Source organism: Pseudomonas sp. UBA5568, assembly GCF_002425525.1.
In the GTDB taxonomy this organism is placed as follows: domain Bacteria; phylum Pseudomonadota; class Gammaproteobacteria; order Pseudomonadales; family Pseudomonadaceae; genus Aquipseudomonas; species Aquipseudomonas fulva.
On record NZ_DIMK01000016.1, the window covers coordinates 28,310 to 74,115 of the forward strand.

Genomic DNA, 45,806 nt, shown 5'->3' on the forward strand with positions numbered 1-45,806 from the left:
GGCTCATAACCCGAAGGTCGTTGGTTCAAATCCAGCCCCCGCAACCAGCTTCAGCGAAGCCCCTTTTCAGGGGCTTTTTGCTAACCGAACAGTTCAGGCGTCGTTGTCCAACGGCGCTTTCAGGGATGGGCGCTTCGCCCATTTTTTATTTGCACAGCATGCACGAGGGGGTTCAGGTGTCGAGCAAGCTAGAACAGTTGCAGGCCTTGTTGGCCCCGGTTGTCGAGGGTCTGGGCTATCAATGCTGGGGGATCGAATTCGTTTCCCAGGGCAAGCATTCGGTATTGCGTATCTACATCGACAAGGAAGGCGGCATTCTGGTGGAGGACTGCGAAGCTGTCAGCCGTCAAGCCAGCGCCATCCTGGATGTCGAGGATCCGATCAGCAGCGAGTACACCCTCGAGGTGTCTTCTCCAGGCATGGATCGCCCACTGTTCACACTGGAACAGTTTGCCTCGCATGCCGGCGAACAAGTGAAGATCAAGCTGCGCTCACCCTTCGAGGGTCGTCGTAACTTCCAGGGCCTTCTCCGCGGTGTGGAGGAGCAGGATGTGGTGGTCCAGGTGGACGACCAGGAGTTCCTACTGCCGATCGATTCGATCGACAAGGCCAATATTATTCCCAGTTTTGACTGAGACGTGCCGGGCCCGACGGATTATCCGGGCCCAATGGCTTGCGCAAGGCGAGGCGTACGATGAGCAAAGAAGTACTGCTGGTTGTTGAATCGGTATCCAACGAAAAAGGTGTACCGCCCGGCGTCATTTTCGAAGCGCTGGAGGTGGCCCTGGCCACCGCAACCAAAAAACGTTTTGAAGACGAAGTCGACCTGCGTGTGGAGATCAACCGCCACACCGGTAGCTACGAGACTTTCCGTCGTTGGACCGTGGTCGATGAAGCCGACCTCGATGATCCGGCCATCGAAACCTGGCTGGACAAGATCAAGGACACGCATCCCGAAGCCAAGATTGGCGACGTGATCGAAGAAAAGATCGAATCCATCGAGTTCGGCCGCATCGCCGCGCAGACCGCCAAGCAGGTCATCGTGCAGAAGGTCCGTGAGGCCGAGCGTGCGCAGGTGGTCGATGCCTACCGTGAGCGTGTGGGCGAAATCATCTCCGGTACCGTCAAGAAGGTCACCCGCGACAACGTCATCGTCGACCTGGGCAACAATGCCGAGGCGTTGCTGGCCCGCGAAGACATCATTGCACGCGAAACTTTCCGTGTGGGTGTGCGCCTGCGTGCACTGCTCAAGGAAATTCGCACCGAAAACCGTGGTCCTCAGCTGATCCTGTCGCGCACCGCGCCGCAGATGCTGATCGAGCTTTTCCGCATCGAAGTGCCGGAAATCGCTGAAGGCCTCATCGAAGTCATGGCCGCTTCCCGTGATCCGGGTTCGCGAGCCAAGATCGCCGTCCGCTCCAAGGACAAGCGCATCGACCCGCAAGGCGCCTGCATCGGCATGCGTGGGTCGCGCGTCCAGGCCGTATCCGGAGAGTTGGGTGGTGAGCGTGTGGATATCGTTCTCTGGGACGATAACCCGGCGCAGTTCGTCATCAACGCCATGTCGCCGGCTGAAGTCGCGGCGATCATCGTTGATGAAGATGCCCATGCCATGGACATCGCCGTCGCCGAAGACAACCTGGCTCAAGCCATTGGCCGTGGCGGTCAGAACGTTCGCCTGGCCAGTCAGTTGACTGGCTGGACCCTGAACGTGATGACCGAGAAGGACATCCAGGCCAAGCAGCAAGCCGAAACTGGCGACATCCTGCGCAATTTCATCGATGAACTGGAAGTCGACGAGGAGCTGGCCCAAGTGCTGGTCGACGAAGGCTTCACCAGCCTTGAAGAAATTGCCTACGTACCGTTGGAAGAAATGCTCAACATCGATGGCTTTGACGAAGATATCGTCAATGAGCTCCGCGCTCGAGCCAAGGACCGTTTGTTGACCAAGGCCATCGCTACCGAAGAAAAACTGGCAGACGCCCATCCGGCCGAAGACCTGCTCTCCCTTGAGGGCATGGACAAGGACCTGGCGGCGGAACTGGCGGTGCGCGGCGTGGTTAACCGCGAAGACCTGGCCGAGCAGTCGATCGACGACCTGCTCGACATCGACGGCATCGACGAAGAGCGTGCCGGCAAGTTGATCATGGCCGCCCGAGCCCACTGGTTCGAGTAATTAGGCGCGGCCTGAGGAGAGAAGTGCATGACGCAAGTCACGGTGAAAGAACTGGCCCAAGAGGTCGAGGCACCGGTAGAGCGCCTGCTGCAGCAGATGCGTGAGGCAGGTCTGCCGCACACCGACGCCGGTCAGGTAGTGACCGACAATGAGAAGCAGACCTTGCTGACTCATTTGAAGAGCAGCCACAAGAGCAAGGCGGAAGAACCGCGCAAGATTACCTTGCAGCGCAAAACCACCAGCACCCTGCGTGTCGCCGGTAGCAAGAGTATCAGCGTAGAAGTACGCAAGAAGAAAGTATTCGTGCAGCGCAGCCCGGAAGAAATCCAGGCTGAGCAGAAGCGTGAGCTCGAAGAACGCCGTGCAGCTGAAAACGCTGCCCGCGACAAGGTTGACGCTGAAGTGCGTCAGCGCAACGAAGAGCAGGCGCGTCGCCAGGCTGCTGATGCCGCCGCTTCCGCTCCGGCTCCGGCGGCCAAGGCAGAACAGGCTTCTGCCCCTGCCGCTGCGCCGGTCGTAGCCAATGCGCCGACGTCGGAAGACGCTGCCGCCCGTGCGGCCGAGCGCAAGAAAGACGAGACCCGTCGCAACGAAAGCCGCACCCGTGATGACGACCGTCGTCGTGGCGAGGCGCCACGTGTGTCGATCAAGGTCAAGGTCAAGGAAAAGGAAAAGGCTCCGACGCCTCGTGCCGCGCCGCGTACCACCGACGAAGAGAGCGATGGCGCTCGTCGTGGTCGTGGTGGCAAGAGCAAGCTGAAGAAGCGTAACCAGCACGGCTTCCAGAACCCGACCGGTCCGGTCATTCGTGACGTGACCATCGGCGAGACCATCACCGTCTCCGAGCTTGCCAACCAGATGTCCGTCAAGGGCGCTGAAGTGGTCAAGTTCATGTTCAAGATGGGCACCCCGGTGACCATCAACCAGGTGCTCGATCAGGAAACCGCTCAGCTGATCGCCGAAGAGCTGGGCCACAAGGTCACGCTGATCAGCGATTCCGCCCTGGAAGACTCCCTGGCCGAATCCCTGAAGTTCGAAGGCCAGACCGAGTCCCGTGCGCCGGTCGTCACTGTCATGGGTCACGTCGACCATGGCAAGACCTCGCTGCTCGACTACATCCGTCGTGCCAAGGTTGCTGCTGGCGAAGCCGGTGGTATCACCCAGCACATCGGTGCCTACCACGTGGAAACCGACCGCGGCATGGTCACCTTCCTCGACACCCCTGGCCACGCTGCGTTTACCCAGATGCGTGCCCGTGGTGCCAAGGCGACCGACATCGTCATCCTGGTGGTGGCGGCGGACGACGGCGTGATGCCACAAACCCGCGAAGCCGTTCAGCATGCCAAGGCAGCTGGCGTACCGCTGGTGGTTGCGGTCAACAAGATCGACAAGCCTGGTGCTGACCTTGATCGCATCCGTAACGAGCTGTCCGTCGAAGGCGTGACCTCCGAGGACTGGGGTGGTGACACGCCATTCGTCAAGGTTTCGGCCAAGATGGGTACCGGCGTGGACGAGCTGCTCGAAGCGGTGCTGCTGCAGGCCGAGATCCTCGAGTTGACCGCTACGCCGACCGCCCCAGGGCGCGGTGTGGTCGTCGAATCGCGTCTGGACAAGGGCCGCGGCCCAGTCGCTACCATCCTGGTTCAGGACGGTACGCTGCGTCAGGGCGACATGGTGCTGTGCGGCTCCAACTATGGCCGCGTTCGCGCCATGCTGGACGAGAACGGCAAGCCTGTGAAGGAAGCTGGCCCGTCCATCCCGGTCGAAATCCTTGGCCTGGACGGCACACCGGAAGCCGGCGACGAGCTGTCGGTAGTGGCTGACGAGAAGAAAGCCCGCGAAGTTGCCATGTTCCGTCAAGGCAAGTATCGCGAGGTCAAGCTGGCCCGTGCTCACGCAGGCAAGCTGGAAAATATCTTCGAGACCATGGGTCAGGAAGAGAAGAAAACGCTCAACATCGTTCTCAAGACCGATGTGCGCGGTTCTCTCGAAGCGCTGCAGGGTTCGCTCGGCGGCCTGGGCAACGACGAAGTGCAGGTCCGTGTCATTGGTGGCGGCGTAGGTGGTATCACCGAGAGCGATGCCAACCTGGCGCTGGCTTCGAACGCAGTACTGTTCGGCTTCAACGTGCGTGCCGATGCCGGTGCGCGCAAGATCGTCGAGCAGGAAGGTCTGGATATGCGTTACTACAACGTGATCTACGACATCATCGAAGACGTCAAGAAAGCCCTGACCGGCATGCTCGGCAGCGATGTTCGCGAGAACATCCTGGGCGTCGCCGAAGTGCGTGACGTGTTCCGTTCGCCGAAGTTCGGCGCCATCGCTGGCTGTATGGTCATCGAAGGTACCGTCTACCGTAACCGTCCGATCCGCGTACTGCGCGACGACGTGGTCATCTTCGAGGGCGAGCTGGAATCGCTGCGCCGCTTCAAGGACGATGCCGCCGAAGTGCGTAACGGCATGGAGTGTGGTATCGGCGTGAAGAGCTACAACGACGTCAAGGTCGGCGACAAGATCGAAGTGTTCGAGAAAGTCCAGGTGGCTCGTACCCTCTAAGGGTGAGCAGGTTGCAAGCGCCTTGGCGGGCGCTTTGCAGCACCTCTTCAGGCAGCGCCCGGTCAGGCATCGTTCTGACCGGGCGTTTGCCGCTTTACGTTACAGGTAACAAGAATGGCCAAAGAATATAGCCGTACCCAACGCATTGGCGATCAGATGCAGCGCGAGCTGGCTGAGCTGATCCGTCGTGAAGTCAAGGATCCGCGTGTCGGTCTGGTCACCATCACTGCCGTGGATGTGAGCCGCGACCTGGGCCATGCCAAGGTGTTCATCACCGTGATGGGTGAAGAAACCCCCGATGCCGTGCAGCAGTCGCTCAAGGCCCTGAACAGCGCCGCCAGCTTCCTGCGCCTGCACCTGGGTCGCTCCATGCAGCTGCGCAGCGTGCCGCAACTGCATTTCCACTTCGACGAAAGCGTCAGCCGTGGCGTGCACCTGTCGGCATTGATCGAGCGTGCAGTGGCCGAAGACCGCCTGCACAAGGATGCCGACGAGTCTGGCACCAAGGAGTAATCGGTGGCCCAGGTCAAACGCATTCGCCGCAATGTCAGCGGCATCATCCTGCTGGACAAGCCCTTGGGCTTCACCTCCAACGCTGCCTTGCAAAAGGTGCGCTGGTTGCTCAATGCAGAGAAGGCCGGTCACACCGGTAGCCTCGACCCGCTGGCCACTGGCGTCTTGCCGCTGTGCTTCGGCGAGGCCACCAAGTTTTCGCAATACCTGCTCGACTCCGACAAGGGTTACGAGACGGTCATGCAACTGGGCCAGACGACCAACACCGGCGATGCCGAGGGCGAGGTGCTGCGCACCCGCGAGGTGACCGTTGGTCGCGCCGAACTGGAAGCCGCATTGCCCGGTTTTCGTGGCCCGATCAGCCAGATACCGCCCATGTACTCGGCTCTCAAGCGTGACGGTCAGCCGTTGTACAAGCTGGCGCGTGCAGGAGAGGTAGTGGAGCGCGAGGCGCGTTCTGTTACTATTAGCCGTCTTGAACTGCTCGAGTGCGAAGGCACCCGTGCACGCTTGAGCGTTGGCTGCAGCAAAGGCACCTATATTCGTACCCTGGTGGAGGATATCGGTGAAGTGCTGGGCTGCGGTGCGTATGTCGCAGAGCTGCGCAGGACGCAGGCCGGGCCTTTCGCGCTGGCACAGACCGTCACCCTCGAGGCACTCGAGCAGGCCCACGCCGAAGGCGGCAACGAAGCGCTCGATCGTTTCCTCATGCCGTCAGACAGCGGACTGCAGGATTGGCCGATGGTGAGCCTGTCCGAGCACAGCGCGTTCTACTGGCTGCATGGGCAGGCAGTGCGTGCACCGGACGCGCCGCAATTCGGCATGGTTCGTGTACAGGATCACAATGCCCGCTTCATCGGTATCGGTGAGGTGAGCGAAGACGGGCGGATCGCGCCACGTCGACTGATTCGGTCGGAATGACCGAAACCATGGGCCCAGGCAGGTGCCGAGGTCCGTGGAGCAGAGGGTGGCTGTCAGTAGGCACGGTCACACCTCTTTCTATTGATACAGGGATAAGTCCCTGGCCTATTGGAACCCGTTCGCGGGGTCCGTTTAATCAGGAGAAGCCTCATGGCCCTCAGCGTTGAAGAAAAAGCTAAGATCGTTGCCGAACACCAGCAAGCCGCCGGCGACACCGGTAGCCCGGAAGTACAGGTTGCTCTGCTGACCGCCAACATCAACAAGCTGCAAGGCCACTTCAAGGCCAACGACAAAGACCACCACTCCCGTCGTGGTCTGATTCGCATGGTCAACCAGCGTCGTAAGCTGCTGGACTACCTGAAGGGCAAAGACACCACCCGTTACAGCGCGCTGATCGCTCGCCTGGGCCTGCGTCGCTAATAGCGGCCTGGTTGGTGGTGTGCATGGCGTGCCGCTGGCTTCGACAGGGCTGTTTCACAGCCTTGTCGTGGGGCACGCCACGCATGACTTCGAGGCTGGCAGCCTGGTAACTCGAGCGGTTTTTTCGTTCGGTTCCAAGCTCCCGGCCTCGAGTTGTATCTGGACGGTAGACAGGGCCGACTCCCTGCACTGCCCAAGCATTCGCAAGAAAACAGTTCCCCCAAGAGCCACTGAAGAAGGTAGGAAACCGTGAACCCGGTAATCAAGACATTCCAGTTCGGTCAATCGACCGTTACTCTCGAAACGGGCCGCATTGCCCGTCAGGCAACCGGCGCCGTGCTGGTCACCGTCGACAACGACGTCACCGTGCTGGTGACCGTGGTCGGTGCCAAGCAAGCTGATCCAGGCAAGGGCTTCTTCCCGTTGTCGGTTCACTACCAGGAAAAAACCTACGCTGCCGGCAAGATCCCCGGTGGTTTCTTCAAGCGTGAAGGCCGTCCTTCCGAGAAAGAAACCCTGACCTCGCGCCTGATCGACCGTCCGATCCGTCCGCTGTTCCCTGAAGGGTTCATGAACGAAGTGCAGGTCGTCTGCACCGTGGTTTCCACCAGCAAGAAGACCGACCCCGATGTCGCCGCGATGATCGGTACCTCGGCGGCCCTGGCCATCTCCGGCATTCCATTCGAAGGCCCGATTGGCGCGGCACGCGTTGCCTTCCACGAAAGCACCGGCTACCTGCTGAACCCAACGTACGAGCAACTGGCGGCTTCTAGCCTGGACATGGTCGTCGCCGGTACCGAAACCGCCGTGCTGATGGTTGAATCGGAAGCCAAAGAGCTCACCGAAGACCAGATGCTGGGCGCCGTGCTGTTCGCCCACGATGAGTTCCAGGCCGTCATCCAGGCCGTCAAGGAACTGGCTGCCGAAGCCGGCAAGCCAACGTGGGACTGGCAGCCCGCCGCCGCCAACACCGAGCTGATGAACCTGGTACGCGCCGAGTTCGGCGAGCAGGTTTCGCAGGCCTACACCATCACCCAGAAAGCGGACCGCTACACCCGCCTGGGCCAGCTGCGCGATGAAGCCATCGCCCGCCTGAGCAACGAAGAAGCCGGCCCGACCGCTGGCCAGATCAAGGAAATCTTCGGCGAGCTGGAATACCGCACCGTGCGCGAGAACATCGTGAACGGCAAGCCGCGCATCGACGGCCGTGACACCCGCACCGTGCGCCCGCTGAACATCGAAGTCGGTGTTCTGCCCAAAACCCACGGCTCGGCACTGTTCACCCGTGGCGAAACCCAGGCGCTGGTCGTTGCCACCCTCGGTACTGCCCGTGACGCACAGTTGCTGGACACCCTGGAAGGCGAAAAGAAAGACCCCTTCATGCTGCACTACAACTTCCCACCGTTCTCGGTCGGTGAGTGTGGTCGCATGGGCGGCGCTGGCCGTCGTGAAATCGGCCACGGTCGTCTGGCGCGTCGCGGCGTGCAGGCGATGCTGCCAAGCGACAGCGAGTTCCCGTACACCATCCGTGTCGTCTCGGAAATCACCGAGTCCAACGGTTCCAGCTCCATGGCTTCGGTCTGCGGTGCCTCGCTGGCCCTGATGGATGCCGGTGTACCGATGAAAGCACCGGTTGCCGGTATCGCTATGGGTCTGGTCAAGGAAGGCGAGAAGTTTGCCGTTCTGACCGACATCCTGGGTGACGAAGACCACCTCGGCGACATGGACTTCAAGGTAGCCGGTACCGCCAAGGGCGTCACCGCCCTGCAGATGGACATCAAGATCAACGGCATCACCGAAGAGATCATGGAAATCGCCCTGGGCCAGGCCCTGGAAGCGCGCCTGAACATCCTCGGCCAGATGAACCAGATCATTGCCCAGTCGCGTACCGAGCTGTCGGCCAACGCGCCGACCATGATCGCCATGAAAATCGACTCGGACAAGATCCGCGACGTGATCGGCAAGGGCGGCGCCACCATTCGCGCCATCTGCGAAGAGACCAAGGCTTCGATCGATATCGAAGACGACGGCTCGATCAAGATCTTCGGCGAAACCAAGGAAGCGGCAGACGCTGCCAAGCAGCGCATCCTGGGCATCACTGCCGAGGCCGAGATTGGCAAGATCTACGTGGGCAAGGTCGAGCGTATTGTCGACTTCGGCGCCTTCGTCAACATCCTGCCTGGCAAGGATGGCCTGGTGCACATCTCCATGCTGAGCGATGCGCGCGTCGAGAAAGTCACCGACATCCTCAAGGAAGGTCAGGAAGTCGAAGTGCTGGTACTGGACGTGGATAACCGCGGCCGTATCAAGCTGTCCATCAAGGACGTCGCGGCTGCGAAGGCTTCTGGCGTCTGATCGCCTAGCGCTTCACAAAGGGCTCCCGCGGGAGCCCTTTTTTTGGATCTATACTGGGCTGTGCCCGTGTAAATACAAAAACATACACGGAACTTTTAGCGGACTTGCATCTTGCATGCAGGTTTATCGCGCAGGTTGCAGAATGCACGAGCCTTGAAAGATGCAATGATACGTAACTCATTGATTTAAAAGGAATCAAGCGAAGCGTAAAACCTGGCACAAGCCATGCAACTACCTGTTTACCTGCCGCCAGACACATGGCGCAGACCTTTCGAAAAACAGGAGTGACTCACATGAAGAAGTTCGCCATTGCTGCCGCTACTGCTACCGCTCTGACCCTGACCATGGCCAACGCCGCTTTCGCAGCCCAGGCCACCCAGGCTCCGGTAATGCTGGCTGCCAACACTATGGATGACGCTAAGCAAGAAGGCTCTGACACCTGGATCACCACCAAGGTCAAAGCGGACCTGCTGACCGAGAAAGGCGTACCAGGCAGCGACATCAAAGTAGAAACCAGCCACGGCGTAGTCTCTCTGTCCTCGGACGTCAAAGTGACCGAGTCGCAAAAAGAAGTGGCCGTGCGCGTTGCCAAGAACATCAAAGGCGTCAAGAGCGTAATGGCTGACGGCCTGAAAGCTGAATAAGGATCGCCCTGTCGGCCAAATGGATTTGGCCAGCTACAACAAAAGCCCCGGCCTGTGCCGGGGCTTTTTCGTGGAAGCTTTCATTGAGCCGCATAGGTTTGGCATCAAGCCTTAGGAGTCACGATCAGTCGGCATCCAGGTGCATTGGCGTGACAACGCGGCCATCTTTTTCGGGCTGCCCCAGGTGGGTGTCGATGAAGTACACCCTATCGTCTTCAAGCTTGGCTTTGTCCACCAGGTAATCCTTGATACTGCTGGCCCGCTCCTGCCCCAGAGTGCGTAACAGAGCCGTGCTTTCGGCCCAGAACTTGAGCACGGCGTTGCGAAGGTTGGCAGTGCGCGCGTCGCGGTCAAGCTGCTCCCATTCGGCAGGCGGTTGCTGCTTGAGGCGGCTGCGGTAAATGCCTTCGAGCATCGCTGGCTTGTCGGCCTCGTCGACCACCATCAGGGACGCACTGGCCGGTACCTTGTCACCGCGCCGCTGCAGAATCTTGTACCAGGAGGCCTGATATTCCCGCTCCAGACGCTGTTGGGCAAGAATGGGGCCGTCGCTTGCCTGAGCGCTGGTGCCTTCGATTTCCAGGCGCAGTTCCGGCCGCTTTCTCAGCCCTTCGGCAAGTTTATCCAAGGATGCTTGGGCATCGCCTGCCAGCTCGCTGGACCCGGGTGCAAAGGCCACAGTGCCCAAGTCTTCGGCGCCGCCTCCGGCAACAAGGCCACCGATGAGCTTGAACGGTGCCTGCGCGGCGCGCAGCACCAGGTTGCGCAAGGTTTGCCACACGATCGGCATCACGCTGAACTGCGGGTTGTTCAGATCGCCCGCAACGGGCAACTCGATGGAAATCTTGCCGTGAGTGTCTTTGAGCAGCGCCACTGCGAGGCGAATCGGCAGATCGACCGCGTCCGGGCTGTCCACTTTCTCCCCAAGTTGCAACTGCTCAACGACCACCTTGTTCTCGGCTTTGAGTTGGCCCTTGGTGATCAGGTAGTGCAGGTCCAGGTTCAGCCGGCCTTTGCGGATGCGGTAGCCGGCAAACTTGCCCGAGTAGGGCGTCAGGGTGGTCAGTTCGACGCGTTTGAACACGGCGGCGATGTCCAGGCTCGCGAGTGGGTCGAATGGGTTGAGGCCACCTTTGATGGTGACGGGTGCGTACCGGTCAACCTTGCCTTGCACATCCACCGGGGCAGGGAGGGGCTTGCGGTTATCGATGGTCCCCACCTGGCCGTTGAGCTGTTGCACGGCCGTGGCGAAATTGGGCGTGAGCGACAGGTCGGCGAAGTTGGCCGAACCGTCCTTGATCACGATCTGGCCAATGTGGATACCGAGCGGCTTTTCCTCGGTGGCGCTTGCAGGCTGGGGCTGGGCCTTGGCAGGCGCATCGTTTGACTGTGGGATCAACAGGTCATTGATGTTGGTAGTACGGTCTTCGTTGATGATGAAGCGTGCATAAGGCTGTTGCAGTGTCACCTTGGCGATCGACAGGGCATCGCCATGCACATACGTCAGGCCATCGAGGTTGACCTGCTGCCATTTGACGAAGTCCCGGCTCTTGATGGTGTCGAGGGTGTGCAACTGATTCACCTGCGCTTTGCCGCTTACCGTCAAGGCCAACGGCGAGGTACTTTTCAGGTCCACCTTCAGGTCGCTGTCGAGCATACCGCTGCGCAGCTCCAACAGAATGAAGGGGCTGATGTAGGCTTGGGCTAACCGCAGGTCGATGTCCCGGGTGCCGACATCCAGCTTGGCCCACACCGGCGCCAGGTTGACCTGGCCCTGGCCCTGCAGGGTGCCTTGCTTGCCGATGCCGGTGTCGAACTTGACCGTGAAGGGCTTCTGGTTGAGGCTGTCGAAGCCCTTCAAGTCAGCGTTCAAGGGGCCTACGTCCAGGGTGACCGGTTCTTTTTGCGTGCGGTCTGCCAGGTGAACACGGTAGTTCCTGAGCTGGACATCATTAAGCAACACCTGCCAGGGCTTGCTTGGGGCCGCTGGCGTCTGCGGTGCAGCTGAAGCCCCTGCAGTGGGCGGCTCGGCCTTTTCAGCTGGTGTTGGCTTGCCAGGCTCGCCGGCAAACAGCACCTGCCAATCGAGCTGACCGTCCTTCTCCAGCGCTGCCCAGGTTTCCAGTTTTTCACTGCGTACCTTGCCGATCGTGACCTGCTGCTTGACCAGGTCGACGGAGGCATCACTCAACTCCAGATTGGCGAGCCTTGCCAACGGACGACCATTCGGAGCCTTGATGGCAAAGGGCGCCACCCGCACCGAGGCTTTTTCCAGGCGCAGTTCGGTCTTATCTGCCAGGTTGAGCCGATAATGCGTGCTCAGGCTGAGCTTGCCGTCTTCCAGCACCAAGGGCACCGCATCGCGCACATAGGGCCAGAACAGCTTCATCTTGCTGTCGGTGACCTTGAGCGTGCCTTCGGACGCGATAGGCGCTAGGCTCAACGTGCCCTGCCAGTCGATGCGCCCACCGTTGGGACCGTTGGCCACCATGGTCATGTCGGCATTGTCATTGGCGAGGGTGCTGAGGTTCTTCAATTCCAGGCCAAGGTTGTCGTAGAGAAACTCGATCGGCTCGCTGGGACGCAGGTCTTCGAAACGCACGAAACCCTGCTCAAGCTTGATGCTGCCGATACGCAGCGGGAAAGGATCGCCTGGGGGTGTATCGGGCTCGCTTTTGCTGGCAGGCAGTTGGAAAAGGCGAGCGAGGTTGAGCGTGCCATCTTTGGCAAATAGCACTTCGGTGCGTGGTTTGACCAACTCGAGGGCGTCAAGGTGCAGCGCGCCGGTCCATAGGCTGTCCAGCGACAGGTTGGCGTACAGTTTTTCGAAGCCAACCTGCTCTTTACCGGGCTCGCCGATTTGCAAGCCCCACAAGGTCAACTCAAGGCTGAAGGGGTTGAACTCGGCCCGCTGGAGGTGGGCCGGCACCGTGGCGTAGTGGGCGAGCTGCTGGTTGGCGATACGCAGCGCGACGCCCGGAAGAATGAAAAAGCCAAGCAGGCTGTACAGGGCGAGCAACGCCAGCAGTGCGCCGATGGCGCGAGTCAGTCCTTTGTACATGAATCGCTTCGTCTGTCCGGGCCGGGATGCCTTGGAGTATGGCACGTTAAATCAGTTCCGCTGAGGTGCGCTCAGTGCTTATTCGATGCCCATGCGGCGCCTGGCCCGGTGCGCAGACCCGTCGCGCATGGCCCAGCGCAATACCGGTGCGGTGCCTTGCACGCCCAGGCGGATCAACCGTTTTTGCCAATGGCCCGGTTCGAGGCCAAGCTGCTGTTGTGCCCACTGTGGCAGCAGCTCGATACCGGCGTTCAGCATCAGCTTGCCCACCGGTTTTGCCAGTCGGCTGGGCGCAGGGGCGTCGAGCAGAATACCCATGACTTCCTGACTGCGGGCATCGCAGCTCAGTTGTGGGCGCATCGCATGCAGGTAGTGTTCGACCTCACGGCGCGAGCGTGGCACGTCCAGGGCGCCCAGGCGTTCGGCGATCAGGGCGATTTCCTGGTAGTAAGCGTCTTGGTCGGCCAGGGACAAGCGGGGGTTGCGGTAACGCAAGTGAGCGGCCAGAAAGCTGCTGACCTCGGCCACATGCACCCAGGTCAGCAGGTGAGGGTCGCTGGCCGCATAGGGGCGGCCATCCGGCGCGGTGCCTTCGACTTGCAGGTGTATCCGGCGCACTTTTTCGATCAGCCAGTGCGCATCTTCGGTCGCACCGAACGTGGTCCCTGAAATGAACTGGCTGGTGCGCCGCAGGCGCCCGATCAAGTCATGGCGAAAGTTGGAATGGTCCCAGACCCCAGCGAGCGCCAGCGGGTGCAGCAACTGCAGCATCAGTGCGCTGATGCCGCCGACCAGCATGCTGGGGAAGTCGCCATGCACCCGCCAACTGACACTGTCGGGCCCGAACAGGCCAGGGTCGCCCTTGGGCGACTCCAGGTCGAGCTGCCCCAACGCCAGGCCGGTGAGGCTCATGGCTTGTTGTTCGATACGGCGGCGAAGCGCTTCCATGGTGACCTGCAGGGCTGGGCAGCCTGGGTAGCGGCCGCCGGTTATCGGTTCAGGCGAGTGTCGATCAACCCTTGGACGACGCTCGGGTCGGCCAGGGTAGAGGTGTCGCCTAGGCTGTCGAGCTCGTTACAGGCGATCTTGCGCAGTATACGCCGCATGATCTTACCCGACCGTGTCTTGGGCAGAGCCGGAGCCCATTGCAGCAGCTCGGGCTTGGCGAAGCTGCCGATCTCCTTGCCGACGAGCGCCAGTAACTGGGCCTTGAGGTCTTCATCGGGGCTGACACCGTTCATGGTGGTCACGAAGGCGTATACACCCTGGCCCTTGAGATCGTGGGGGTAACCCACCACGGCTGCTTCGGCCACGCTGTCGTGAAGCACCAGGGCGCTTTCGACCTCCGCCGTGCCGATGCGATGTCCGGACACGTTGATCACATCGTCCACGCGCCCAGTGATCCAGTAATGCCCGTCGGCATCGCGCCTGGCGCCATCCCCGGTGAAGTAGTAGCCGGGCATGGGCTTGAAGTAGGTGTCGACCATGCGTTGGTGATCGCCATGGACGCTGCGAATCTGCCCCGGCCAGCTGGCCTTGATCGCCAGCAGCCCAGCCCCTGGACCCTCGATGACCTGGCCCTTGTCGTCAAGCAGCACCGGCTGCACGCCGAACATGGGTTGGGTGGCGCAGCCAGGCTTGAGGGTCTGGGTGCCGGGCAGTGGCGTGAGCATGATGCCGCCGGTTTCGGTCTGCCACCAGGTGTCGACGATGGGGCAGCGGCGCTGTCCGACCTCATCGAAATACCAATGCCAGGCTTCCGGGTTGATCGGTTCACCCACGCTGCCCAGCAAGCGCAGGCTCGCACGGGAGGTACTTTGCAGGGGCGCAAGCCCTTCGCGCATCAGGGCGCGCAGGGCGGTGGGTGCGGTGTAGAAGATATTGACCTGATGCTTGTCCACCACTTGCCAGAACCGCGAGCTGTCGGGGTAGTTGGGCACGCCCTCGAACATCAGCGAGATGGCGCCATTGGCCAGAGGGCCATACACGATGTAACTGTGGCCGGTGACCCAGCCGACGTCGGCGGTGCACCAGAAGACTTCCCCCTGCCGGTAGTCGAACACCACGTCGAATGTCATGGCCGCTTGCAGCAAGTACCCCGCCGTGGTGTGCAGCACGCCTTTGGGTTTGCCGGTGCTGCCGGATGTGTAGAGGATGAACAGCGGCGCCTCTGCCTCCATCGGTTCGGGCGGGCAAGTCTCGTCGACCTGCTCGATGGCGTGGTGGTACCAGAGGTCACGACCGTCGTCCCACGCGACATCACCCCCAGTGCGCCGCACGACCACGACGGTGCTGACGGCTGGGCAACTGGCCAGCGCCTTGTCGACATTCTGTTTGAGGGCGATGCGCTTGCCGCCGCGTACGCCTTCGTCAGCGGTGATGACGGTGCGGCAGTCGGCATCGAGGATACGGTCACGCAGCGCGTCGGGGGAAAAACCACCGAACACCACGGAGTGAACAGCGCCTATGCGCGCGCACGCGAGCATGGCGAACGCGGCTTCGGGGATCATCGGCATGTAGATGCATACCCGGTCACCTTTGGCCACGCCTCGCGACTTCAATACATTGGCCAGGCGACATACCTGGCGGTGCAGTTCACGGTAGCTGATGGCCTTGGTGTCGCTAGGGTCGTCGCCTTCCCACAGCAGGGCGGTCTGCTCGGCCCGCGTGGCCAGGTGGCGATCGATGCAGTTGTAGCTGACGTTCAGTTGGCCTCCGTCGAACCAACGGGCCTGGCCGGTGCGCAGGTCCGACCGTTGAACCTGGGACCATGGCTTCATCCAGGTCAGGCGTTGCGCTTGAGCGGTCCAGAAGGTATCCGGGTCTTCGACCGACTGGCGGTACAGGCGGTCATAGTCGTCCTGGGAAAGGGCTGCCGCCTGACTGACGGCGAGGGCGTGCGGGTAATGTCGGAGATCGAACATGGCGGTGGTCCTGCTCTTGTAAGGGGCGAGGCACGGCAACGGCTATTGAGTAGGACAGTTTTGGGGGGAGGGGTGTTCAACCGGTCCGGCGATTGGGCGGTCACGGGCTACAGGGACAGCGGAGCTGCAGAGTGGCTTGCTGCGCAGGCTTCACTCACGTGCGATAGGCGCTGCGCGGCAGCCCCGCAAATCGCCCGGAAGCGAACTGCAGAAGCTACGGCGCACTTTTTTCACGCCCTGCCTGACAAGCAGGATGCACTGCCAGGCAGAGGGTGGGATCAGCCGCGATGGCGGCCGCGGAAGTAATTGATCAGGCCCTGGGTAGAACCGTCCTCGGCAACCTCTTCCTGGCTGCCCACAAGACGCTGGTACACACCCTTGCCCAGCTCCTTGCCCAATTCCACGCCCCATTGGTCGAAGGCATTGATACCCCAGACCACGCTCTGCACGAACACCTTGTGCTCATACATGGCCACCAGGGCGCCCAGCCGGCGTGGGCTGATACGCTCGACCACCAAGGTGTTGCTCGGACGATTGCCCGGAATGACCTTGTGCGGGGCGAGCTTTTGCACATCGGCTTCGCTCATGCCCTTGGCACGCAGTTCGGTCTCGGCTTCCTCGCGCGTCTTGCCCAGCATCAGCGCCTGGCTCTGGGACAGGCAGTTGGCGTACAGCCACTGGTGGTGGTCGGCCACCGGGTTGAAGCTGACAACCGGCACGATGAAGTCGGCCGGGATCAGCTGTGTGCCCTGGTGCAGCAATTGGTGATAGGCATGCTGGCCGTTGCAGCCCACGCCGCCCCAGATCACCGGGCCGGTCTCGGTTTTCACCGGGGTGCCGTCCTGCAGCACGCTCTTGCCGTTGGACTCCATGTCCAGCTGTTGCAGGTGCTTGGTGATGTTGCGCAGGTAGTGGTCGTACGGCAGGATCGCGTGGCTGCTGGCACCCCAGAAATTGCCGTACCACACGCCCAGCAGCGCCAGCAGCACGGGCATGTTCTTCTCGAACGGCGCGCTCTGGAAATGCTGGTCCATGGTGTAGGCACCGGAGAGCAGTTCCTTGAAGTTGGCGGTGCCGATGGCAAGCGCAATCGGCAGGCCGATGGCGGACCACAGCGAATAGCGCCCACCGACCCAGTCCCACATCGGGAAGATGTTCTCTTCGCGGATGCCAAACGCCACGGCGGCGGCCTTGTTGCTGGAAACGGCGATGAAGTGGCGGTACAGCTCGGCTTCCGAGCCGCCCTGGGCCAGGTACCAAGTACGCGCGGCCATTGCGTTCTTCAGGGTCTCGAGGGTGTTGAACGACTTGGACGAGACGATGAACAGGGTGGTTTCGGCGCGCAGGCTGGCCGACAGTTCGTGGAACTCGCTACCGTCGATGTTCGCCAGGTAATGGCAGCGTACACCGCGCTGGGCGTAAGGCATCAGCGCTTCGGATACCAGTTCCGGGCCCAGGAACGAGCCACCGATACCAATGTTGACTACGTCGGTGATGGGCTTTTCGCTGTAGCCACGCCACAGGCCATCATGGATGCGGCCTACCAGCTCGGTGATCTGGTTGAGCACCTTGTGCACTTCCGGCATGACGTTCACGCCGTTGACGCTGAGCTTGTCACCCACCGGGCGGCGCAGGGCGGTGTGCAGCACCGGCCGGCCTTCGGAGGCGTTGATGATCTCGCCGCTGAACATCGAGGTGATGGCGTCCTTGAGGCCCACTTCGTCGGCCAGGTTTACCAGCAGGTCACGTGTCTGTTCGGTGATCAGGTTCTTGGAATAATCCAGGAACAGGCCACAGGAGCTCAGGGAGAATTGTTCGAAGCGCTGAGGATCGGCGGCGAAGGCTTCACGCATGCTGAAGCCTTGCATGGCATCGCGGTGCTGCTTGAGCGCCTGCCAGGCGGGTAGAGCCGTGACATCGTGGGGGGTACGGTAATACGCCATTGCGCGGGGGTCCCTTGGTCCGTGGTGATGCGTTGGACACGGCAGTCATTGCCGGGTTCAGGCTGGCATCATTATAGGCAAAGGTCCGGCGCTGGGAATGGGGGGCGTTCAAGTAGATGAGGTGCCTGGGCACCCCAGGCCGTTCAGGCAGTCGTGTCCTGCACTTGCACGTACAGGTTGTCGATCAGGCGGGTGTTGCCCAGGTAAGCCGCCGCGATGACCACCAGGTCTCGGTCATCGACCACGGCCGGGCGCAGGGTCAGGGCATGCCGTACTTCCAGATAATCGGTGCGCAGACCGGCTGTGCTCAACTGGGCCTGGCCGTCGGCCACCAGCGTGGCGAAGTCCTTTTGGCCATGGGCGATGGCAGCTGCCAGTGTCTGGAGTACCCGATACAGCACTGGCGCTGTTGCCCGCTGCTCTGGGGTGAGGTAGCCGTTGCGCGATGACAGTGCCAAACCGTCTGCGGCGCGCACCGTAGGCAGGCCCATCACCTGGATCGGCATGTTCAGGTCGCGCACCATGGCGCGGATGACTGCCAGCTGCTGATAGTCCTTTTCGCCAAAGACCGCGAGGTCAGGCTGCACCATGTTGAACAATTTGCTGACCACGGTGGCCACGCCTTCGAAGTGCCCTGGCCGACTGGCGCCGCACAGCCCTTGCGACAGGGTGGGCACGCTGACCCGCGTCTGCACGCTCATCCCGTCCGGATACATTTCATCCACGCCAGGGGCAAACAGCAGGTTGCAGCCCGATTCGACCAACAGCTGCTGGTCGGCTGCCAACGTGCGAGGGTATTTGTCCAGGTCTTCATTGGCCCCGAACTGCAGCGGGTTGACGAAGATGCTGGCAACGACGAAGTCGGTGCATTGCGCGGCCTTGACCACCAGGGCCGCATGGCCGCTGTGCAGGTTGCCCATGGTCGGCACGAAGCCGATGCGCTTGCCTTCGTTGCGGGCGCGGGCTACGGCGGCGCGCAGCTCCCGCACGGTCTTGACTGTATTCATGCGCTGAACCCGTGTTCACTGGCGGGGAAGGTGACCTGCTTGACGGCCTGGACATAAGCGGCGAGGGCGCTGGCGATGTCAGGTTGGCCGTCCATGAAGTTCTTCACGAACTTGGGCACCCGACCGCTGAGAGACAGGCCGAGCATGTCGTGCAGCACCAGTACCTGACCATCGGTGGCGCTGCCGGCACCAATGCCGATGACCGGGATGCGCACGGCCTGGGTGATCGCTGCGGCCAGATCGCTCGGCACGCACTCGAGCAACAGCATCGCGGCGCCCGCGGCTTCAAGGGCGATGGCATCGGCCTGCATCTGCCGGGCTTGTGCCTCAAGGCGGCCTTGTACTTTATAGCCGCCGAGCACGTTTACGGTCTGAGGTGTCAGGCCCAGGTGGGCGCACACAGGCACGCCGCGCTCGGCCAGCAGCCGGATGGTCTCGGCCAGCCAGGCTGCACCTTCGATCTTGACCATGTGGGCGCCGGCCTGCATCAGCGCCGCACTGTTGGCAAAGGCCGATTCGGGCGTGGCGTGGGCCATGAAAGGCAAGTCGGCGAGAATCAATGCGCCGTGATTGCCGCGCTTGACCGAGGCGGTGTGGTAGGCCATGTCTGCCGTGGTGACCGGCAAAGTGCTGTCATGGCCTTGCAAGACCATGCCCAAGGAGTCGCCCACCAGCAGGACGTCGACGCCAGCCTGGCTGGCTGCCTTGGCGAACGTCGCGTCATAGCAGGTCAGCATGGCGATTTTTTCACCCTTGGCCTTCAGGCCATTGAGGGTGGAAAGGGTTACTTCAGGCATGTAGAGAGTTCCTCATTCTGGCGCCAGGGGAAACGACTGCATGCAACCTGAGTAGTCATCTTCCGCGGCGGCACATCATCGCGCGTGATGTTCTGGCACAGGTCCGTCCGGGCCTCGATAGGGGTGCGCAACACGGGGGTGCTACGCGGGTGGCCTATAGTCGTGAGCGAAATGAGGGAAGTCAATCACCCTGTTACCGCATTGTTACGATCAGGGTGTTACTGGCGTTACTGCCTTAACGAACGGCCGGTTACAGGCGTTCGAGGCCAATGCAAGGGCAGGCGGCGAGCAGCTGGGACAATTGGCGGCCATCGGCAAGCCGGAAGTCTGCAGGTACCAGTTCGGCCAGCGGATAAAGCACGAAGGGCCTGGCATGCATGTGGTAGTGCGGTACCTGCAGGCGCGGCAGGTCCAGCATCTGGTCGCCGTACAGCAGGATGTCCAGGTCGAGGGTGCGCGGCCCCCAGCGTTCCTTGCGCACCCGGCCCTGGTCGTTTTCGATTGCCTGCAAGGCATCGAGCAGGTCAAGTGGCGCCAAGGCGCTGTCGAGCGCGGCGACCGCATTGGTGTAGCGGGGCTGACCCGGCAGTAGCGAATCGCTGGTATACAGCGCCGAAGCAGCCACCAGTCGCGTTGCCTGGACCTGATCGAGGGCGTCCAGGGCGCTGCGCAACTGCTCGGCCGGGGCATCCAGATTGCTGCCCAAGCCTACGTACACGCGGATGCTCACTCGAAGGCCTCTTCACCACCGCGCTTGCGCTTGCTGTTGCTGCGCTTGCGTTTGCGGGACGCACCGCCTTCATCACGGCTGCCCAGGTCGCGAATCATGTCGCGGCGCTCGCTGTCATTGGCTTCCTGATACTCGGTCCACCACTGGCCAAGGTCATCGGTTTCTTCGCCAGCGCTTTCGCGCAGCAGCAGGAAATCGTAACCGGCACGGAAGCGCGGATTGTCCAGCAGCATGTCGGCGCGTTTACCGCTGCGGCGCGGCAGGCGTTCCTGCATGTCCCAGATTTCGCGGATCGGCAGCGTGAAGCGCTTGGGGATGGCGATGCGCGCGCATTGCTCGGCGATCAGGTCATGGGCTGCGCCGTTCATGGCCGGAATCGGTGGCACCCCTTGGTTCTGCAGGTGCAGAACGCGTGCTGGCAGGGCAGGCCACAACAGGGCTGCGAACATGAAGGCAGGCGTTACCGGCTTGCCTTGCTTGACGCGCAGGTCCGTGTTGCTCAGCGCCTGGCTGATCAGCGTGTGGGTATAAGTGGGGCGGTCTTCCAGCGCCTGGGCACTGGCGGGGAACAGGGGTTCGAACAGCTGCAGGTCGACCAGCATTTCGAACACCATGGCGCCCTGGCCCGAAAGGAACAGCTTCAGGCTCTCTTCGAACAGCCGCGCCGGCGGTATTTCGCGTAGCAACGGCGCCAGGTCGCGAATCGGCTGTACGGTGTGCTTTTCGATACCGAAGTCGAGCTTGGCCGCGAAACGCACCGCACGCAGCATGCGTACTGGGTCTTCCTGGTAGCGATGGGTAGGATCGCCGATCAGGCGCAACAGGCGATTGCGCACATCGTGCACGCCGTTTGCGTAATCGAGGATGCGCTCGCTGACCGGATCGTAATACAGCGCGTTGATGGTGAAGTCGCGGCGCTGCGCGTCTTCTTCCAAGGTGCCATATACGTTGTCGCGCAAGATTCGCCCGCTGGCATTATGGGACGAGCGGTGGCTGTCGCCCTGATCGTCCTCGGAGTGAGGGGCACGGAAGGTGGCGACTTCAATGATTTCACGGCCGAAATGCACGTGAACCAACTTGAAGCGGCGGCCGATGATCCGCGCGTTACGGAACTCGGCGCGTACCTGTTCGGGGGTGGCGCTGGTGGCCACGTCGAAGTCTTTCGGCGTGATGCCCAGCATCAGGTCGCGGACACAACCACCGACCAGATAAGCCTGGTAACCGGCGCTCTGCAGGCGCTCCACGATGTTCACCGCATGGCGGCTGAACTGGTGGCGCTGCAGCGAATGCTGGCTTTTGTTGATCACCTCGGGCGTGGTACGCCGGTGGTGCTGGCCCGGTACGGGCGGGCGGAACGACTGGAACAGCTTCTTCAGCATGGGATGCACTGTTTGAAGGAATGTTCGGCCAAGAATATGAGAATGGCCGCATGATGGGCGGGGATTCTAGCATTTACTCGCGGGATGGTGTAGGCGGTCGCAGAATGCCTGCCCAAAGGCAGAAACGACAAGGGGAGCCTAAGCTCCCCAAGAAGTCGTTGCGTGTGCTCTTATTGTTTTTTTTGCGGGCTTCTTGTTTTTGTTGAGCGCCCTGCCACTAAGCGCGAAGCTTGTGGACGACCCCCAAGCCAGGGGTAAAGAGCAAACGGATTGCTTTGGCCGCTGATGTCACGTTGATCGTCGATCCATCCAGTTCAGGTGCTGCTTTTTAGTGCAGTTTTTGTTGTTCTCTGCCTGGGTGTGGGGCAAGCCCCAAACATGCATCCTCTCCAAAAGAATCAGTTAGCTGCGCCTCCGCCGTCTTGTTCTTATTGTGCGTGAGTCGTTTCGTCTTGTTCTTATTGTGGGTTGCAGTGCTTGTTATTGTTTTTGTACTAAGCATATAGCAGAAGGCGTGCCAACTTTGGCTGGCCCAGCAAATCCGGGGGTTTGGTCATTTCTGCAGGGTTGCATCCCAGGGGCGCAACGTGTTTTTCGTTACCGTTTGCCTCGGTAACTGTTACGTGCCAGCAGGCAGGTAACAGATTTTGCAGAGGGGGAGGGTGCGGGGAATCGGTTTGAGCCCTATTACGAGGAAGGGCTTTGCAGGGTGACCGAAGACGGGCAGGAGATGACGCCTGCCCGGTTGAATCAGTTCTCGCTGGTGGCGTTGGTTTTACGGCGTGGAATACCCAGGCGCTGCCTGCGCTCCCAAAGGCATTTACGGCTGACGCCCAGCTTGCGTGCCAGCTCGGTCTCGGTCATGTGGTCCTGATGCTCCAACACGAAATGCTGGAAGTAGTCCTCCAGCGACAGGTCTTCGGTCGGCTCATGACTGGCCGTGGCGGCACCGGCCACGGTCAGCGTACTGTCGAGCAGCTCGTCCTCGTCCAGCTCGCTGAGCTCGATGTCGATGCCCAATAGCTCCGCCGAAATTTCCGGGCTCTCGCTCAGGATCACCGCGCGCTCCACGGCGTTTTCCAGTTCTCGCACGTTGCCGGGCCAGCTGTAGTGACGAATGGCCTGCTCTGCCTCGGAAGAGAAGTGCAGATCGTCGCGCCCGATCCGCGCGCACTGGCGGGCCAGGAAGGCACTGGCAATTTCGTTCACATCGCTGCCACGCTCGCGCAGGGCAGGTAGCTTGAGCGCGATCACGTGCAAGCGGTAATACAAGTCTTCACGGAACTGACCGGCCTTGGCCAGGTTTTTCAGGTCTCGGTGAGTGGCCGCGATCAGGCGCACGTCGACCTTTTGCGACTGTACCGAACCCACCCGGCGAATTTCCCCTTCCTGAAGCACGCGCAACAGGCGCGCCTGAGCTTCGAGTGGCAGTTCGCCGATCTCGTCAAGGAACAAGGTGCCGCCGTCAGCAGCCTCCACCAGCCCGGCCCGGCCTGCGCTGGCGCCGGTAAAGGCGCCCTTTTCGTGACCGAACAGCTCGGACTCGATGAGCGTTTCGGGAATCGCCGCGCAGTTGACCGAAATCATCGGTGCCTTGGCCCGCCGAGACAAGTTGTGCAGCGCGCGGGCGACCAGTTCCTTGCCGGTGCCTGATTCACCCTGGATCAGCACATTGGAATCGGTAGGGGCGACCTTGCGGATCTTGTTGAACATGTCCTGCATGGGGGCGCAGGAACCGATGATGCCGATATCTCCGTTGGTCGCCGGTGCGCTGGCTTTGTCCGCCGGGGCAGACTTGCCGGAAACCGGGCGTGGCTCAGGGGCTGCGGGAGGCGCGCTTGGCCGATCACGCAGGATGCGCGCAACCGCCTGGAGCATCTCATCATGATCGAACGGCTTGGCGATGTAGTCGACCGCGCCCATTTTCATCGAGTCCACGGCCGAGCGCAGGCTGGCGTAGCTGGTCATGATCAGCACAGGCCTGCCCTCGCCGAGCTTGATCAACTCGGTGCCAGGGGCACCCGGCAGGCGCAGGTCGCTGACGATCAGGTCGAAGGTCGCAATGCTGAAGCGTTCCTGTGCTTCCTGCACCGAGCCGGCTTCGCTGACCTGGTACTGGTTCCGTTCGAGCAGGCGTCGCAGGGCCGAGCGGATGATGGTTTCGTCTTCGACGATCAGAATATGCGGCATTGATTCAATTCTCTCGACGGTCTCGATTTTCAGGGGACGTCGCTACGACATGCCGGGGCAGGGTCACGCGGATCCGTGTGCCACGTTGCCGTTCGATATCGGCCGGGCTGTCGATGGTGATTTGTCCATAATGCTCTTCCACGATGGAATAGACCAGCGCAAGGCCCAGCCCGGTTCCCTCGCCAGGGTCCTTGGTGGTGAAGAAGGGTTCGAACAAGCGATCCATGATGTTCTTCGGAATGCCGCTGCCCTCATCCTCCACGATCAGGTCGACCGTGTGCTCGCAGCCCACGGTGCGCACGCGGATCGCGCTGCCGGGTGGGGAAGCGTCCCGCGCATTGGACAGCAGGTTGATCAGCACTTGAGCCAGGCGCTGCGGGTCGCCCTCTGCCCAGTGGTCGGGGTCGCACAGGTTGAAGAACTGCACGTCGAAGTTGCGCCGATTCAAGGCCAGCAGGCCAATGGCGTCCTGGGCCACTTCGGCCAGGCACACGGGTTCTTCGCTGTTCTGATGACTGCCGCCTGCATGGGCGAAGCTCATCAGCGACTGCACGATGCGCGACACCCGCTTGGTCTGTTCGAGGATCTGGCTGGACAGCTCGATGATTTCCCCATCCCCTTCGCGCTCCTCGCGAAGGTTCTGCGCAAGGCAGGCGATGCCGGTGATCGGGTTGCCGATCTCGTGGGCCACACCCGCCGCCAGGCGACCGATGCTGGCCAGGCGTTCGGAGTGCACCAGCTTGTCTTCCAGGGCCTGGGTGTCGGTCAGGTCTTCCACCAGCAGCACCAGGCCACTGTTGCCTGGGGCCAGCGGTTCGTCGATGGCGGCCTTGTGCAGGTTCAGCCAGCGCGGCTGGCCGTCCAGCGCCAGGCGCTGCTTGTGCAAGTGTTCATCCGGCACATTGATGAAGCCCTGCAGCAGGCCCCGCCAGGGTTCGGCAATGGTGATCAGGCGCGAACCGACCACGTGCTTGGCCGCAATGCCGGTCAGCTCTTCCATGGCCTTGTTCCACATGAGGATTTCCTGGTCCTTGGCCAGGGAACATACCCCCATCGGCAGCTCCTGAAGCGTCTGGCGGTGATAGCGGCGCAACGCGTCGAGTTCGGCAGCCAGGCCGGTCAGGCGCGAGTGGTAGTCTTCCAACCGGCTTTCGATGAAGTGGATGTCTTCGGTCACATAGTTTTCATTGCCCGACTTGTAGGGCAGGAAGGTCTCCACCATGTCCTGGGCCACGCTTGGGCCCATCAGGCCGGACAGGTTGGCCTCGATGCGGTCGCGCAACCGACGCAGGGCGTAGGGGCGCCGCTCGTCGAAGGGCAGATACAGGTCGCGCAGGGCTTGCTCCACTTCTTTCTGCGCGGCCTTGGCGCCCAGTGGCTTGGCCAACTGGGTGGCGAACTCCTGTGGCGAGGCGGCGTGCAGTTCGCGGCGCTGGGGACGGCGGACGTTGTCGACGGCGCAGGCTTCGGCCGCGGCCACCTCTTCGTTGCTGGCATTGGTGAACAAGGAGATCAAGGTGAACAGCAGCACGTTGGCGGCCAGCGATGCAATGGCTGCCATGTGCCAGCTGGTGTCGTCGAGCACGTAGATCATGTCCAGCAAGGGGATGTAGAAACCCTGCAGGTTACCCAGCAGCGGCAGCAGCATGGTGCCCATCCACACCAGGGTGCCCGCCACTAAGCCGGCAATGAACCCCCGCCTATTCGCCGTGGGCCAGTACAGCACCGACAGGACCCCTGGCAGGAACTGCAAGGTGGCCACGAACGCGACGATGCCCAGGTTGGCCAGGCTCTGGTGGTTGCTCTGGGTGAGGTAGAACATGAAGCCGGCGGTGATGATGGCCACGATCAAGGCCCGGCGCGTCCACTTCAGCCAGCGGTAGATGTTGCCCTCGGCAGGCGGCTGGTACAGCGGCAGGACCAGGTGATTGAGCGCCATGCCCGAGAGGGCGAGGGTGGTCACGATGATCAACCCGCTGGCTGCCGAAAGCCCGCCGACATAGGCCAGCAGGGCCAAGGCCTGGTTGTTGGCCGCGATGCCCAACCCCAAGGTGAAGTATTCCGGGTTGGTACTGGCGCCCAGGCGCAAGCCGGCCCACAGCACCAGGGGCACGGCCAGGCTCATCAGCAGCAGGAACAGCGGCAGCCCCCAGCTGGCGCTGACCAGCGAACGCGGGTTGAGGTTTTCGGTGAACGCCATGTGGTACATGTGCGGCATGACGATCGCCGAGGCGAAGAACACCAGCAGCAAGGTGCGCCACGGGCCTTCCTGCAAGGGCGTGTGCAGGGCCGCGAGCGCCGTCTGGTTCTGCAGCAGCCAGACCTCCAGGCCGTGGGGCCCGCCAAAGACACCATACAGGGCATAAAGGCCGATGCCACCCAGGGAGATGAGCTTGATCACCGACTCGAAGGCGATGGCGAAGACCAGCCCCTCGTGCTTCTCACGGGTAGCGATGTGCCTTGAACCGAAGAAGATGGTGAACAGGATGATGAGGGCACAGAAGGCGAACGCTACCCGGGCCTTGACCGGCTCCCCGGTGAGGATGCTGATGGAGTCGGCCACGGCCTGGATCTGCAGGGCAAGCAGCGGCAACACCCCGATCAGCATGATCACCGTGGTCAGAGCCCCGGCCCAGGTGCTGCGAAAGCGAAAAGCCAGCAGATCGGCCAGGGACGATAGCTGGTAGGTCCGGGTGATCTTCAGGATCGGATACAGCAACACCGGTGCCAGCAGGAACGCCCCTGATACCCCCAGGTAACAGGCCAGAAAGCCGTAGCCGTACTGGTAGGCCAGCCCGACCGATCCGTAGAACGCCCAGGCGCTGGCATAAACCCCCAGCGACAAGGTGTAGGTAAGGGGGTGGCGGATGATCGAGCGCGGTATCAAGCCGCGTTCGCTGACCCAGGCCACGCCGAACAGCACCAGCAGGTAGCCGGCACTGATCAGGATCATCTGGGTCAGGCTAAAGCTCATCGGCATCTCGTTGGCTCTGCAGGATGAAAGTGACGACGATCAGGATGAGCCAGAGCAGGTACGGGCGGTACCAGGCTCCGGTGGGCTCGATCCACCAGTCCATGATGGCCGGGGAGAACAGGTAGATCCCCACGACCAGAAGCAGGACCAAACGATAGATGTACATGCGGGCCTCGACGGTTGGGCGCTGCGGGTGTGGATCTATTATTGGCGCATATGGCGTGGCGGATGCTAGCGGGAATCGGCAGCGTTGGCCAAGGGTTTGAATTTCATGGCCTTTTGATTCAGGTTGGCGGGTTATCGAAACCCGGCCTAGCGCAAGTCGGCCTCAGGGACCGTGGTGCGCTGGGCAATGCGTTCGGGCCGCCACTGCGCACGTGCCAGGTCCAGCACTTCGGCCGGGGTGGCGCTTGCGAGCTGCGCGGGCGTGTCCTGGCCCAGTGCCCTGAGCGCGCGCAGCAGCAGCGGGGTGGCCTGGTCGGCCTGCAAGGGCGGGGAGCGGTACGACTTGCCCAGCTTGTGGCCGTCAGGCTGGACGATCAGCGGGACATGCAGGTAGCGCGGCTGCGTGAAGCCGAGCAACTCCTGCAGGTACAGTTGACGGGGAGTGTTGTCGAGCAAGTCGGCGCCGCGCACGATGTCGGTGATGCCTTGCCAGGCGTCATCGAGCACCACCGCCAACTGATAGGCATAGAGCCCGTCGCGGCGCTGAATGACGAAGTCGCCGACGTCGCGGCCCAGGTGCTGCTCGTACTCACCTTGTACCCGGTCGGTGAAGCGGTAGGTCAGCTCCGGTACCCGGATACGAATCGCCGCACCTTCGCGGGCATGCCCGGCGTTGCGACAAAAGCCGGGGTAGATGCCGCCGTACGCTTCCAGCTGCTTGCGCGAACAGGTGCAGGCGTATGCCAGGCCCATGTTGAACAGGCGGTCGACCACGCTGGCATAAACATCAAAGCGCAGGCTCTGGAAAGCCACTTCGCCATCCCATTCCAGGCCGTAGCGCTCCAGGGTTTGCAGGATGGCATCGCGCGCGCCGGGCATTTCCCGTGGCGGGTCGGTGTCCTCCATGCGCAGCAGCCAACGCCCGCCCACGGCTCGGGCGTCCAGCCAGGACGCCAGGGCGGCTACCAGGGAGCCAAAATGCAGGAAACCGCTGGGGGTGGGGGCAAAGCGGCCGATGTAACGGGACTGGGTCATGATCGGGCAGGGCATATAAATGAAGCGGGGCGCATGATGCGCCCCGTTTGGAGAAGAAGACGATCAGCCTTTGCCGACGGTCTTTTCTTTCTTCTCGGCAATTTCCTTGCAGTCAAAGCACAGGTCGGCGGTAGGACGGGCCTCCAGACGGCGCAAGCCAATCTCGATCCCGCAGGAATCGCACCAGCCGTATTCTTCGTCCTGAATCTTTTGCAGGGTCTTGTCGATTTTCTTGATCAGCTTGCGCTCGCGGTCGCGGTTGCGCAGCTCGAGGGCGAATTCTTCTTCCTGGCTGGCACGGTCGGCCGGGTCGGGGAAGTTCGCCGCTTCGTCCTTCATGTGGTCCACGGTGCGGTCCACGCTCTGCATGAGCTCGCCTTTCCAGGCATTGAGAAGCTTGGTGAAGTGCTTCTTCATGGGCTCACCCATGTATTCTTCGCCCTTGGTCTCTTGATAGGGCTCGACACCGTACATGGTTTGACCGGTTTTTTGCTTTTCTACGGTGGACATGAATAGACCGCCTCTCACTCATCTGATCCTATGCGCAGGATGCTCCATCTCCGGCGACCGCCGGCCCTGCGACTGCGAGCCGCCGAACTTACCAGATAGATCGGGGGTGCGCTAGCCCGCCCGATCCTGCTTACTGACACCGGCGCGAACCGTACGTTCGATTGCGCGCAAGGGTAGAATCCCAAGTTTAGACCCGATTGAGAGAAGGACATGGCACAACCCTACAGTGCGCGCAGTCGCGCCATCGAACCCTTCCATGTCATGGCGCTGCTGGCGCGTGCCAATGAGCTGCAGGCAGCCGGGCATGACGTGATCCACCTCGAGATCGGCGAGCCGGACTTCACCACGGCGGCGCCCATCGTTGCCGCTGGGCAAGCCGCGCTTGCCGAAGGCCACACCCGGTACACGGCCGCCCGTGGTCTGCCGGCACTGCGCCAGGCAATCGCCGGTTTCTATGGTCAGCGCTACGGCCTTGACGTCGATCCGGAGCGCATCCTGATCACGCCAGGTGGTTCCGGGGCGCTGCTGCTGGCCAGCAGCCTGCTGGTCGATCCCGGCAAGCATTGGCTGCTGGCCGACCCGGGCTACCCGTGCAATCGCCACTTCTTGCGCCTGGTCGAGGGCGGGGCGCAGTTGGTGCCCGTAGGGCCTGAGGTGAACTATCAGCTCGATGCAGAGCTGGTGCACAAACACTGGAATGCCGATACGGTCGGCGCCTTGGTGGCATCACCTGCCAACCCGACGGGGACGGTGCTGGGGCGCGAGGCGTTGGCCAGCCTTGCCCAAGCCACGCGCGCCCGCGACGGTCACCTAGTCGTGGACGAGATCTACCACGGCCTGACCTATGGCATGGACGCGCCCAGCGTGCTCGAAGTGGACGATTCGGCGTTTGTGCTAAATAGCTTTTCCAAATATTTCGGCATGACCGGTTGGCGCCTGGGTTGGTTGGTGGCACCCGAAGATGCGGTGGCTGACCTTGAGAAACTGGCGCAAAACCTCTACATCAGCGCACCCAGCATGGCCCAGCACGCCGCGCTGGCCTGCTTCCAGCCGGAGGCGCTCGGGATCTTCGAGGCGCGCCGGGCAGAATTTGCCAAACGCCGTGATTACCTGCTGCCAGCCCTGCGCAGCCTGGGTTTCAAAATCGCCGTGGAGCCCCAGGGCGCGTTTTATCTGTACGCCGATATCAGCGCATTCGGGGGTGATGCCTTCGGCTTCTGCCGACATTTCCTGGAAACCGAGCACGTGGCGTTTACCCCTGGGCTGGACTTTGGTCGCCACCTGGCCGGCCATCATGTGCGCTTCGCCTACACCCAAAGCCTGCCGCGCCTGGAGCAAGCGGTCCAGCGGATTGCCCGTGGCCTGCAGAGCTGGCAGGGCTGATGCGCTTTTCTCCTGCCCTTGAACAAGGTCGGCTGCTGCGCCGGTACAAGCGCTTTCTGGCCGACATCGAACTGGCCACTGGCGAGCAGCTGACCATCCATTGCCCCAACACCGGCTCCATGCTCAATTGCATGCGCGAGGGTGGCCTGGTGTGGTTCAGTCGCTCAAGTGACCCGAAACGCAAACTGCCAGGCACCTGGGAAATCAGCGAAACCCCGCAAGGTAGGCTGGCGTGCGTCAACACCGGCCGCGCCAACGCATTGGTGGAGGAGGCGCTGCGGGCGGGGATCATCACCGAACTGGCAGGTTTCACTGCACTCAAGCGGGAGGTGGCCTACGGTGAAGAAGGCAGTCGCATCGATTTTCGTCTGGAATTCGACGGTGCACCGGCTTACGTGGAAGTGAAAAGCGTAACCCTGGGTTACGCCGACAGCACCACGGCGGCGTTCCCGGACGCCGTCACCCAGCGCGGTGCCAAGCACCTGCGCGAGCTGGCCAAGCTGGCGCGTCAGGGCATACGGGCGGTTCAGCTGTATTGCGTGAACCTGACGGGTATCGAGGCCGTACGACCGGCCGATGAGATCGACATGGCCTATGCCCAAGCGCTGAAGGTGGCGGCGGCCGAGGGGGTCGAAGTGCTGGCCTATGGGACCCGGCTGGATGCCGAGGGCATCGTCATTGACCGGCGCCTGCCGGTGATCCTCACGCCTTGAGCCAGATGCCCTGACTGTCTTCGAGGCAGTCCAGGGCCTGCAACGACTCGCCTTCGCAAGGCCCGGACACACATTCGCCCGTCTCGATCAAAAAGAGTGCGCCGTGGTGGCTACAGTGAATAAGGCTGTTGCTGTCGTCCAGAAAACGTTCCTGCGGCCCGTTCAATGCAATGCCACGGTGCGGGCAGCGGTTGCGGTAGAGGTAGACGCTGCCTTGGCGGCGAACGCCCAGCAGGAGAACGCCGTCTACATCGAACGGGCGGCTCTGGCCTTCGGGCAAGCTGTGGGAGGGGCAAAGAAAGTGCATGGCAGGCCTGACTCTTGGAACGGTGGTCGACTTGACGCGTCAATGCGAACAATTATCAAATGGCTGTCATTCGCTGCGCCTGGCGTTGCATGGTGCGCAGTTCTGCCGCCTGCTACAAGGTGTGGGGGCCAATCCAATAAAGGAAATCCAATGATGCGTCGCCTTGCCGCCGTGCTTGTTCTTGCCGCCTGCCCACTGCTCTGCACCAAGGCCCTGGCAGCCGAACAGTCAAGCCGTTGGGTCAGTGCTGGCGGTGCCTTGAGCGAGTGGGTGGTCGCGTTGGGCGCTGAGCGGCGGTTGGTCGGCGTCGATACCACCAGCCAACATCCAGCCTCCTTGAAAGCACTGCCCAGTATTGGTTATCAGCGCCAGTTGTCCGCCGAAGGCATTCTGAGCCTGCGCCCTGACAGGTTGATAGGTACGGATGAAATGGGCCCACCGCCGGTGTTGGCACAGATCACCAGGGCCGGCGTGCACGTCGAGGTGTTCTCCAGCCAGCCTGATATCGATGCCCTCGGGCAGACCCTCAAGCGCCTGGGCGAGCTGCTTGGGGCCCAGGCGCATGCCGCACGTGCGACTGAAGACTTTCGCCATCAGCTCGATGAACTGCACGACAAGGTACGCCAGGCACAAGCCGAGCAGCCCGCGCCCGGCGTGGTGTTGCTCGTGGGGCATGCCGGTGCCAAGCCGCTGTTGGCAGGTACCGGCACGGCAGGGGATTGGGTCTTGCAGCAGGCCGGGGGACGTAACCTTGCAACCCATCAGGGCTACAAGGACTTTTCCAGCGAGGCGCTCGCGGCGCTGGACCCGGACGTCATCGTGTTCTCGGACCGCGTGCTCACCGATCAAGCAGCCTTGCAGGCACTGTTGAAGGAAAACCCTGCACTGGCCGCCTCGCGTGCAGTGCACGATCAGCGCCTGGTTCAGCTTGACCCGACCTTGCTGGTCGGTGGGCTGGGGCCGCGCTTGCCAGCCACGCTTAGGGTGCTGGCCGCTGCGTTCTATCCGTCGGCCACTATCCGCTTCGCGCCATGAGGCCACGGGTTCGACCGCGCACGTTGTTCATCTGGCTGGGCTGTGCATGCGTGCTCGCCATCCTGCTTTCCTTGTCGCTGGGGCCCGTGAGTCTGCCGCTGACCGATACTCTGCAGGCCAGCTTGCGGCTTTTGGGTGTACCGCTTGCAGCAGAGGGTTTGCAGCAGGCGCAGATGATCATTGGCCAGATCCGCCTCCCGCGAACGCTGCTGGGGCTGGCTGTGGGCGCGGTGCTGGCCTTGTCGGGGGTGGCCATGCAGGGGTTGTTTCGCAACCCGCTGGCAGACCCTGGGCTGGTAGGCGTGGCGGCCGGTGCGGCGGTTGGCGCCGCAGTCGCGATCGTTGGGAGTCAATGGCTGGGTAACATACCCGAGGGTTTGTCACCGTATCTGTTGTCGCTGTGTGCGTTTCTGGGCGGACTGGGTGTGACCGCGCTGGTATACCGGCTAGGCAGGCGCGACGGGCAGACCAATGTGGCCACCATGCTGCTGGCCGGGGTGGCCATGACCGCACTGGGCGGCGCGACCGTGGGGCTCTTCAGCTACCTGGCAGATGACGCCACCCTGCGCACCTTGACGTTCTGGAACCTGGGCAGCCTCAATGGCGCAAGTTACGCGCGGATCTGGCCTCTGCTGCTGGTCGCGACGGGCGTTTCGCTCTGGCTACCTCGCCGGGCGAGGGCGCTCAACGTGCTGATGCTGGGGGAGTCCGAAGCCCGCCATCTGGGTATCGACGTCGAGCGCTTGAAGCGCGAGTTGGTGTTCTGCACGGCATTGGGTGTCGGGGCGGCGGTGGCCGCAGCCGGCTTGATCGGTTTCATCGGCCTGGTGGTGCCGCATTTGGTGCGAATGCTGGCCGGCCCTGACCACCGGGTGGTATTACCTGCCTCCTTGTTGGCAGGTGGCGCCTTGATGCTGATGGCCGATCTGGTGGCGCGGCTGCTGCTGGCCCCTGCCGAGCTTCCCATTGGTATCGTCACCGCTTTCATTGGCGCGCCGTTTTTCTTGTACCTGCTGATCCGAGGGCGCGCGTGATGCTGCAAACCGAAGGCCTCTACCTGCGCCGTGGTCAACAGGACGTTCTGCGGGGTATCGATCTGCAGCTACCGCCTGGGCAGATCGTCGGTGTATTGGGCCCGAATGGTGCGGGCAAAAGCAGTCTACTGGGAGCGCTCAGTGGCGAACTCGTGCCTGCGCAGGGGCGAGTGACACTGCAAGGGCGACCGCTGTCGGGCTGGGCCGGCCCCGAGCGCGCGCAGCGATTGGCGGTGTTGCCACAGGTGGCCAGCCTCGGTTTTGCGTTCCAGGTGCAGGACGTCGTGGGGATGGGGCGCATGCCGCATGCCACAGGGCGCCTGCGTGACGCACAGATTGTGGAGGCGGCATTGCAGGCAGCAGATGCAGCCCACCTTGCACAGCGCAGTTACCTGGCGCTGTCGGGTGGCGAGCGCCAGCGGGTGCACCTGGCACGGGTGATGGCGCAGTTGTGGCCGGGCGAAGAGGGCGTGACGTTGTTGCTCGACGAGCCCACCTCCATGCTCGACCCGCTGCACCAGCACACGACCCTGGAGGCGGTGCGTCGTTTCGCAGATCGTGGCGCTGCCGTTTTGCTCATTCTGCATGACCTTAACCTGGCAGCGCGGTTCTGCGACCAGATCCTGTTGCTGGAACAGGGGCGCAGTTACGCCTTGGCCAGCCCTGCCGGTGTGCTCACCCCAGAGGCGCTCAAGGCTGTCTTCGGAATCGATGTCATCGTGCAGGCGCACCCTGAGCGTGGGCATCCGTTGGTCATCGCCCGCTGAAAGAGAAGCAGGCCGTGTTCATGACGTCGGTCGGGTACTCGACCTGAACAGCCAGGCAAAAAAAGACCCGGCAAAATGCCGGGTCAATAACCGTGATTAGCCTGATGAGGAGATAATCTGAGAGTCCGAACCAAGGGCTCTGAGGTTATCCAACCAGTCTCGCGACCAGTTGTGATAATCATAACGATTCTCATTCGTGGGTCAATAGCTTATTACACTTTATTTTTGCCTCGCGCCGAGTGGCGGCTTCCAGCAGCTCGAGCAGTGCCGTCTTGCGCGGGTGCGGCAGCGCTCTCCAGGCAACATCCAGCAGGGCGCCTTCGATGGCGAACAGCAGTACCTTGGTAGCGCGAAAACCGCGAGCCTTCACCGTCAAGTAGGCCTGGACTGCGCCAAGGCGGCGCAGATCCGACGGGGTTTGCACGCCGGCGGCCTTAAGCCACTGGACTGACGTCTTGCCAAGGTTTTTCAGGCATTGCAGATCCTCGGTCATCACGCCTCCTTGCGATGGTTGAGGAAAGAGCGCATGGCGCTGGAGCAAGTGTAGCGGGGCCCTACACGTGCGCGGCCTTTTGACAAGGCCGCAGGTCGGAGGCGCGTCGCTTGAAACGGCGTCTTGCCGCTTCAGGTATCAGAGCCCTGGCAGGCGCTGACGGATTTGCTCGATGACATGGTCCATGCTGCTGCTCGCCTGGGTGTCTACCGGCGTGCTCAAGGCGACTTCCTTGGCAGCCAACGGCTCACGGCTTGCCTGTTGGGCCTGAACGACCTCCAGGGTGGCATCCGACGGATCCTGGTTCTGCGCCTGGCGTTGCTGCAGCCAGCTGCTGATCACGGCATCCGGGGCATGGCAATCGAGGATCAGGAAGGGGACGCCTGTTTGGCTCGCGACGTCGGCGGCGGCTTGGCGCTGTGCATGCTTGAGGTAGGTGGCGTCGAGTACCACCGGCAAGCCTGCCCGCAGCACGGTACCTGCAATCTGGTGAAGGCGCTGGTAAGTGGCTGCACTGGCCTCTTGGTCGTAGATGCCTGCGCTCAACTGGCCTGTCGTGTCTTGCGCCTGTTCGCCGAACAGACGTTTGCGTTCCACATCCGAGCGCACGCGCACGGCGCCCAGCGCTTCGACCAGACGCATGGCGACATGGCTCTTGCCGACTGCCGAAACCCCATGGGTAATGGCCAGCAGGCGTGAAGGAATGGCGCTGTAGCTTTCTGCGAGATTGGCGTAGTTGCGGTAGGTACGCAGGGTCGTGGCCTTCTGTACGCCATCGGCGTCGGCAGGCATGCTGAACAGCGCGACCTTGGCACGCACCAGGGCGCGGTAGGCCTTGTAGAAGTTGAGCAACTCCAGCCCTTCATAGTCGCCGGTCAGTTCCAGGTACTGGCTGATGAAACGCCGGGCCAGGCACTTGAGCCCGCGGTCCTCGAGGTCCATGGCCAGGAAGCCGGTATCGGCATAGACGTCGGTCAGGCGGAAGGGCTCATTGAATTCGATGCAATCGAAGATCACCACCTGGCCATCGATCAGGGTCGCGTTGCCCAGGTGAATGTCGCCGTGGCATTCGCGAATGAAACCTTCGGCCTTGCGGCGTTCGAGCAGCCCATGCAAGCGATCGAAACTGCTGCGCGCCCAAGCTTGCAGGGCGTCGAGCTGTTGCAGGTCGGCCTTGTCGCTCAGAAACGGACGGATCTGTTCGAAGTTCTGCTCCACCGGTGCCATCACGCTTTCTGGCGTACCCAGCGGGTGCTCCACCGGCACGCGAGGCGCCTGCATGTGGAACTCGGCGATCTGGCGGGCCATCTGGTCGACATGGGCAGCGGTCAGCTCACCGTTGGCCTGGAGAGTTGACAGCATCTGTCCCTGTGGGAACTGGCGCATTTTCAAGGCGAATTCGATGGCCTGGCCCTCTCCACCGATCTGCGGGGCGTCGGCGGTGCCGGTGATTGGCAGCACCTCCAGGTACAGACCGTCGGTCAGGCGCTGATTCAGGCGCAGTTCTTCGTTGCAGAAGTGCTGGCGCTGATCCAGGTGGGTGAAGTCGAGGAAGCCGAAGTTCATCGGCTTCTTGATCTTGTAGGCATACTCACCCGTGAGCAATACCCAGGAGATATGCGTCTCGATGAGGTGGAACCCATCCACGGGGTGGGGGTACAGGGCAGGGTTCTGCAACGCAGTGATGAGGGCTTGGCTCACGGGAAATCCTTCCGGGGGCAGGGAATTCGAATCGGCCATTATGGTCAATGGTGCCGTCCCTGCCTACCGCCGGGCCGCCTGCCCAGCCTCAGTAAAGTGCGTATAATCCGCCGCCATGACTCGATCTCGAAATTCCCGTACCCCCAAAAAACGCCCGACCGGCCGCTCCCGTGCCTGGCTGGGCTGGGCTTTGAAGCTCAGCCTGGTCGGCTTGGTGATCATCGCTGGCTTCGCGGTCTACCTCGATGCCGTCGTGCAGGAAAAGTTTTCCGGCAAGCGCTGGACTATCCCCGCCAAGGTGTATGCCAGGCCGCTGGAGCTGTTCACCGGCCAGAAACTGAGCAAGAACGACTTCCTCACCGAACTCGACGCGCTGGGTTATCGCCGTGAAAGTGCCGCCAATGGGCCAGGCGCGGCAGCGGTGAACGGCAACACGGTGGACCTCAATACACGTGGGTTCCAGTTCTATGAGGGCATGGAGCCTGCCCAGTTCGTCCGTGTACGGTTCTCCGGTGATTACGTGGCGGGACTGGCGGGCGCCGACGGCAAGGCCTTGGATGTGGTGCGGCTGGAGCCGCTGATGATCGGCGGCATCTACCCCAAGAACCTGGAGGATCGCATCCTGATCAAGATCGACCAGGTGCCCAAGTACCTGCTCGAAACCCTTGTGGCCACCGAAGACCGCGATTTCTACAGTCACTTGGGCGTGTCGCCCAAATCCATCGCCCGGGCCATGTGGGTCAATACCTCGTCCGGATCAATGCGTCAGGGTGGCAGTACCCTGACCCAGCAGTTGGTCAAGAACTTCTACCTCACCAGTGAGCGCAGCCTGAGCCGCAAGCTGACCGAGGCGATGATGGCGGTATTGCTGGAACTGCATTACGACAAGCGCGAAATCCTGGAGGCCTACCTTAACGAGGTGTTCGTCGGCCAGGACGGTCAGCGTGCCGTGCACGGTTTCGGCCTGGCCAGCCAGTTCTTCTTCAGCCAGCCGTTATCCGAGCTCAAGCTGCATCAAATTGCGTTGCTGGTCGGCATGGTCAAGGGCCCGTCCTACTACAACCCGCGCCGTTACCCGGAACGTGCGTTGGCCAGGCGTAACCTGGTACTGGACCTGGTCGCCGAGCAGGGTGTGGCCAGCCAGGCCGAAGTGGATGCGGCGAAGAAGATGCCGCTGGGCGTCACCAAGCGCGGCAGTCTGGCCGACAGTTCGTTCCCGGCCTTCCTCGACTTGGTCAAGCGCCAGCTGCGTCAGGACTACCGCGACGAAGACTTGACCGAAGAAGGGCTGCGCATTTTCACCAGCTTCGACCCGATCCTGCAGATGAAAGCCGAAACTTCGATGAACGAGACGTTCAAGCGCCTGGCCGGGCGCAAGGGCGCCGACGAGGTGGAATCGGCGATGGTCGTGACCAACCCGGAGACCGGCGAGGTGCAGGCACTGATCGGCAGCCGCCAGTCGGGCTTTGCCGGCTTCAACCGAGCCATCGATGCCGTGCGCCCGATTGGTTCCCTGGTCAAACCGGCGGTGTACCTGACGGCCCTCGAGCAGCCGAGCAAGTACACCCTGACCAGCTGGGTGCAGGACGAACCGTTCTCGGTCAAGGCTGCCAACGGACAGGTATGGCGCCCGCAGAACTACGACAGGCGTTCGCACGGCACCATCTACCTGTACCAGGGGCTGGCGCACTCGTACAACCTCTCCACCGCCAAGCTCGGCCTGGAAGTGGGTGTGCCGAACGTGATCAAGACCATCGGGCGCCTGGGTGTGGATGTGGACTGGCCGGCGTTCCCATCGATGTTGCTGGGTGCAGGCGGAATGTCGCCGATGCAGGTCGCGACCATGTACCAGACCCTGGCCAACGGCGGCTTCAACACGCCGATGCGCGGTATTCGCAGTGTACTGACAGCCGAAGGCGAACCGCTCAAGCGCTACCCGTTCCAGATCCAGCAGACGTTCGACCCGGCGGCCATCTACCTGGTCCAGAACGCCATGCAGCGGGTCATGCGTGAAGGCACCGGGCGCTCGGTATACAACACCTTGCCGCGCACCCTCACCCTGGCGGGCAAGACCGGTACCAGCAACGATTCACGTGACAGCTGGTTCTCAGGCTTCAGCCAGGACCTGCTGGCAGTGGTCTGGATGGGCCGCGACGACAACGGTAAAACGCCCTTCACCGGCGCTACCGGCGCGCTGCAGGTGTGGACCAGCTTCATGAAAAAAGCCGACCCACTGCCGCTCGACATGCCCCAGCCCGACAACGTTGTGCAGGCCTGGATCGATCCGTACAGCGGCCAGGGGTCTGACAGCAGCTGTCCGGGCGCCGTGCAGATGCCGTATATTCGCGGGAGTGAACCGCCTGCCGGCGCGACCTGTGGCGGCGAGCAGAATCCAGCTGAATCGGTCATGGACTGGGTCAAGGGCTGGATGAATTAAGCACAGGCTGCATTGAAGAGGTGTGACGTGAACAAGTGGCTGTTTCCTGCCGTGACGGCGCTGGTGGTGCTCCAGGGGTGCTCCAGCGTGCCTCGCGGCAATATACCGGTGGTCGACTCCAGTACCCGCGTGTCCAACAGCGAGCGCGTCACGGCCAAGCGCCAGGCCCCTGGCATCAACGCCGGCACGCCCCAGGCGCAGACCCTGCCGGAGGATTCCGGCGTCACGGTGATGATTCCCCAGGGGGCCGGGGCGTCCGGCATCCAGACGTTCCCTGCTGGCAATGGCGCGGCGCCTATCAGCACGACGCCGATCACCACCGAGCCGGTTAACGCCCAACCGATTACCACTGACCCTAACCCCATTGCCGACGAGCCTTTCGATATCGCGTCAATGAACAGCGCATCGGCCCCCAAGGCCAACAGCGCGCCTACCGGCATTCCGCGTAGCGGCGCTGGCGGCGGGTTGTCCGCTGACGAACAGCTCGATGGGCCGGTGCTGGCACTGCTGACCACCGCCCAGACGCAGCAGGGCAGCGGCGATTTCAACGGCGCGGCGTCGAGCCTGGAGCGGGCCCAGCGGATCGCACCGCGCGAGCCGCAGGTGCTCTACCGGTTGGCGCAGGTAAGGCTGTCCCAGGGCGACGCCCCGCAGGCCGAGCAGTTGGCGCGCCGTGCGCTGACCTATGCCAATGGTCGTCCGAGCTTGCAGGCCGAGTTGTGGAATACGATCGCCCAGGCGCGTGAAAAGCAAGGCGACAGTGCCGGGGCAGCGCAGGCACGGCAAAAGGCACGGGTGAGCTCGTGACGGTGGAACCGCGGGTACTGGCCATTGCCGATCACCTGATGCTGATCGAGCGTGAGTTGCAGGTGCAAGGTTGGTGGGACGACGAGGCGCCTGACGACGATGCCCTGGAGAGCACGGTGCCCTTTGCGGTCGACACCTTGCGTTTCGAGCAGTGGCTGCAGTGGATTTTTCTGCCGCGCATGAAGATCATCATCGAGTTGGGTCATCCATTGCCCAATGCGTCGGGGATCCTCACCATGGCTGAAACCGTGTTCGTGAACCGGCCGGAGCAGAGCCGGGAGCTGCGCCGACTGTTGGCAGCATTCGACCAATTGATCGCCCCGACCGCCTGATTTCTTCCAATTTTCCTTCAAGGGCCGCAGATTGTGGCCCTTTTTTATGGAAATCTTAATTTTCCTGCTGCTTTAGTGATTTTTAGTGGTGCCAGGAATTCATCTTGGCTGAAAATTGGCAATAATTTTTCTTGACTTGTCGCCGCCAAATCACAAGAATCCAACTTCCGCTGTAGTGGGACTGCCAGAAGCAGACCCGCTAAGCAGATCATGAGGCGCACACCCGCGCCGACCTGTTACACCCCGCAACGCGTTACCTCGCGCTGGGTGGGAAACCCCCGCAACACTCTGGGGAGCTCCCAATACTTGCTCAGTCAGTGCTGACGTTCGCTCATGCTCTGCTTGGCAGTAAACCTATTAAGACCCGCCTGTTGGGGCGGTATTCTGGCGTTTTAGAGGTGAACAACGTGGAGCTTTTATCTGGCGCTGAGATGGTCGTCCGCTTCTTGCGTGACGAAGGCGTTAAGCACATCTACGGGTACCCTGGTGGTGCTCTCCTGCACGTCTACGACGCGCTGTTCAAGGAACCGGAAGTCGAGCACATCCTGGTTCGCCACGAACAGGCGGCGACCCACATGGCCGACGGCTACGCCCGCGCTACCGGCAAGGCCGGCGTGGTGCTGGTGACGTCCGGCCCGGGTGCGACCAATGCCATCACGGGCATTGCCACTGCCTACATGGACTCCATTCCGATGGTCATTCTATCCGGCCAGGTGCCTAGCACCATGGTAGGTACCGATGCCTTCCAGGAAACCGACATGATCGGTATCTCCCGGCCTATCGTGAAGCACAGCTTCATGATCAAGAACCCGACCGAGATTCCGGAAATCCTGAAAAAAGCGTTCTACCTGGCGCAATCCGGCCGCCCAGGCCCGGTGGTGGTCGATATCCCCAAGGACATGACCAACCCGGCTGAAAAATTCGAGTACGTGTACCCCAAGAAGGTCAAGCTGCGCTCCTACAGCCCGGCCGTGCGCGGTCATTCCGGGCAGATTCGCAAGGCAGCAGAAATGCTGCTGGCTGCCAAGCGCCCGATCGTCTACGCCGGCGGCGGCGTGATCCTGGGTGGTGGATCCGAGTCCCTGACCGAGATCGCCAAGTCGCTGAACTTGCCCGTCACCAATACCCTCATGGGGTTGGGCTGCTTCCCGGGTACCGATCGCCAGTTCCTTGGCATGCTGGGCATGCATGGCAGCTTCACCGCCAACATGGCCATGCACAACGCCGATGTCATCTTCGCCGTAGGCGCGCGTTTCGACGACCGTGTGGTCAACGGCCCGGCCAAGTTCTGCCCGAACGCCAAGATCATCCACATCGACATCGACCCGGCGTCGATCTCCAAGATGATCAAGGCCGACGTACCGATCGTTGGCCCAGTGGACAGCGTGTTGTCCGAGATGATCGGCATTCTCAAGGAAATCGGCGAGCAGCCTGAGAAGGCGTCGCTGGATGCCTGGTGGAAGCAGATCGACGAATGGCGTGGCAATGGCGAGCTGTTCCCTTATGACAAGGGCGACGGCAATGTCATCAAGCCGCAGAAAGTCATCGAGACCCTGTGCGAAGTTACCAACGGCGATGCCTTTGTGACCTCGGACGTGGGCCAGCACCAGATGTTCGCTGCCCAGTACTACCGCTTCAACAAACCCAACCGCTGGATCAACTCCGGTGGCCTGGGCACCATGGGCTTCGGCTTCCCGGCAGCGATGGGCATCAAGCTCAATTTCCCGGACCAGGACGTGGCCTGTGTAACCGGTGAAGGCAGCATCCAGATGAACATCCAGGAGCTGTCGACCTGCATGCAGTACGGCCTGCCGGTCAAGATCGTCAACATGAACAACGGTGTGCTGGGCATGGTTCGCCAGTGGCAGGACATGGCCTACAACGGCCGTCACTCGCACTCTTATGTCGAGTCGCTGCCTGACTTCATCAAGCTGGCCGAGGCCTATGGCCATGTGGGTATCCGCATTACCAGCCTGAAGGACCTCAAGCCCAAGCTCGAGGAAGCCTTCGCGATGAAGGATCGCCTGGTGTTCATCGACATCGCGGTTGACCGCAGCGAGCATGTCTATCCGATGCAGATCAAGGACGGTTCGATGCGTGACATGTGGCTGAGCAAGACGGAGCGTACCTGATATGCGGCATATCATCTCCCTGCTGCTGGAAAACGAACCGGGTGCCTTGTCCCGTGTGGTCGGCCTGTTCTCCCAGCGCAACTACAACATTGAAAGCCTGACCGTGGCGCCGACTGAAGACCCGACCCTGTCGCGTCTGACGTTGACCACCGTTGGCCATGACGAAGTGATCGAACAGATCACCAAGAACCTGAACAAGCTGGTCGAAGTGGTCAAGCTTGTCGACCTGTCGGAAAGCGCTCATATCGAACGCGAGCTGATGTTGGTCAAGGTCAAGGCCACCGGTGCCCAGCGTGCCGAGATCAAGCGCACCACGGATATCTTCCGTGGCCAGATCGTCGATGTGACCGCCAGCGTGTACACCGTGCAACTGAGCGGCACCAGCGACAAGCTGGACAGCTTCATCCAGGCCATCGGCACCGCATCGATTCTCGAAACCGTGCGCAGCGGCGTTACCGGCATTGCCCGTGGCGACAAAGTGCTCAGCATCTGAATTCAACAATAAATTAGCGATGGCTCCTTTGGGGCCGGGATATAACCAGGGGTATTTCATGAAAGTTTTCTACGATAAAGACTGCGACCTTTCCATCATCCAAGGTAAGAAAGTCGCCATCATCGGCTACGGCTCCCAAGGCCACGCTCAGGCGTGCAACCTGAAAGACTCCGGTGTGGACGTCACTATCGGTCTGCGTAAAGGTTCGGCCACCGTTGCCAAGGCAGAAGCCCACGGCCTGAAAGTGACCGACGTAGCCTCGGCGGTCGCCGCTGCCGACCTGGTCATGATCCTGACCCCGGACGAATTCCAGGGCCAGCTGTACAAGCAGGAAATCGAACCAAACATCAAGAAGGGCGCTACCCTGGCGTTCTCCCATGGCTTCGCGATTCACTACAACCAGGTGGTTCCACGCGGCGACCTCGACGTGATCATGATCGCACCGAAAGCCCCGGGTCACACCGTGCGCTCCGAGTTCGTCAAAGGTGGCGGTATCCCTGACCTGATCGCCATCTATCAGGATGCTTCTGGCAATGCCAAGAACGTTGCCCTGTCCTACGCCTCGGGTGTGGGTGGTGGCCGTACCGGTATCATCGAAACCACCTTCAAGGACGAGACCGAAACCGACCTGTTCGGCGAGCAGGCCGTGCTGTGTGGCGGTACCGTCGAACTGGTCAAGGCTGGTTTCGAGACTCTGGTCGAAGCGGGCTATGCCCCTGAAATGGCCTACTTCGAGTGCTTGCACGAGCTGAAGCTGATCGTTGACCTCATGTACGAAGGCGGTATCGCCAACATGAACTACTCGATCTCCAACAACGCCGAATACGGCGAGTACGTGACCGGTCCGGAAGTCATCAACGAAGAATCCCGTAAAGCCATGCGCAATGCACTCAAGCGCATCCAGGACGGCGAGTACGCGAAGATGTTCATCTCCGAAGGTGCTACCAACTACCCATCGATGACCGCCAAGCGCCGTAACAACGCCGCGCACGGCATCGAAGTCATCGGCGAGAAACTGCGTTCGATGATGCCGTGGATCTCGGCCAACAAGATCGTCGACAAGACCAAGAACTAAGGTTCGTCGAACGATGAAAAACGCGGCTTAGGCCGCGTTTTTTCGTTCTGGCAGCCAGCTTCTGGTATAAAGCAGACCAGTGGCCCGCCGTCAGAACCTGTTTAGCGGGCCCGTGTCGAACTTTTTCCATCCTGTTGCAAGGTACCCTCCATGAGCGAACGTCCCGAAGAGCCGAACAAGCCCTCCGACGCCGAAAGCCTGCTACCTGTCGATGAGCACATTGAAGAGGGGCATGACGACGAAGGGCGCAAGGTGCGTCATCGCGGCATTTATCTGCTGCCCAACCTGTTCACCACCGCGAACCTGTTCGCCGGTTTCTATTCCATCATCAGTTCAATGAACGCGCAGAGTGCCCTGAGCGCTGGCGATCCACGCGAAGCGAGCAAGTATTTTGCCTTTGCTGCCATCGCCATCTTCGTGGCCATGGTGCTCGATGGCCTCGATGGCCGGGTGGCGCGCATGACCAATACCCAGAGCGCCTTCGGCGCCGAGTACGATTCGCTGTCGGACATGGTCGCCTTCGGCGTGGCCCCGGCCCTGCTGGCCTTTGGCTGGGCGCTGGGTGACATGGGCAAGGTCGGCTGGATGGTGGCCTTCATTTATGTGGCCGGTGCCGCGCTTCGCCTGGCGCGGTTCAATACACAGGTGGGAACCGCCGACAAACGCTATTTCATCGGCCTGGCCAGCCCGGCTGCGGCCGGTGTGGTAGCCGGTACCGTATGGGCGTTCAGCGACTATGGCATCCAGGGCTCGAAGCTCTCGTTCCTGGTGGCGCTGTTGGTGGCGGCTGCGGGCATGCTGATGGTCAGCAACATCAAGTACAACAGTTTCAAGGAGCTTGACCTCAAGGGGCGTGTACCTTTCGTGGCGATCCTTGCCGTGGTGCTGGTGTTCGCGGTGGTCTTCAGCGATCCACCGCGCATTCTGCTGCTGGCCTTCCTGGCCTATGCGGCTTCCGGCCCCATTCAGTTCCTGCTGCGCTCGCGTCGCCGAAAAGGGTGATAATCGCTTAATTGTGGAATAACCCTCCGGCTCCATAGTCTTACTGGTACATCCGTTATCCAGTGCTGTGGAGCCGCTCATGCTTATCAAGCTTTCCAGGTCTTCCGAATGCAAGGCGTCGGAGATCACCCCTGAAGGTCTCTATCTCTCGCGCCGCGCCCTGATGGGCGGTTCGCTCGCGGGTCTGGCACTGGGTACGTTGCCGGGCAATGTCCTGGCTGGCGAGCCGTCTCGCTATCCTGACGTACAGGCTGGCAAGGCGCCTGCCTGGTTTGCCGAAAAGCTGCCCGATACCCGCTGGCAGGCGGTGACAGTCCAGAACGAAGCCGTGACCCCCTTCAAGGATGCCACCCACTACAACAACTTCTATGAGTTCGGGCCCGACAAGGGCGACCCGGCTGCCAACGCAGACAGCCTCAAGACCGAACCCTGGAGCGTTGTCATCGATGGGGAAGTGGGTAAACCCGGTCGCTACGCACTGGAGGACTTCGTCAAACCCTACCAACTTGAAGAGCGTGTCTACCGGCTTCGCTGCGTGGAGGCGTGGTCGATGGTCATTCCGTGGCTGGGTTTTCCATTGGCGCACGTGCTCAAGCAGGTCGAGCCCACCTCCAAGGCCCGTTATGTCCGTTTCGAAACGCTCGAGGATCCCAAGAGCATGCCCGGCCAACGTTCTGGCTTTGCATTGATCGATTGGCCTTATGAAGAGGGGCTGCGCCTGGATGAGGCGATGCATCCGTTGGCCATCCTGGCAGTCGGTATGTATGGCCGGGAGCTGCCGAACCAGAACGGGGCGCCGCTCAGGTTGGTCGTGCCTTGGAAGTATGGTTTCAAAAGCATCAAGTCGATCGTGCGCATCAGCCTGGTGGCAGAACAACCGAAAACCACGTGGCAGGGGTTGGCCCCGGACGAGTATGGTTTCTATGCCAATGTGAACCCGACGGTCGATCACCCGCGCTGGAGCCAGGCTCGTGAACGCAGGTTACCTAGCGGGCTGTTCAGTCCCAACGTGCGGGAGACACAGATGTTCAACGGCTATGCCGATGAGGTGGCGTCGCTATATGACGGGCTCGATCTGCGGAAGAACTACTGATGCGATACCCCTGGTTTCGTCTGGGCATATTCATGGCAGGCTGCTTGTTTCCGGCCTGGTGGCTCTATGAGGCCTCGGTCAACCTGTTGGGCCCTGATCCGGGCAAGGTGTTGATGGATCGATTGGGGTTGGGCGCCTTGGTGTTTCTATTGATCAGCCTGTGCATGACGCCATTGCAGCGGGTTACGGGTTGGCCGGGCTGGATCGTGGTGCGACGTCAACTTGGGCTGTGGGTGTTTGCCTACATCGTGTTGCACGTGCTGGCGTATCTGTTCTTTATCCTGGGGTTGGACTGGGGACAGTTGACGGTAGAGCTGCGCAAGCGGCCGTACATCATCGTCGGTGCGCTTGGCTTGCTTGGTTTGCTGGTGTTGGCGGTCACCTCCAATCGCTACAGTCAGCGCCGCCTGGGCGCGCGATGGAAAAAGCTGCACAGGCTGGTCTACGCGGTACTGGGCTTGGGGCTGCTGCATTTCCTATGGATTGTGCGATCTGATCTGCGGGAGTGGGCTGTCTATGCCTTTATTGGGCTGCTATTGATAGTGCTGAGGATACCGGCTGTTGCCCGTTCGCTTCCCCGCGTACACCGCCGACGGGGAAGGTCGGCTTGAGTTGGTATTGGGGTAATAGGTGCTTGTCTCGCGATTTCTGAAAATAGTGGTTGACGCAGTTCCTAATCCGCTTATAATGCGCCCCACTTCC

The 45,806-nt window shown here is 61.7% G+C and carries 38 protein-coding genes; 22 read left to right on the plus strand and 16 right to left on the minus strand.

Going from position 1 to position 45,806, the window contains the following annotated elements; translation table 11 throughout:
* The first annotated feature begins 176 nt into the window (after nt 1–176).
* The 8 genes from rimP to B2S33_RS05045 all read left to right on the plus strand — a co-directional run bounded on the left by rimP (nt 177) and on the right by B2S33_RS05045 (nt 9,585).
* Complete coding sequence (gene rimP, locus B2S33_RS05010) at nt 177–635, plus strand: ribosome maturation factor RimP (protein WP_027915409.1); 459 nt, start codon at nt 177–179, stop codon at nt 633–635.
* A 59-nt stretch (nt 636–694) separates the two neighbouring features.
* Nucleotides 695–2,176, plus strand: coding sequence for a transcription termination factor NusA (nusA, locus tag B2S33_RS05015; protein WP_023533184.1), 1,482 nt, complete (start codon nt 695–697; stop codon nt 2,174–2,176).
* Between the two features lie 27 nt (nt 2,177–2,203).
* On the plus strand, nt 2,204–4,732 hold the full coding sequence (gene infB, locus B2S33_RS05020) for a translation initiation factor IF-2 (protein WP_027915408.1): 2,529 nt from the start codon (nt 2,204–2,206) through the stop codon (nt 4,730–4,732).
* 114 nt (nt 4,733–4,846) lie between these two features.
* Nucleotides 4,847–5,245, plus strand: a complete 399-nt coding sequence (gene rbfA / locus B2S33_RS05025) for a 30S ribosome-binding factor RbfA (RefSeq protein ID WP_012274243.1) — start codon at nt 4,847–4,849, stop codon at nt 5,243–5,245.
* Nucleotides 5,246–5,248: 3 nt separating this feature from the next.
* Entirely contained in the window at nt 5,249–6,166 is a 918-nt protein-coding gene (truB, locus tag B2S33_RS05030) for a tRNA pseudouridine(55) synthase TruB (protein ID WP_049696582.1), read from the plus strand.
* Nucleotides 6,167–6,316: 150 nt separating this feature from the next.
* Nucleotides 6,317–6,586: a 30S ribosomal protein S15 gene (gene rpsO, locus B2S33_RS05035; RefSeq protein ID WP_023533188.1), complete on the plus strand. Its 270-nt coding sequence runs from the start codon at nt 6,317–6,319 to the stop codon at nt 6,584–6,586.
* Between the two features lie 249 nt (nt 6,587–6,835).
* Nucleotides 6,836–8,941 carry a polyribonucleotide nucleotidyltransferase gene (gene pnp / locus B2S33_RS05040; protein ID WP_023533183.1) on the plus strand — a complete coding sequence of 702 codons (2,106 nt, stop codon included), beginning with the start codon at nt 6,836–6,838 and terminating at the stop codon, nt 8,939–8,941.
* Between the two features lie 293 nt (nt 8,942–9,234).
* Nucleotides 9,235–9,585 carry a BON domain-containing protein gene (locus tag B2S33_RS05045; RefSeq protein WP_027915406.1) on the plus strand — a complete coding sequence of 117 codons (351 nt, stop codon included), beginning with the start codon at nt 9,235–9,237 and terminating at the stop codon, nt 9,583–9,585.
* A 124-nt stretch (nt 9,586–9,709) separates the two neighbouring features.
* Here the strand turns inward: B2S33_RS05045 and B2S33_RS05050 are convergent, their stop codons facing one another.
* The 13 genes from B2S33_RS05050 to dksA all read right to left on the minus strand — a co-directional run bounded on the left by B2S33_RS05050 (nt 9,710) and on the right by dksA (nt 28,300).
* Complete coding sequence (locus B2S33_RS05050; protein WP_288649993.1) at nt 9,710–12,646, minus strand: DUF748 domain-containing protein; 2,937 nt, start codon at nt 12,644–12,646, stop codon at nt 9,710–9,712.
* A gap of 78 nt (nt 12,647–12,724) precedes the next feature.
* A complete protein-coding gene (locus B2S33_RS05055) occupies nt 12,725–13,594 on the minus strand; it encodes an oxygenase MpaB family protein (protein WP_110607464.1) in 870 nt (289 codons plus the stop codon).
* 41 nt (nt 13,595–13,635) lie between these two features.
* Nucleotides 13,636–15,570 (minus strand): acetate--CoA ligase, encoded by a 1,935-nt coding sequence (acs, locus tag B2S33_RS05060; protein WP_288649996.1) that lies wholly within the window; start codon nt 15,568–15,570, stop codon nt 13,636–13,638.
* A 278-nt stretch (nt 15,571–15,848) separates the two neighbouring features.
* Nucleotides 15,849–17,513 (minus strand): glucose-6-phosphate isomerase, encoded by a 1,665-nt coding sequence (pgi, locus tag B2S33_RS05065; RefSeq protein ID WP_027915403.1) that lies wholly within the window; start codon nt 17,511–17,513, stop codon nt 15,849–15,851.
* A gap of 143 nt (nt 17,514–17,656) precedes the next feature.
* Nucleotides 17,657–18,520 (minus strand): pantoate--beta-alanine ligase, encoded by an 864-nt coding sequence (gene panC / locus B2S33_RS05070; protein WP_027915402.1) that lies wholly within the window; start codon nt 18,518–18,520, stop codon nt 17,657–17,659.
* Nucleotides 18,517–19,317 (minus strand): 3-methyl-2-oxobutanoate hydroxymethyltransferase, encoded by an 801-nt coding sequence (gene panB / locus B2S33_RS05075; RefSeq protein WP_023533158.1) that lies wholly within the window; start codon nt 19,315–19,317, stop codon nt 18,517–18,519. Before panB ends, panC begins: the two co-directional genes overlap by 4 nt.
* Before the next feature lie 250 nt (nt 19,318–19,567).
* Nucleotides 19,568–20,047: a 2-amino-4-hydroxy-6-hydroxymethyldihydropteridine diphosphokinase gene (folK, locus tag B2S33_RS05080; protein WP_280078263.1), complete on the minus strand. Its 480-nt coding sequence runs from the start codon at nt 20,045–20,047 to the stop codon at nt 19,568–19,570.
* Nucleotides 20,044–21,426, minus strand: a complete 1,383-nt coding sequence (locus tag B2S33_RS05085) for a polynucleotide adenylyltransferase PcnB (protein ID WP_280078262.1) — start codon at nt 21,424–21,426, stop codon at nt 20,044–20,046. Before B2S33_RS05085 ends, folK begins: the two co-directional genes overlap by 4 nt.
* Before the next feature lie 750 nt (nt 21,427–22,176).
* Nucleotides 22,177–23,616, minus strand: a complete 1,440-nt coding sequence (locus B2S33_RS05090) for a sigma-54-dependent transcriptional regulator (RefSeq protein ID WP_027915398.1) — start codon at nt 23,614–23,616, stop codon at nt 22,177–22,179.
* Nucleotides 23,617–23,620: 4 nt separating this feature from the next.
* Nucleotides 23,621–26,596 carry a sensor histidine kinase gene (locus B2S33_RS05095; protein ID WP_027915397.1) on the minus strand — a complete coding sequence of 992 codons (2,976 nt, stop codon included), beginning with the start codon at nt 26,594–26,596 and terminating at the stop codon, nt 23,621–23,623.
* The gene (locus B2S33_RS05100) at nt 26,580–26,756 is read right to left on the minus strand and encodes a hypothetical protein (RefSeq protein WP_003250005.1); all 177 of its coding nucleotides are present in this window, start codon (nt 26,754–26,756) and stop codon (nt 26,580–26,582) included. The genes B2S33_RS05095 and B2S33_RS05100 overlap by 17 nt, the downstream gene beginning before the upstream one ends.
* A gap of 146 nt (nt 26,757–26,902) precedes the next feature.
* Nucleotides 26,903–27,790 carry a tRNA glutamyl-Q(34) synthetase GluQRS gene (gluQRS, locus tag B2S33_RS05105; protein ID WP_288650000.1) on the minus strand — a complete coding sequence of 296 codons (888 nt, stop codon included), beginning with the start codon at nt 27,788–27,790 and terminating at the stop codon, nt 26,903–26,905.
* A gap of 63 nt (nt 27,791–27,853) precedes the next feature.
* The gene (gene dksA, locus B2S33_RS05110; RefSeq protein ID WP_023533176.1) at nt 27,854–28,300 is read right to left on the minus strand and encodes an RNA polymerase-binding protein DksA; all 447 of its coding nucleotides are present in this window, start codon (nt 28,298–28,300) and stop codon (nt 27,854–27,856) included.
* Between the two features lie 210 nt (nt 28,301–28,510).
* Between dksA and B2S33_RS05115 the strand changes: the two genes are divergently transcribed.
* Nucleotides 28,511–29,683 carry a pyridoxal phosphate-dependent aminotransferase gene (locus B2S33_RS05115; protein WP_280078261.1) on the plus strand — a complete coding sequence of 391 codons (1,173 nt, stop codon included), beginning with the start codon at nt 28,511–28,513 and terminating at the stop codon, nt 29,681–29,683.
* Nucleotides 29,683–30,396, plus strand: a complete 714-nt coding sequence (sfsA, locus tag B2S33_RS05120) for a DNA/RNA nuclease SfsA (RefSeq protein ID WP_027915394.1) — start codon at nt 29,683–29,685, stop codon at nt 30,394–30,396. The genes B2S33_RS05115 and sfsA overlap by 1 nt, the downstream gene beginning before the upstream one ends.
* On the opposite strand, the gene B2S33_RS05125 is transcribed toward sfsA, so the two are convergent.
* A complete protein-coding gene (locus B2S33_RS05125) occupies nt 30,386–30,703 on the minus strand; it encodes a Rieske (2Fe-2S) protein (protein WP_049696576.1) in 318 nt (105 codons plus the stop codon). The two genes, sfsA and B2S33_RS05125, sit on opposite strands and share 11 nt — an antisense overlap.
* Nucleotides 30,704–30,853: 150 nt before the next feature.
* On the opposite strand from B2S33_RS05125, the gene B2S33_RS05130 reads away from it, so the two are divergent.
* The 3 genes from B2S33_RS05130 to B2S33_RS05140 are packed head-to-tail and all read left to right on the plus strand — an operon-like array spanning nt 30,854 to nt 33,539.
* Nucleotides 30,854–31,738, plus strand: coding sequence for a heme/hemin ABC transporter substrate-binding protein (locus tag B2S33_RS05130; RefSeq protein WP_288650002.1), 885 nt, complete (start codon nt 30,854–30,856; stop codon nt 31,736–31,738).
* 50 nt (nt 31,739–31,788) lie between these two features.
* Nucleotides 31,789–32,772, plus strand: a complete 984-nt coding sequence (locus B2S33_RS05135; RefSeq protein WP_173645898.1) for a FecCD family ABC transporter permease — start codon at nt 31,789–31,791, stop codon at nt 32,770–32,772.
* Complete coding sequence (locus B2S33_RS05140; RefSeq protein ID WP_104925835.1) at nt 32,772–33,539, plus strand: heme ABC transporter ATP-binding protein; 768 nt, start codon at nt 32,772–32,774, stop codon at nt 33,537–33,539. Before B2S33_RS05135 ends, B2S33_RS05140 begins: the two co-directional genes overlap by 1 nt.
* 190 nt (nt 33,540–33,729) lie before the next feature.
* Here B2S33_RS05140 and B2S33_RS05145 read toward each other — a convergent pair whose 3' ends face one another.
* Together B2S33_RS05145 and B2S33_RS05150 are read right to left on the minus strand one after the other, a co-directional pair.
* A complete protein-coding gene (locus B2S33_RS05145; protein ID WP_027915389.1) occupies nt 33,730–34,032 on the minus strand; it encodes a TfoX/Sxy family protein in 303 nt (100 codons plus the stop codon).
* 138 nt (nt 34,033–34,170) lie between these two features.
* Nucleotides 34,171–35,733 (minus strand): bifunctional aminoglycoside phosphotransferase/ATP-binding protein, encoded by a 1,563-nt coding sequence (locus tag B2S33_RS05150; protein WP_288650003.1) that lies wholly within the window; start codon nt 35,731–35,733, stop codon nt 34,171–34,173.
* 115 nt (nt 35,734–35,848) lie between these two features.
* On the opposite strand from B2S33_RS05150, the gene mrcB reads away from it, so the two are divergent.
* From mrcB to msrQ, 9 genes are all read left to right on the plus strand, one after another.
* Entirely contained in the window at nt 35,849–38,170 is a 2,322-nt protein-coding gene (mrcB, locus tag B2S33_RS05155) for a penicillin-binding protein 1B (RefSeq protein WP_028687825.1), read from the plus strand.
* 27 nt (nt 38,171–38,197) lie between these two features.
* Complete coding sequence (locus B2S33_RS05160; RefSeq protein WP_027915386.1) at nt 38,198–38,977, plus strand: tetratricopeptide repeat protein; 780 nt, start codon at nt 38,198–38,200, stop codon at nt 38,975–38,977.
* A gap of 2 nt (nt 38,978–38,979) precedes the next feature.
* Nucleotides 38,980–39,309: a YqcC family protein gene (locus B2S33_RS05165; RefSeq protein WP_023533148.1), complete on the plus strand. Its 330-nt coding sequence runs from the start codon at nt 38,980–38,982 to the stop codon at nt 39,307–39,309.
* A 407-nt stretch (nt 39,310–39,716) separates the two neighbouring features.
* Nucleotides 39,717–41,441: an acetolactate synthase 3 large subunit gene (locus tag B2S33_RS05170; protein WP_023533127.1), complete on the plus strand. Its 1,725-nt coding sequence runs from the start codon at nt 39,717–39,719 to the stop codon at nt 41,439–41,441.
* 1 nt (nt 41,442) lies between these two features.
* The gene (gene ilvN, locus B2S33_RS05175) at nt 41,443–41,934 is read left to right on the plus strand and encodes an acetolactate synthase small subunit (protein ID WP_003250040.1); all 492 of its coding nucleotides are present in this window, start codon (nt 41,443–41,445) and stop codon (nt 41,932–41,934) included.
* A gap of 58 nt (nt 41,935–41,992) precedes the next feature.
* Nucleotides 41,993–43,009: a ketol-acid reductoisomerase gene (gene ilvC, locus B2S33_RS05180; RefSeq protein ID WP_023533144.1), complete on the plus strand. Its 1,017-nt coding sequence runs from the start codon at nt 41,993–41,995 to the stop codon at nt 43,007–43,009.
* A gap of 150 nt (nt 43,010–43,159) precedes the next feature.
* A complete protein-coding gene (gene pssA / locus B2S33_RS05185; protein ID WP_023533151.1) occupies nt 43,160–44,011 on the plus strand; it encodes a CDP-diacylglycerol--serine O-phosphatidyltransferase in 852 nt (283 codons plus the stop codon).
* A 79-nt stretch (nt 44,012–44,090) separates the two neighbouring features.
* On the plus strand, nt 44,091–45,104 hold the full coding sequence (msrP, locus tag B2S33_RS05190; RefSeq protein ID WP_027915385.1) for a protein-methionine-sulfoxide reductase catalytic subunit MsrP: 1,014 nt from the start codon (nt 44,091–44,093) through the stop codon (nt 45,102–45,104).
* On the plus strand, nt 45,104–45,715 hold the full coding sequence (msrQ, locus tag B2S33_RS05195; RefSeq protein WP_288650005.1) for a protein-methionine-sulfoxide reductase heme-binding subunit MsrQ: 612 nt from the start codon (nt 45,104–45,106) through the stop codon (nt 45,713–45,715). The genes msrP and msrQ overlap by 1 nt, the downstream gene beginning before the upstream one ends.
* Nucleotides 45,716–45,806: the final 91 nt, after the last annotated feature.

Coding starts and splice junctions, on each gene's coding strand:
- nusA (WP_023533184.1), top strand. CDS start 695: ATGAGCAAAGAAGTACTGCTGGTTGTTGAATCGGTATCCAACGAAAAA.
- infB (WP_027915408.1), top strand. CDS start 2,204: ATGACGCAAGTCACGGTGAAAGAACTGGCCCAAGAGGTCGAGGCACCG.
- rbfA (WP_012274243.1), top strand. CDS start 4,847: ATGGCCAAAGAATATAGCCGTACCCAACGCATTGGCGATCAGATGCAG.
- rpsO (WP_023533188.1), top strand. CDS start 6,317: ATGGCCCTCAGCGTTGAAGAAAAAGCTAAGATCGTTGCCGAACACCAG.
- B2S33_RS05045 (WP_027915406.1), top strand. CDS start 9,235: ATGAAGAAGTTCGCCATTGCTGCCGCTACTGCTACCGCTCTGACCCTG.
- B2S33_RS05050 (WP_288649993.1), bottom strand. CDS start 12,646: ATGTACAAAGGACTGACTCGCGCCATCGGCGCACTGCTGGCGTTGCTC.
- B2S33_RS05055 (WP_110607464.1), bottom strand. CDS start 13,594: ATGGAAGCGCTTCGCCGCCGTATCGAACAACAAGCCATGAGCCTCACC.
- acs (WP_288649996.1), bottom strand. CDS start 15,570: ATGTTCGATCTCCGACATTACCCGCACGCCCTCGCCGTCAGTCAGGCG.
- pgi (WP_027915403.1), bottom strand. CDS start 17,513: ATGGCGTATTACCGTACCCCCCACGATGTCACGGCTCTACCCGCCTGG.
- panC (WP_027915402.1), bottom strand. CDS start 18,520: ATGAATACAGTCAAGACCGTGCGGGAGCTGCGCGCCGCCGTAGCCCGC.
- panB (WP_023533158.1), bottom strand. CDS start 19,317: ATGCCTGAAGTAACCCTTTCCACCCTCAATGGCCTGAAGGCCAAGGGT.
- B2S33_RS05085 (WP_280078262.1), bottom strand. CDS start 21,426: ATGCTGAAGAAGCTGTTCCAGTCGTTCCGCCCGCCCGTACCGGGCCAG.
- B2S33_RS05090 (WP_027915398.1), bottom strand. CDS start 23,616: ATGCCGCATATTCTGATCGTCGAAGACGAAACCATCATCCGCTCGGCC.
- B2S33_RS05095 (WP_027915397.1), bottom strand. CDS start 26,596: ATGCCGATGAGCTTTAGCCTGACCCAGATGATCCTGATCAGTGCCGGC.
- B2S33_RS05100 (WP_003250005.1), bottom strand. CDS start 26,756: ATGTACATCTATCGTTTGGTCCTGCTTCTGGTCGTGGGGATCTACCTG.
- gluQRS (WP_288650000.1), bottom strand. CDS start 27,790: ATGACCCAGTCCCGTTACATCGGCCGCTTTGCCCCCACCCCCAGCGGT.
- dksA (WP_023533176.1), bottom strand. CDS start 28,300: ATGTCCACCGTAGAAAAGCAAAAAACCGGTCAAACCATGTACGGTGTC.
- B2S33_RS05115 (WP_280078261.1), top strand. CDS start 28,511: ATGGCACAACCCTACAGTGCGCGCAGTCGCGCCATCGAACCCTTCCAT.
- sfsA (WP_027915394.1), top strand. CDS start 29,683: ATGCGCTTTTCTCCTGCCCTTGAACAAGGTCGGCTGCTGCGCCGGTAC.
- B2S33_RS05125 (WP_049696576.1), bottom strand. CDS start 30,703: ATGCACTTTCTTTGCCCCTCCCACAGCTTGCCCGAAGGCCAGAGCCGC.
- B2S33_RS05130 (WP_288650002.1), top strand. CDS start 30,854: ATGATGCGTCGCCTTGCCGCCGTGCTTGTTCTTGCCGCCTGCCCACTG.
- B2S33_RS05140 (WP_104925835.1), top strand. CDS start 32,772: ATGCTGCAAACCGAAGGCCTCTACCTGCGCCGTGGTCAACAGGACGTT.
- B2S33_RS05145 (WP_027915389.1), bottom strand. CDS start 34,032: ATGACCGAGGATCTGCAATGCCTGAAAAACCTTGGCAAGACGTCAGTC.
- mrcB (WP_028687825.1), top strand. CDS start 35,849: ATGACTCGATCTCGAAATTCCCGTACCCCCAAAAAACGCCCGACCGGC.
- ilvN (WP_003250040.1), top strand. CDS start 41,443: ATGCGGCATATCATCTCCCTGCTGCTGGAAAACGAACCGGGTGCCTTG.
- ilvC (WP_023533144.1), top strand. CDS start 41,993: ATGAAAGTTTTCTACGATAAAGACTGCGACCTTTCCATCATCCAAGGT.
- pssA (WP_023533151.1), top strand. CDS start 43,160: ATGAGCGAACGTCCCGAAGAGCCGAACAAGCCCTCCGACGCCGAAAGC.
- msrP (WP_027915385.1), top strand. CDS start 44,091: ATGCTTATCAAGCTTTCCAGGTCTTCCGAATGCAAGGCGTCGGAGATC.
- msrQ (WP_288650005.1), top strand. CDS start 45,104: ATGCGATACCCCTGGTTTCGTCTGGGCATATTCATGGCAGGCTGCTTG.